General features: G+C 51.4%; 53 protein-coding genes (1 of these 53 running past the window's edge). 39 read left to right on the forward strand and 14 right to left on the reverse strand.

Annotated elements, in window-relative coordinates:
- Both EFO84_RS08105 and EFO84_RS08110 read left to right on the forward strand, forming a co-directional pair.
- A partial coding sequence (locus EFO84_RS08105) for an RHS repeat-associated core domain-containing protein (RefSeq protein WP_205701965.1) occupies positions 1–825 on the forward strand: 825 nt, incomplete at its 5' end.
- Positions 825–1,208, forward strand: coding sequence for a hypothetical protein (locus EFO84_RS08110; protein ID WP_127347561.1), 384 nt, complete (start codon positions 825–827; stop codon positions 1,206–1,208). The genes EFO84_RS08105 and EFO84_RS08110, both read left to right, overlap by 1 nt.
- Before the next feature lie 183 nt (positions 1,209–1,391).
- On the opposite strand, the gene uvrA is transcribed toward EFO84_RS08110, so the two are convergent.
- Positions 1,392–4,217, reverse strand: coding sequence for an excinuclease ABC subunit UvrA (gene uvrA / locus EFO84_RS08115; protein WP_127347562.1), 2,826 nt, complete (start codon positions 4,215–4,217; stop codon positions 1,392–1,394).
- Positions 4,218–4,337: 120 nt separating this feature from the next.
- On the opposite strand from uvrA, the gene EFO84_RS08120 reads away from it, so the two are divergent.
- The 4 genes from EFO84_RS08120 (at position 4,338) to EFO84_RS08135 (ending at position 9,840) form a co-directional block, all read left to right on the forward strand.
- Complete coding sequence (locus EFO84_RS08120) at positions 4,338–5,729, forward strand: MFS transporter (RefSeq protein WP_127347563.1); 1,392 nt, start codon at positions 4,338–4,340, stop codon at positions 5,727–5,729.
- Positions 5,730–5,740: 11 nt separating this feature from the next.
- The gene (gene ssb / locus EFO84_RS08125) at positions 5,741–6,310 is read left to right on the forward strand and encodes a single-stranded DNA-binding protein (protein WP_127347564.1); all 570 of its coding nucleotides are present in this window, start codon (positions 5,741–5,743) and stop codon (positions 6,308–6,310) included.
- 159 nt (positions 6,311–6,469) lie between these two features.
- Entirely contained in the window at positions 6,470–7,408 is a 939-nt protein-coding gene (locus EFO84_RS08130; RefSeq protein WP_127347565.1) for an ABC transporter substrate-binding protein, read from the forward strand.
- Positions 7,405–9,840: a putative bifunctional diguanylate cyclase/phosphodiesterase gene (locus EFO84_RS08135; protein WP_127347566.1), complete on the forward strand. Its 2,436-nt coding sequence runs from the start codon at positions 7,405–7,407 to the stop codon at positions 9,838–9,840. Before EFO84_RS08130 ends, EFO84_RS08135 begins: the two co-directional genes overlap by 4 nt.
- 24 nt (positions 9,841–9,864) lie before the next feature.
- On the opposite strand, the gene EFO84_RS08140 is transcribed toward EFO84_RS08135, so the two are convergent.
- Positions 9,865–11,100 carry an adenosine deaminase family protein gene (locus EFO84_RS08140; RefSeq protein WP_127347567.1) on the reverse strand — a complete coding sequence of 412 codons (1,236 nt, stop codon included), beginning with the start codon at positions 11,098–11,100 and terminating at the stop codon, positions 9,865–9,867.
- A gap of 128 nt (positions 11,101–11,228) precedes the next feature.
- Between EFO84_RS08140 and EFO84_RS08145 the strand changes: the two genes are divergently transcribed.
- The 28 genes from EFO84_RS08145 to tldD all read left to right on the forward strand — a co-directional run bounded on the left by EFO84_RS08145 (position 11,229) and on the right by tldD (position 45,157).
- Positions 11,229–11,807 carry a thymidine kinase gene (locus tag EFO84_RS08145; RefSeq protein ID WP_127347568.1) on the forward strand — a complete coding sequence of 193 codons (579 nt, stop codon included), beginning with the start codon at positions 11,229–11,231 and terminating at the stop codon, positions 11,805–11,807.
- A gap of 61 nt (positions 11,808–11,868) precedes the next feature.
- Positions 11,869–14,187, forward strand: a complete 2,319-nt coding sequence (locus EFO84_RS08150) for a sensor domain-containing diguanylate cyclase (RefSeq protein ID WP_127347569.1) — start codon at positions 11,869–11,871, stop codon at positions 14,185–14,187.
- A gap of 49 nt (positions 14,188–14,236) precedes the next feature.
- Positions 14,237–15,262, forward strand: coding sequence for a dihydroorotase (pyrC, locus tag EFO84_RS08155; RefSeq protein WP_127347570.1), 1,026 nt, complete (start codon positions 14,237–14,239; stop codon positions 15,260–15,262).
- A 125-nt stretch (positions 15,263–15,387) separates the two neighbouring features.
- A complete protein-coding gene (locus EFO84_RS08160; RefSeq protein ID WP_127347571.1) occupies positions 15,388–16,320 on the forward strand; it encodes a hypothetical protein in 933 nt (310 codons plus the stop codon).
- On the forward strand, positions 16,317–16,931 hold the full coding sequence (locus tag EFO84_RS08165; protein WP_127347572.1) for a hypothetical protein: 615 nt from the start codon (positions 16,317–16,319) through the stop codon (positions 16,929–16,931). The genes EFO84_RS08160 and EFO84_RS08165 overlap by 4 nt, the downstream gene beginning before the upstream one ends.
- The gene (locus EFO84_RS08170) at positions 16,928–17,572 is read left to right on the forward strand and encodes a hypothetical protein (protein WP_127347573.1); all 645 of its coding nucleotides are present in this window, start codon (positions 16,928–16,930) and stop codon (positions 17,570–17,572) included. Before EFO84_RS08165 ends, EFO84_RS08170 begins: the two co-directional genes overlap by 4 nt.
- A complete protein-coding gene (locus EFO84_RS08175) occupies positions 17,559–17,912 on the forward strand; it encodes a hypothetical protein (protein WP_127347574.1) in 354 nt (117 codons plus the stop codon). The genes EFO84_RS08170 and EFO84_RS08175 overlap by 14 nt, the downstream gene beginning before the upstream one ends.
- Positions 17,909–19,543, forward strand: coding sequence for a pilus (MSHA type) biogenesis protein MshL (mshL, locus tag EFO84_RS08180; RefSeq protein WP_205701966.1), 1,635 nt, complete (start codon positions 17,909–17,911; stop codon positions 19,541–19,543). Before EFO84_RS08175 ends, mshL begins: the two co-directional genes overlap by 4 nt.
- 3 nt (positions 19,544–19,546) lie before the next feature.
- Positions 19,547–20,476: an ExeA family protein gene (locus tag EFO84_RS08185; RefSeq protein ID WP_127347575.1), complete on the forward strand. Its 930-nt coding sequence runs from the start codon at positions 19,547–19,549 to the stop codon at positions 20,474–20,476.
- Positions 20,473–21,648 carry a tetratricopeptide repeat protein gene (locus EFO84_RS08190; protein WP_127347576.1) on the forward strand — a complete coding sequence of 392 codons (1,176 nt, stop codon included), beginning with the start codon at positions 20,473–20,475 and terminating at the stop codon, positions 21,646–21,648. The genes EFO84_RS08185 and EFO84_RS08190 overlap by 4 nt, the downstream gene beginning before the upstream one ends.
- Before the next feature lies 1 nt (position 21,649).
- Positions 21,650–23,419, forward strand: coding sequence for a GspE/PulE family protein (locus tag EFO84_RS08195; protein ID WP_127347577.1), 1,770 nt, complete (start codon positions 21,650–21,652; stop codon positions 23,417–23,419).
- The gene (locus tag EFO84_RS08200) at positions 23,412–24,635 is read left to right on the forward strand and encodes a type II secretion system F family protein (protein WP_127347578.1); all 1,224 of its coding nucleotides are present in this window, start codon (positions 23,412–23,414) and stop codon (positions 24,633–24,635) included. Before EFO84_RS08195 ends, EFO84_RS08200 begins: the two co-directional genes overlap by 8 nt.
- A gap of 92 nt (positions 24,636–24,727) precedes the next feature.
- On the forward strand, positions 24,728–25,315 hold the full coding sequence (locus EFO84_RS08205) for a type II secretion system protein (RefSeq protein ID WP_127347783.1): 588 nt from the start codon (positions 24,728–24,730) through the stop codon (positions 25,313–25,315).
- 53 nt (positions 25,316–25,368) lie between these two features.
- Positions 25,369–25,941 (forward strand): type II secretion system protein, encoded by a 573-nt coding sequence (locus EFO84_RS11885; protein ID WP_127347579.1) that lies wholly within the window; start codon positions 25,369–25,371, stop codon positions 25,939–25,941.
- Positions 25,942–26,109: 168 nt separating this feature from the next.
- Positions 26,110–26,613, forward strand: a complete 504-nt coding sequence (locus EFO84_RS08215; RefSeq protein ID WP_127347580.1) for a prepilin-type N-terminal cleavage/methylation domain-containing protein — start codon at positions 26,110–26,112, stop codon at positions 26,611–26,613.
- Entirely contained in the window at positions 26,610–27,155 is a 546-nt protein-coding gene (locus EFO84_RS08220) for a type IV pilus modification PilV family protein (protein ID WP_164742410.1), read from the forward strand. The genes EFO84_RS08215 and EFO84_RS08220 overlap by 4 nt, the downstream gene beginning before the upstream one ends.
- Positions 27,155–27,970, forward strand: coding sequence for a PulJ/GspJ family protein (locus EFO84_RS08225; protein ID WP_127347582.1), 816 nt, complete (start codon positions 27,155–27,157; stop codon positions 27,968–27,970). Before EFO84_RS08220 ends, EFO84_RS08225 begins: the two co-directional genes overlap by 1 nt.
- Positions 27,954–28,376, forward strand: a complete 423-nt coding sequence (locus EFO84_RS08230; RefSeq protein WP_127347583.1) for a type II secretory pathway component — start codon at positions 27,954–27,956, stop codon at positions 28,374–28,376. The genes EFO84_RS08225 and EFO84_RS08230 overlap by 17 nt, the downstream gene beginning before the upstream one ends.
- Positions 28,363–31,410, forward strand: a complete 3,048-nt coding sequence (locus EFO84_RS08235; RefSeq protein ID WP_127347584.1) for a DUF6701 domain-containing protein — start codon at positions 28,363–28,365, stop codon at positions 31,408–31,410. Before EFO84_RS08230 ends, EFO84_RS08235 begins: the two co-directional genes overlap by 14 nt.
- A 25-nt stretch (positions 31,411–31,435) precedes the next feature.
- The gene (locus tag EFO84_RS08240; protein ID WP_127347585.1) at positions 31,436–34,375 is read left to right on the forward strand and encodes a polymer-forming cytoskeletal protein; all 2,940 of its coding nucleotides are present in this window, start codon (positions 31,436–31,438) and stop codon (positions 34,373–34,375) included.
- A 137-nt stretch (positions 34,376–34,512) separates the two neighbouring features.
- On the forward strand, positions 34,513–35,556 hold the full coding sequence (locus EFO84_RS08245; RefSeq protein WP_127347586.1) for a rod shape-determining protein: 1,044 nt from the start codon (positions 34,513–34,515) through the stop codon (positions 35,554–35,556).
- A gap of 8 nt (positions 35,557–35,564) precedes the next feature.
- Entirely contained in the window at positions 35,565–36,446 is an 882-nt protein-coding gene (gene mreC / locus EFO84_RS08250) for a rod shape-determining protein MreC (RefSeq protein ID WP_127347587.1), read from the forward strand.
- The gene (mreD, locus tag EFO84_RS08255; protein WP_127347588.1) at positions 36,436–36,918 is read left to right on the forward strand and encodes a rod shape-determining protein MreD; all 483 of its coding nucleotides are present in this window, start codon (positions 36,436–36,438) and stop codon (positions 36,916–36,918) included. Before mreC ends, mreD begins: the two co-directional genes overlap by 11 nt.
- Before the next feature lie 16 nt (positions 36,919–36,934).
- Complete coding sequence (locus EFO84_RS08260; RefSeq protein ID WP_127347589.1) at positions 36,935–37,534, forward strand: Maf family protein; 600 nt, start codon at positions 36,935–36,937, stop codon at positions 37,532–37,534.
- Positions 37,531–38,997, forward strand: a complete 1,467-nt coding sequence (gene rng, locus EFO84_RS08265; protein WP_127347590.1) for a ribonuclease G — start codon at positions 37,531–37,533, stop codon at positions 38,995–38,997. The genes EFO84_RS08260 and rng overlap by 4 nt, the downstream gene beginning before the upstream one ends.
- 4 nt (positions 38,998–39,001) lie before the next feature.
- A complete protein-coding gene (locus tag EFO84_RS08270) occupies positions 39,002–42,922 on the forward strand; it encodes a YhdP family protein (protein ID WP_127347591.1) in 3,921 nt (1,306 codons plus the stop codon).
- Positions 42,864–43,703 carry a carbon-nitrogen hydrolase family protein gene (locus EFO84_RS08275; protein WP_127347592.1) on the forward strand — a complete coding sequence of 280 codons (840 nt, stop codon included), beginning with the start codon at positions 42,864–42,866 and terminating at the stop codon, positions 43,701–43,703. The genes EFO84_RS08270 and EFO84_RS08275 overlap by 59 nt, the downstream gene beginning before the upstream one ends.
- Positions 43,704–43,717: 14 nt before the next feature.
- A complete protein-coding gene (tldD, locus tag EFO84_RS08280; RefSeq protein ID WP_127347593.1) occupies positions 43,718–45,157 on the forward strand; it encodes a metalloprotease TldD in 1,440 nt (479 codons plus the stop codon).
- On the opposite strand, the gene yjgA is transcribed toward tldD, so the two are convergent.
- Positions 45,154–45,663, reverse strand: a complete 510-nt coding sequence (gene yjgA / locus EFO84_RS08285; RefSeq protein ID WP_127347594.1) for a ribosome biogenesis factor YjgA — start codon at positions 45,661–45,663, stop codon at positions 45,154–45,156. The two genes, tldD and yjgA, sit on opposite strands and share 4 nt — an antisense overlap.
- A gap of 208 nt (positions 45,664–45,871) precedes the next feature.
- On the opposite strand from yjgA, the gene pmbA reads away from it, so the two are divergent.
- A complete protein-coding gene (pmbA, locus tag EFO84_RS08290) occupies positions 45,872–47,206 on the forward strand; it encodes a metalloprotease PmbA (protein ID WP_127347784.1) in 1,335 nt (444 codons plus the stop codon).
- A gap of 28 nt (positions 47,207–47,234) precedes the next feature.
- Here pmbA and mgtE read toward each other — a convergent pair whose 3' ends face one another.
- From mgtE to EFO84_RS08345, 11 genes are all read right to left on the reverse strand, one after another.
- Positions 47,235–48,596, reverse strand: a complete 1,362-nt coding sequence (mgtE, locus tag EFO84_RS08295) for a magnesium transporter (protein ID WP_127347595.1) — start codon at positions 48,594–48,596, stop codon at positions 47,235–47,237.
- Positions 48,597–48,669: 73 nt separating this feature from the next.
- Positions 48,670–48,945, reverse strand: coding sequence for an HPr family phosphocarrier protein (locus EFO84_RS08300; RefSeq protein WP_127347596.1), 276 nt, complete (start codon positions 48,943–48,945; stop codon positions 48,670–48,672).
- Entirely contained in the window at positions 48,942–49,796 is an 855-nt protein-coding gene (gene rapZ / locus EFO84_RS08305) for an RNase adapter RapZ (RefSeq protein ID WP_127347597.1), read from the reverse strand. Before rapZ ends, EFO84_RS08300 begins: the two co-directional genes overlap by 4 nt.
- Positions 49,784–50,239 (reverse strand): PTS sugar transporter subunit IIA, encoded by a 456-nt coding sequence (locus EFO84_RS08310; RefSeq protein ID WP_127347598.1) that lies wholly within the window; start codon positions 50,237–50,239, stop codon positions 49,784–49,786. Before EFO84_RS08310 ends, rapZ begins: the two co-directional genes overlap by 13 nt.
- A gap of 3 nt (positions 50,240–50,242) precedes the next feature.
- Positions 50,243–50,530, reverse strand: coding sequence for a ribosome hibernation promoting factor (gene hpf, locus EFO84_RS08315; RefSeq protein ID WP_127347599.1), 288 nt, complete (start codon positions 50,528–50,530; stop codon positions 50,243–50,245).
- Between the two features lie 26 nt (positions 50,531–50,556).
- The gene (locus EFO84_RS08320; RefSeq protein ID WP_127347600.1) at positions 50,557–51,936 is read right to left on the reverse strand and encodes an RNA polymerase factor sigma-54; all 1,380 of its coding nucleotides are present in this window, start codon (positions 51,934–51,936) and stop codon (positions 50,557–50,559) included.
- Positions 51,933–52,658 carry an LPS export ABC transporter ATP-binding protein gene (gene lptB / locus EFO84_RS08325; RefSeq protein WP_127347601.1) on the reverse strand — a complete coding sequence of 242 codons (726 nt, stop codon included), beginning with the start codon at positions 52,656–52,658 and terminating at the stop codon, positions 51,933–51,935. The genes EFO84_RS08320 and lptB overlap by 4 nt, the downstream gene beginning before the upstream one ends.
- Positions 52,639–53,181, reverse strand: coding sequence for a lipopolysaccharide transport periplasmic protein LptA (gene lptA / locus EFO84_RS08330; protein WP_164742411.1), 543 nt, complete (start codon positions 53,179–53,181; stop codon positions 52,639–52,641). Before lptA ends, lptB begins: the two co-directional genes overlap by 20 nt.
- Positions 53,138–53,713 carry an LPS export ABC transporter periplasmic protein LptC gene (gene lptC / locus EFO84_RS08335; RefSeq protein WP_127347603.1) on the reverse strand — a complete coding sequence of 192 codons (576 nt, stop codon included), beginning with the start codon at positions 53,711–53,713 and terminating at the stop codon, positions 53,138–53,140. Before lptC ends, lptA begins: the two co-directional genes overlap by 44 nt.
- Positions 53,710–54,276 carry a 3-deoxy-manno-octulosonate-8-phosphatase KdsC gene (gene kdsC / locus EFO84_RS08340; protein ID WP_127347604.1) on the reverse strand — a complete coding sequence of 189 codons (567 nt, stop codon included), beginning with the start codon at positions 54,274–54,276 and terminating at the stop codon, positions 53,710–53,712. The genes lptC and kdsC overlap by 4 nt, the downstream gene beginning before the upstream one ends.
- Positions 54,276–55,256, reverse strand: a complete 981-nt coding sequence (locus tag EFO84_RS08345) for a KpsF/GutQ family sugar-phosphate isomerase (protein WP_127347605.1) — start codon at positions 55,254–55,256, stop codon at positions 54,276–54,278. Before EFO84_RS08345 ends, kdsC begins: the two co-directional genes overlap by 1 nt.
- A gap of 198 nt (positions 55,257–55,454) precedes the next feature.
- On the opposite strand from EFO84_RS08345, the gene EFO84_RS08350 reads away from it, so the two are divergent.
- The 4 genes in view from EFO84_RS08350 to EFO84_RS08365 are tightly spaced (at most 9 nt apart) and all read left to right on the forward strand, a layout consistent with a single transcriptional unit that may run on beyond the window.
- Positions 55,455–56,303 (forward strand): ATP-binding cassette domain-containing protein, encoded by an 849-nt coding sequence (locus EFO84_RS08350; RefSeq protein ID WP_127347606.1) that lies wholly within the window; start codon positions 55,455–55,457, stop codon positions 56,301–56,303.
- On the forward strand, positions 56,296–57,072 hold the full coding sequence (mlaE, locus tag EFO84_RS08355; RefSeq protein ID WP_127347607.1) for a lipid asymmetry maintenance ABC transporter permease subunit MlaE: 777 nt from the start codon (positions 56,296–56,298) through the stop codon (positions 57,070–57,072). The genes EFO84_RS08350 and mlaE overlap by 8 nt, the downstream gene beginning before the upstream one ends.
- A 5-nt stretch (positions 57,073–57,077) precedes the next feature.
- Positions 57,078–57,545 carry an outer membrane lipid asymmetry maintenance protein MlaD gene (gene mlaD / locus EFO84_RS08360; protein WP_127347608.1) on the forward strand — a complete coding sequence of 156 codons (468 nt, stop codon included), beginning with the start codon at positions 57,078–57,080 and terminating at the stop codon, positions 57,543–57,545.
- A 9-nt stretch (positions 57,546–57,554) separates the two neighbouring features.
- A protein-coding gene (locus EFO84_RS08365; RefSeq protein WP_127347609.1) for an MlaC/ttg2D family ABC transporter substrate-binding protein crosses the window boundary here: on the forward strand, positions 57,555–57,671 show its start. It continues 567 nt past the right edge of the window; the window shows 117 of its 684 coding nt (coding positions 1–117); it begins with the start codon at positions 57,555–57,557; its stop codon lies off the right edge, out of view.

Here is a 57,671-nt window from a genome sequence, read left to right on the forward strand (position 1 = left end):
TCGCTCAACCCCTACTCCTACATCATGAACAACCCGCTAGCGGGGACGGACCCGAGCGGGTATGTAAGCGTCGGAGTGGGGCAAATGGTCTCTTGTGGTGCAGGGGAAAAATTTTGTTACACTGGCGACTCGAAAACCCCCACGAGTTGCTACAACGTTTGCGTATCAAAGGACTCATCGGAACAACAATCTGCTATTGGGATGGATCAGCAACAACAATTAGCGCAAGAAGGTAACTTGGCTGCAGAGATTGGATCGCAATCTCAAAACGCTGAGGCAAGAACTGACGGAAGCCCATCAGAGACTGAATTAATTGGGCCAATTGATCGGAGTTTATTAGGGATTGATGGTGGTAATGCACAAGATGTTTTCGATAATGCTAATCAATTCTTTAAGAATGACCTGAGTTACAGAGGTGAAGAGGTCGAGTTTGTAGATAAATATGCGATTTCAATCCGTAATAAAGAAGACCATTCTGAGGTATATGCTCCTGCTGTATTTGATAGTTTTGACGCTGCAAATTCATATGCAGCACAACCGGCGAAGGGTCAAGGTGGGAGTATTCTAATGGGCTATGAAAAGGTTTGGGTGAATGGATATCACTACGGGGGCAAATCAACAATTTACAGAACATCAACATTTGCACGAGGTGGTTATTCAGGTGTAGAAAATACAATTGCTGTTTTAGCACATGAGTCGCGGCATTTTATTCCGGGTAGTTACAGCAGAATTGTGCCCCACAGGACAGATAAGGAGTATGAAGCATTCTTACACGCCTCTATGTCCGCAATTGCCCGGTATCGAGAATTATCAGGAGGAAGGTAGTGAAAATATACCTTATATTGATCTTTTTTATTTTTTCAGCCAGTTGTAAGGCTGATGATGACAAATTAAAACAGTGTGGAATTGCCATCGAGAAAACATTCTATGACGTCAGGCATAAGATCGTTGAATTCACAGTAACCATTGACTCAGAAAAGGCGCGTGTAAGCTGCGGAAAGATTTATATGGTATCGATTGTAAATTATATGGATGACGAGTGGGTTATATTTCCATGGTCAAAAGACCAGGCAGATATGCTTCTGCGATTAAGGCGCGATAATGCAGAAGATTCAATCATCTCGTTTGTTTATGAGGTCGATGGCCAGCAGTTAATTGGCGATGATAGTAATAGAATTAATGTTAGGCTGGAACGATTTTTTGATTGACAGTGTAATCCCCCAAAAAAATCGGAGCAGTTATAAGTAGAAAATTCCGTTAAACTAAAACGAAGGAGTTTTCTATGCGTACATCAGAGGGTGTTCAATATTCTGTGTCATCCAAGTTTTCATAGGTCTATAGCGGCAATAGCAGAAGCGACCTCGTTGGCCCTTGGCGCAGCCGCTACGCTGCTATTTCAGCAGCGGTTTCAAGAAGCGTGCGGTGTGCGAGCGCTCACAGTTGACGATGTCTTCAGGGCTGCCGGCAACCAGAATTTCACCGCCGCCGGAGCCACCTTCTGGGCCTAAGTCGACAATGTAATCGGCGGTTTTGATGACATCTAGGTTGTGCTCGATGATGACAATGGTGTTGCCGTGATCGCGCAAACGATGCAGCACGGTCAGCAGTTGCTGAATATCGTGGAAATGTAAGCCGGTGGTTGGCTCATCTAGGATATACAGGGTTTGCCCGGTGTCGCGTTTGGACAGTTCGCGCGACAGTTTCACCCGCTGGGCTTCGCCGCCCGATAGCGTAGTCGCTGATTGGCCTAAGCGAATATAGCTGAGGCCGACATCCATCAAGGTTTGCAGTTTGCGGGCAATGGCCGGTACCGGTGCAAAAAATGCGTGGGCATCTTCAACGGTCATATCCAGCACTTCATGAATGCTCTTGCCTTTGTATTTGATCTCAAGGGTTTCGCGGTTGTATCGCTTGCCCTTACAGATATCACAAGGCACGTACACATCGGGCAGAAAGTGCATTTCTACTTTGATCATGCCATCGCCTTGGCATGCTTCACAACGGCCACCGCGTACGTTAAAGCTGAAGCGGCCCACTTTATAGCCACGTGAACGGGCTTCTTCGGTACCGGCGTACAATTCCCGAATTGGCGTGAAGATGCCGGTGTAGGTAGCAGGGTTTGAGCGCGGTGTGCGGCCGATTGGGCTTTGGTCAATATCCACCACTTTGTCCAGATACTGCATGCCGTCGATGCTGCGATAAGGGGCTGGCTCGCCAGTGGTTGCTTTGTTGAGCTCACGGTGGGCGATACGGAATAGGGTGTCGTTCACCAAGGTGGATTTACCCGAACCCGATACGCCGGTGATGCAGCTCATTAAGCCTAACGGCAACGCCAAGTCCACATTTTTCAGGTTATTGCCGGTAGCGCCGTTTAGCTTTAGCCATTTCTTGCCGGGCTTGTGGCGTTTGGCGGGTACTTCAATTGCCTTGCGGCCAGACAGGTAATCGGCGGTAAGTGAGTGCTCACTGGCGAGAATATCTTGGTAGCTTCCTTCAGCGACCACTTGGCCACCGTGCACACCGGCACCGGGGCCAATATCAATAATATGGTCGGCAGCGCGAATCGCATCTTCATCGTGCTCCACCACAATCACGGTGTTACCGAGATCACGCAGGTGGGTTAAAGTCTTTAGTAACCGCTCGTTGTCGCGTTGGTGTAGACCAATAGACGGCTCGTCGAGCACGTACATCACCCCCACCAAGCCCGCGCCAATTTGGCTGGCTAAGCGGATACGTTGGGCTTCACCACCCGATAAGGTTTCGGCACTGCGCGACAGGCTCAGATAATTCAGCCCCACGTTGACCAAAAAGCCTAAGCGGTCATTGATCTCTTTGAGGATCTTCTCGGCAATTTTGGCGCGTTGACCCTCAAGCTCCAGTTGCTGGAAAAAGGTTAAGGCATCGCCAATAGACTTCTCAACCACATGCGGCAGAGAAGTTTGGCCAATAAACACGTGCCGCGCCTCGGTACGCAGGCGCGTGCCTTCGCAGCTTTTACAGGGTTGCGAGGCAAGGTATTTGGCTAATTCTTCGCGCACTGCTTGCGAGTCGGTATCGCGATAGCGACGCTGCATGTTGGCAATGATGCCTTCAAACGGATGCTTACGAACCACTTTGTCGCCACGATCATTCAAGTACACAAACTGAATGTCGTCGCCACCGCTGCCAAATAAAATCACCTGCTTGTGCTGTTCACTCAAACTAGCAAATGGCTTATTGAGGTCAAAACCATAGTGCTTAGCCAGCGCTTGCAGCATTTGATAGTAGTAGAAATTGCGTTTGTCCCAGCCACGAATGGCGCCACCGGTGAGGCTTAGCTCATCATTGGTGATGACTTTAGCGGGGTCAAAAAATTGTTCAATGCCCAAGCCATCGCACGATTGGCAGGCTCCGGCGGGGTTGTTAAATGAGAACAACCGCGGCTCCAGTTCTTGCATACTGTAGCCGCAATGTGGGCAGGCAAAATTGGCTGAGAAGATGATCTCGGCGCGGCTGGCGGGCTCTTCCATAGATGCCACAATCACCGTGCCGCCGCTCAGTTCCAGTGCGGTTTCGAATGATTCGGCCAGTCGTAAGCCAAGCCCTTCACGCACTTTAATACGGTCAATGACCACCTCAATAGTGTGCTTTTTCTGCAGTTCTAGCTTAGGTGGGTCGCTCAGATCACACAGCTCGCCATCAATGCGGGCGCGGATAAAACCTTGTGCGGCTAGATTCTCCAGCACCTTGCTGTGCTCACCTTTACGCTCTTGAATAATCGGCGCTAAGATCATCAGCTTCTCGCCTTCGGGCAAGGCCATAACTTGGTCAACCATTTGCGATACGGTTTGTGCCGCCAAGGTCACATCATGGGTGGGGCAGCGCGGTTCACCCACGCGCGCAAACATCAGGCGTAAATAATCGTAGATCTCAGTAATGGTGCCGACCGTAGAGCGTGGATTATGCGACGTTGATTTTTGCTCAATCGAAATAGCCGGCGATAAACCTTCAATGCTATCGACATCAGGTTTTTCCATCAGTGATAGAAACTGCCGCGCATAGGCTGATAACGACTCCACGTAGCGGCGTTGACCTTCGGCATATAACGTGTCGAACGCCAGCGACGATTTCCCTGAACCTGATAAGCCAGTAATGACAATCAGTTTGTCGCGTGGCATGGTGAGATTGATGTTCTTCAGGTTGTGGGTGCGGGCGCCGCGAATTTCGATTTTATCCATGGTGGTCGTGGTACTCCGAAGGCCTAAAAGGCATTACATAAAAGGAAACGAGCATTATCGCACAGGCGATAGCTTCTGGTACAATTGCCAGCGAAATTAAAATGATGAATTGAGAGATGCATGTCTGTAACCAGCCCTGATCACCGTCTGACCCCTCTAGAACGCCGCGCCTCTGCTGCTTTAGCTGCGGTGTTTGGAATACGTATGTTGGGGCTGTTTTTGATCATGCCGGTGATCGCCATTTATGGCCAAGCCTACCCCGATTACACGCCGTTGCTAGTTGGCCTCGCCATTGGCGCTTATGGCCTCACCCAGGCGTTGTTACAAATTCCCATGGGCATGTTGTCGGACCGTATCGGGCGGCGCCCGGTCATTATTGGTGGCTTGTTGGTGTTTGCCGTTGGTAGCGTAGTAGCGGCTTATGCCGATACCCTGATGGGCGTGGTGATAGGCCGTGCCTTGCAGGGTATGGGCGCTATTGCCGCGGCTATTTTAGCCTTAGCAGCGGATATTACCCGTGACCAGCAGCGCCCCAAAGTGATGGCGCTGATTGGTATGTGTATTGGCTTGTCATTCGCCTTGGCGCTGGTGTTAGGGCCATTGCTGGGTGGTGTGATGGGCCTGTCTGGGCTGTTTTTGTTTACCGCAGTGAGCTCGCTACTGGGTATTTTAGTGTTTGTACTGGCGGTACCCAAAGTAGAAGCGCGCAGCGGCAAAGGCGATGTGGTGCCATTACGCGGTGAGTTGAAGAATCTGCTCAGCCACCCGCAACTGGCGCGCCTGAATGTCGGGGTGTTTGTACTGCACTGTATTTTGACCGCATTTTTTGTGGTGGTGCCGATGCAGTTGGTTACTGGTGGCTTAGCCAGTGAGCAACACGCTTGGCTGTATCTGCCGGCATTACTGGGCTCGTTCGCACTGATGGTGCCGCTGCTCATTCGCGCCGAGCGTAAGCAGCAGCAACCGTTCTATTTCCGCATCGCGATTATTTTGCTGGCAGTCGCTATCGTCATTATCAGTTTTATTCCGGCGCATTGGCCGTATTTGGTAGCCGCTATTGTGTTATTTTTTGCTGGTTTTAACTTCCTTGAGGCGACGCTGCCATCGTCACTGACGCGCTTTGCCCCCGCTGGGCGTAAGGGCGGCGCGAGCGGTATTTATGCTACCGCACAGTTTGCTGGGGCTTTTGTGGGTGGCGTGAGTGGCGGCTTGGTGCAGCAACATCTTGGCCTGTTTGGCGTTGGGATTTTTTGCTTGGTGCTGCTACTATGCTGGTTCATCATTAGCTTCGGCATGACCGCTCCGCCGCAGTGGCAAGATTTGAGTTATCGCGTCACCCTCAGCAATGACCAGCAAGCCCGCGCCTTAGCGCAAGCGCTGGCTGCCGTGGACGGGGTGGAAGAGGTGCGGGTGGTGCAAAGCGAGCAAACCGCTTATTTAAAAGTACACAAAAGCCATTACAATGAACAACAAATTGCGACTCAGCTAGAGTCGTTTCAAACGCAAGCATAAAGGAGACCGGCATGGCCAGTCGCGGTATCAATAAAGTCATTTTGATTGGTAATTTAGGGCAAGACCCAGAAGTACGCTATACCCAGAGCAACACCGCTATCGCCAATATTTCTATTGCCACCAGTGAAACCTGGAAAGACAAGCAAACTGGCGAAAATCGTGAACAAACCGAATGGCACCGTTGCGTGGCTTATCGTCGGCTGGCTGAAATTTGTGGTGAGTACCTGAAAAAGGGCTCTAAAGTGTACGTGGAAGGCCGTTTGCAAACCCGTAAGTGGCAAGATAAAGACGGTATTGAGCGTTATACCACTGAGATCGTCATCAACGACCTGCAAATGCTTGATGGTCGCCCAGGCGGCGGTCAAGGTGGTGGTTATCAGGGCGGCCAAGGTGGCGGCCAAGGCGGCGGTTATCAAGGCAATCAAGGCGGCGGTCAGAGTAACTCAGGCGGCCAAGGTGGCCAGGGCTTCGGTGGCGGCCAGCGCGCAGCAGCCCCACAGCAAAGCCAGCAGCGCCCAGCCAACAACGAGCCAGAGCCGTTCATTCCTGACAACGACTTTGACGACGATATTCCGTTCTAACACCGCTAGAAAGCCCAACTATGTTGGGCTTTTTTTTTAACAACTCACTGCGTAATTCAGTATTTTTCGAACTATTGCTGAACGGCAACAAATACCCCTATACTGAAATCACAATCCGTCAGCTTGCGGCGGTTAGCAAAAGTAGTTTGGGAGCTGCACGTGCGGATACTGCAACGAACGCTAATCTTTGTGATGATGCTCAATCTGAGCGGCTGTGGCCGTGCCGATGAGCAACAACTCGTCGTAGTGGGGAATAGCTGGCTCGGCTATCAACCCTTTTACATGCTGAGCGCACTGCATCCTGAGCAGTTACCGCAAAATCTTGAGTTGGTGATGCTGGCCTCGGATAATACCGTGCTGCGCATGGTCTCCAATCAAGCTGTGCAAGGTAGCTTTTTGTCACTTGATAACGCCCTGGCGGTGCAAACGACTTCGGGTATTGATTACTGTGTGGCGCTGGCGCTGTCATTTTCTAAAGGCGCAGATGCGGTGGTGGCTAATTCAGCACGCTGGCATGACGCCAGTAAAACCGACTGGGTGGTGGGCATGGAGGATAGCCCGTTAGCGCGCTACATGCTCAATCGCTGGCTGGCCACGCAGGCTATTGACCGCAGTCGAATCACCACTAAACTGATGAGCCCATCGCTGCATGTTGACGCTATGCAACGTGGTTCGGTGGATGTGATCATTACCTACCAACCGTTTTTGCAGCAGCTCACCATGAGCGGCAATGAAGTCATATTTTCCAGCACCGATATTCCCGGTGAAGTCTTGGATGTGTTGGTGTTTCGGCTGGCCTATTGGCAGAATCATCAACAGCGTTTACAGCAGCTAATTAGTAGTTGGAACCAAGCGATTAGTTATCTTGAGCAGCCGACCAGCGAAGAATTTCTCGCGCTATCGACGTTGTCGGGATTAACCACTGCAGATATTCAGCAAATTCTCGCACAAATCGAGTTTTTCAACTCACAACAAAGTCTTGCATTCTTGCAATCAGACTACCCTGCAGTAGCAGAAATTGTTAGCACCACGATTCAGGCATCAGACAATCTAGCTGACGTGAAAGCGTTACCCATTTGCCCCGGAGTCACTCCATGAGTAAGGCCATGAGCACGCCATTTTGGCGTCGCCTGAGTACCCAAATCACCCTGCCAATTATTACCGTAGCGGTGATTATCATGTTCTTGTTAGCCTACTATCTGCTAAGCGGCGAACAACAACATCGGCGTGAACGCGCGGAAATAGAACTGCGCAGTATGCTGGTGGTCGCGCAGGGTTCATTAAGCCGTATTTTTGAATTAAACCCAGCCAGTATTGATGAGATCTTGGGTGAGTTTCATGTGCATCCGCAAATCACCAATGCTGGTGTCATTGATCGCAATGGCAAACTGTTACATGGCTACCAACCCAATGTGATTAATCAGAGCTTTACCCAATTTGTCGAACAATTTGATTTAGCCACGCTACGGCAAGTTGCTGATACCGGTGTTACCCGTGTCAATTATCGTCCGCAGCAGCAACATTTTCGTGCGATTGTGCCAATTCGCACCGAGCGCAGCGTCGGCAGTAAGGTGAATTACAACTTATTCGTGGTTGAATACAGCTACGCCGAAAATTGGGCGGCATTGGGTGCTGGGGAATTAACCAAACTGTCCATTTTTGTGGCGATTTGTATCGCCCTCGGTGCGGTGCTTTGGTTCACCCTGCAGTGGCTGGTTGCTATTCCCGCTGCCCAAGCCATGCGGGCATTAAAAAATCTGGGCGATGGCGAGGCCATTGATGAGCTGGTGATTGAGCGCCCCAATGAGATTGGTGAGCTCGTCAAAACTATTAAGCGAGCAGCTATTCAGCGCGCTGAATACGAGTTGAAGTTGCAACGCTTGTCGGCGGCGGTTGAGCAGAGCAGTGACAGTATTGTCATCACTGACTTGCACGGCAATATTGAATACGTCAACAAAGCCTTTACCGAGATCACCGGTTACAGTATGCGCGAGCTGATTGGTAAGAACCCTCGCATTTTGCAATCTGGGCGAACACCAAAAGCCACTTACGATGCTATGTGGGATACCTTACTTGAGGGCAAAGTATGGGCTGGTGAGCTCTATAATCGGCGCAAAGATGGCTCCGAATATCGTGAGTGGGCGACCATAACACCACTGCGTAATGAGGCCGGTGAGGTGGTGAATTATTTAGCCAGTAAACAAAATATCACCGACCGCCGTGCGGCTGAGGATCAGATTCATCGGCTGGCGTTCTATGATGTGCTGACCGGATTACCCAACCGCACCAATTGTCTTAATCTGCTTGGTACCATGCTCAACGAGCGCGAGCAAGAGCAGCTGGGTGTGGTTGCTCTCCTCGATGTCGATGGCTTACAGCGGATCAATGATGTGCGAGGCTTTGAATTTGGCGATGAGATTCTGAAGACCATCGCTGAGCGTTTAAGCACAGCTATTTCACTCGAAAGCCATGCGGTGCTGGGTAATCTTGGCGGTGATTTGTTTGCAGTTATTCTCGCCCCACATTACAAAAAACGTGATCAGGCATTGAATAGTGCAAGTTACTTGATCAAATCATTATTAGCGGAAATCGCCCAGCCTATACTTGTTCAGGGTGAAACGGCCAATGTGACCGCCAGTGCTGGTATGGTGGTTTACCCAGAGTATGGTGATAATGCCGATGCCATTATTCGCCACGCTGAAACCGCGGTGCACAATGCCAAAGATGCTGGTGGTAACCAAACCTCGGTGTATAACCCTGCCTATAGTTACGCCCTCGAACAGCGCTTTGAAATTGAGCATGATCTGCGTATTGCTCTCGATCAAGACCAGCTACAGCTCTATTTGCAACCGCAAGTGAGTGCTCAAGGTGAGGTGGTTGGCGCCGAGGTGCTGCTGCGCTGGCAACATCCGGTTAAAGGCTTGATTTCCCCCGGGGTATTTATTCCGATCGCCGAACAGAGCGATTTAATTGTCGATGTGGGTAAGTGGGTGCTCAAGCAAGCTTTGATTCTGCTGGTAGAACTCCCCAAACCACTGACGCTAGCCATCAATATTAGCCCCCGTCAATTCCGTAAATTCGATTTTGTCTACGTGGTTGAGCGTGAGCTTCTGCGTGCCAAAGCAGATGCTAGCCGGCTGGTTATTGAGGTCACGGAAAACCTGTTGGTCGATGATATTTCCGACATTGTGGATAAAATGCACGAACTGAAAAAATCCGGGGTGCAATTCTCCATTGACGATTTTGGCACGGGCTACTCATCACTTGCCTATTTGAATCGCTTGCCGCTCGATGAACTGAAAATTGACCAAAGCTTTATTCAAAGCATTGGTGACCCGAACAAAGAAAAATTAGTCGAGACTATTTTGTCGGTGACTGAGCACATGAACTTGCGCGTAGTGGCTGAGGGTGTTGAAACCCAACAGCAGGTAGAGTACTTAGCGGGCATTGACAAGCAGGTGATTTGTCAGGGCTATTGGTTTGGTAAGCCGGCACCAGCACAAGAGTGGCTGGTGCGTTGGCAAAAATAACAGCTTAAATACTGTTAATACAACCTAAGAGCTGTAACCGTGTTCCTTGGCCACGCGGTCAAAATAGTCCAGTACTTGCTTGGCGTAAGCGCGTTTCGCCACATAGTCGTCAGCGAAGAAGTTCTTCTTAAAGCCGTAGGCCACCATATCTTTCAGCCGCTTCAACGGGACATCCACGGCACTTAACGCCAGTTCATACTCGCGCGTGACAGTGGTACGAGATACTAGGCGGTTATCGGTACAGATCACCGTGGCTAAGCGATTGGCGTACATGTGCTTAAAGTTATGATTGCTGACATCGCCAATAGTCGGGTTGGTCTGCAAGTTACTGGTGATACACACTTCAATGGCAATGCGGCGGTCGGCAATAAATGAGGCTAAACGCCGCGCATAATCGGCTTTATCGGTAATCGCTGGGTCTTGAATCATGTCGGGTGAGAACAACGAATAGCCGTGGCCCAAGCGGTCGGCATAGCACAGCGTCAGCGCTTCAAAGATACTCTCAGCGCCGTAGGCTTCGCCAGCATGCACGGTCTTCAGCAAAAAGTTCTGATGGGCGTACTCGTACACCTCTTTGAAATTATGGGCCGGATAGCCCATTTCTTGCCCGGCAATGTCCAACCCAACAATCGGTAGTCCCTCTTCGTCACGTAAACGCACGCTGGCGCGCACCATTTCCATAGCCGCAGTGCGGATCACTTGCTTGGGTTCGTGGTCGCCAAGCATCTTGAACAGTTCCGTGTAGTAGGGTGAGAAACCCTTGTTACCAAACATGCGCATAGCGCAGTTAATGATGCCGTAGGCAAACGGTGGCTTGCCATCGCGCAGCACCGCATCGCTACGATTGTATTCGTCTTGGGCGCGCTTCAAGCCATTGTTGGTGGTATGCATCACACGGTCAAAGGTGATACCGCGGGCTAAGTCCATCATCAGCTGCGGCGCAAAGCGCACCTCAATGTAATTCACCCCTTCGGCAATGTTGTCTTGCGCTAGTTCATAAGCCGCTTGCTCAAGGTTTTCCATATCGCGTAACACCGCACAGGTGTACTGGAACCCATGCAGATACTCACCGAGGTTTTGGTAGCTATCTTTGAACACCAGCTCAAACAGCCCTTCTTCGCTATACGAGGGCAATTCCACCTTGCTGCGCTGAGCCATATCAATCAACCCGCTAGGGCGCAGGCTACCGTCTAGATGTAAGTGCAAGTCAGCTTTTGGAATAGCGCGAAGAAATTCGCTGGAATAACGCGGTGCGGTCATGAAGGGCTCCTGATGAATTCAATGAATTCGCGTTATTGTAGCAAAGCCAAAGGCGAAATTCTGCTTTGCATTCAGACTATAAAGTGGTTATAAACCTGAAACCTTTCATCACTCACACATTGATCACTATGGCCTCGTTATATTTCACCTATTCGGCAATGAATGCCGGTAAAAGCACCGCGTTATTGCAAGTCGCTTACAACTATGAAGAGCGTGATCAGCAGGTGCTGCTGCTAACTCCAGCCATTGACGACCGGGCTGGACACGGCACCATTGCCTCGCGCTTAGGCATCGACCGTAAGGCACTCGCGTTTAGCAACAGCACCGATTTAGCCGCACTGATTGAGGCCCGCCACGTGCAGCAAGCTATCGATTGCGTGCTGCTCGACGAAGCGCAATTTCTAACTGAGCAACAGGTCTGGCAACTCACTGACATTGTTGACCGCGTGGGCATACCGGTCATGTGCTATGGCATTCGCACCGATGCCTTTGGTCAGCCGTTTCCAGGCAGCAAAGTATTGCTAGCGGTGGCTGATAAATTAGCGGAGATGAAGACAATTTGCTATTGCGGTCGTAAGGCCACTATGAACCTGCGCATTGATGCAACAGGTAAGGCGGTGACCAGCGGCGACCAAATTGCTATTGGTGGTAATGATCGGTACCTGTCTTGCTGCCGTAAACATTGGAAAGAAAAGCTCGGTCGGTAACGCTTTTTCTCAGTAACCTGCTATAGTTACAGGAGTTTATTTGCTGCTGCAACGAGGGTGTATGATGTCGACAATGCCAATGCCCGCCAATGAAACCGAGCGTCTCCGGGCGCTGCGCGAGCTCGATATCCTCGATACTGAAGCCAACCCCATTCTTGATGAAATTGCCCATTTTGCCCGCGACTTGTTTGAGGTTGATGTCGCACTCGTTAGTTTGGTTGATGAGCACCGCCAATGGTTTAAATCACGCGCTGGCTTTGAATTGAGTGAAACCCCGCGCTCGGTGTCGTTTTGCTCGCACGCAGTTGCCGCGGCAAAAACCCTAATCATTGAAGATGCCACGCTCGATCAGCGTTTTACCAATAATCCTCTCGTTACCGCGGCAAAAGGCGTGCGTTTTTACGCCGGCGCACCGCTGGTTATTGATGGTGAGTTCGTTATCGGCACGTTATGCTTAATTCACCCAGTGCCACGCCATTTCAGCGCCAAACATCAGCGTTGGCTAGAAACGCTGGCGCAATGGGCGACCGATGAAATCATCGCTCAGCACAATCGTGAAAACTATGCGGCGGAGCGGCGCGTATTGGCGCAAGGGCCGGTAGTAGCGGTGGTTTGGGATATCAATCCTGAAGCACATCTGATTTATGTGGCCGAAAACGCCGAGCGCGTGCTTGGACACACCCGCGAGTATCTGCTGCGCGATGATGTCAATTATGAAGCCATTGTTCATGCCGATGACCGTGCCGAATTACTGGCACGTATGCAACGTGTCATCGATGGCGAAGAAAAAGTTCTGGAAATGGATTACCGCGTGCTGGGAGCCGATGGTCGCGAACGTTGGATACACCATTATGCGCGTTCAGACCGCAGCCAAGAAGGCAGTGTCATGCGTGTACGCGGCTACCTGATTAACGATACCCAGGGTAAGCAACTGGAACTCGAATTAGTGAACACCAACCGTAGTTTTGAATTGGCGTTGGCGGCGGGTAATTTATCGACGTGGGAATGGACTATTGCCAACAATGAATTACGTGCTAGTCATAGCTGGGACAGCATGCTCGGTACTATGGCTGCCGATGAAGTATGGAGTGACCGCATTTACCCTGACGATGTGGCGCCATTACTAGCCGCCGCGCAGCAACACTATCGTGGCGAAACTGAGCGGTTTGAAGCGCGTTTTCGCCTCTGTCACCACAACGGCAATGTGATTTGGATTCACAGCGTAGGCAAGTTGGTCGAGCGCGCAGCTGATGGTAAACCGCTAAAAATGGTCGGTATCCATCACGATATCACCGAGCAAATGGAAAACGAGCAAGCCCGCACTGAGCAGCAAGCCATGCTGAGCTTGGTGAGTCAGGTTCAAAATGAGTTTTTGCTGCTGCAAGATTTCAGTGACGTATGCGATATTGCTTTACCTGAATTAATGCGTATTACCGCCAGTGAATTTGGGTTTATTGGTGAAATACCCGAGCACGACAAACAACGCAATTTATTGATAATGCATGGTATTTATCACCACAGCGCCAGTGACCAGCAGCGTGAGGCCTGGCAAAAACTGATCAAACAAGGCTTGCACGTTGAGCTATCCGGTGAGGTCGCCCGTGAGGTGGTGGTGCGCGGTGAGCCGCAAATATGCCACGATGACGTGTGTAGTGGTCAGTTGCATTTGCTGCCGCTACAGCTCCCTGCTATGCATAATACCATTCTGATTCCGCTGTATTTCAAGGGGCAGGTGGTCGGTTTATTGGTATTAGCCAACAGCAACCATGATTATCAGCGCAGCCATTTCGCCCTGTTGCAACCGATGATGAATACTCTCGGTACACTGTTGCACATTCGTCGGGTTGAAGATGAGCGGCAACGCGCTTTAGCCGAGTTGCACCGTTTGGCCACCCTCGATGATTTGACTGGGGTAGCCAATCGGCGGGTATTTTTAGCCGCTTGTGAGCGCCGTTTTGCTGAGTTTTATCGTTATGATGTGCCGGTATCGGTGGCGATTATTGATCTCGATTTTTTCAAGCAGGTGAATGATACCTACGGTCATGCCGCTGGTGATTTTGTACTGTGCGAATTTTGCCGTATTTGCGAGGAACTATTGCGTGAAATAGACTTGCTCGGTCGTACCGGCGGTGAGGAGTTTGGCGTATTGATGCCAGTCACGGATCAAGCCAATGGTTTGGCCGCACTCGAGCGTATTCGCGAAGCTATCGCAGCGCATCCCATGCATTGGAACGGTATCGACATTACAGTCACCATCAGTGCCGGCGTGGCGCAGCTACGTGACGACGACCCTGATGTGGCGCGCTGGTTGGCACGCACCGATGAAGCACTTTACCGTGCAAAAAATGCCGGTCGCAATCGCTGCTTGCCAGCAAAATAGGTATACTAGCGGCATTGTTGTTTGTTAGCTGCTAATGAGGCCGTCCGTTATGACCCAATTGACCATTCCAATGCCCGATGATCTGCACCTTCATTTTCGCGATGGCGACCTGTTAGCCGATACTGTACCGGTTACTGCAGCGGTGTTTAAACGTGCGGTGGTGATGCCAAATCTAGTACCACCGGTGACCCTCATTGAGCATGCTGAAGCCTACCGCGAGCGTATTATGCAGCACGCGCCTGCCGGTTTTGAACCGCTGATGACCTTGTATTTAACCCAGAGCACCACGGTCGAAACGGTGCGCGCAGCGGCCGCGCATCCGCATATTATTGGCTTCAAGTTGTACCCATCGGGCGCAACCACCAATTCAGATGCCGGTGTGACCAACATTGAAGGTTTAGATCACCTATTCGCGGTGATGGCAGAAACCCAACTACCGCTGCTCGTGCATGGTGAAGTAACTACTGCTGATATCGATATTTTTGACCGCGAAAAGGTATTTATTGACCGCCATTTGCGGCCCTTATTGCAGCGTCATCCACGGCTAAAATTAGTCCTTGAACATATCACCACCGCCGATGCCGTTGATTTTGTCTTGTCGCAGGGTGATAACGTAGCCGCTACCATTACGCCACAGCATTTGTTGATGAATCGTAATGATTTGCTGGTGGGTGGCGTGCGCCCCCATAACTATTGTTTACCGATCTTAAAGCGCCGTGATCATCAGCTTGCACTGCGCCGGGCTGCTGTGAGTGGCAATAAAAAGTTTTTCTTAGGCACCGATTCAGCGCCCCATGCGCAGTCGCGCAAAGAGTCAGCGTGCGGCTGTGCGGGTTGTTACTCTGCTCCGGCGGCACTGCCACTTTATGCGGAGTTTTTTGAGCAAATGCAGGCACTTGATAAATTGGCGGATTTCGCCAGTGGCTTTGGCGCAGATTTCTATGGGCTATCACGTAACCAGCAGCAGGTCACATTAACGCGGCAAGCGTGGCAGGTTCCTGAACTCGTCAACACAGCCGTAGGGCCTATGGTACCCTACTGGGCAGGAGAGAAATTACAGTGGCAGGTTTTGTAACATAATTGTTACAATGAGCCTAACAATCTAACAGTACAAAAACCAGCCCAAAGCCATGGCATCAGGCGGCGGTTCTAGGCATACTAAGCCTATAATAAAAAGTATACCGATTCAGGGGTTCAACATTGTTGGATTTTTTGCGCAAACGCCAGCACAGTGACGTATTGATTGCTATCTCGCTACATAGTGAGTCGGTCGGCTTGGCTGTGGCAAAACGTAATAATGATGTGATCGAATGCATTGCTTCTGATACACAAGGCGTAGTGGCGAAAAACTACGCAGGCGCAATCCAACAACTTGTTAACAAATACAGCCGTTTTACCAAAGGTGATCCGGCGTTAGTGTTAGTTTTAGGTGCCTCGTTATATCAGAGCGTAACCCTTGAACGGCCTAAATTACCGGCTGAAGAAATTGCTGCGGGCTTGCGTTATAGCCTGCGTGACTTAGTGAATTTAGCCCCAGTCGATATTATCGCCGATTATTACGATTTGCCGGTGCAGCTGCCTGGCCAAGATAAAATTGTCGCGGTGATCGCCGATCGTCAATTATTAACTCCAGTACTCGAGTGCATTCACGACATCACCGATAACCTACTGGCTATAACCGCTGAAGAGCAGGCTGTGGCGCAATTGTTTAATAGCCAATCGGACCCGGCGGTGGTGGTCTATCAAGCGCCAGGTCAAGCCGCCTTGATGCAGGTGTATCGTGAGGGCGCGTTGCAGGTCAACCGGTCCGTGCGCACACTAGACCGTATGAGCGACCTAAGCAGTGAAGAAATCAACATGGGTGGTCTGCAGCCACTGAGTGTTGAAGTGCAGCGCTCAGCCGATTATTTTGAACGGCAGTTGCGGCAACGCCCAGTGAAACAAGTGGTGTTAGCCTTCCATCACGCCCAAAAAAATGTCGTGGTCGAACAATTAAAGACTGACTTAGGCCTAGATGTGCGTTGGGCCAATTATCCGCTGTGGGCGCAAGAGCTAGCCACAGGCGATTATGGGGATTTTCCGCTGTTAGGTGGGGTGATGCTCGGTTACGAATTGCAGGAGGTTGAAGCATGAAGCAATTTGCTAACCTCTATCTGGCCGAGCTGCGCCCAAATCGTGAGCGCTTAACACTGAATTTTGCTGCTGCCGCAGTAGGTATTACGGTGGTGTTGCTGGTGCTGGTTACCCTGAGCATGAACTGGGTAGTAACCGACAAAAAAAGCAACGTCAACGCCTTGCAAACTGAGTTGACGCAGTTACAGACGCAGGTTAAAGAATATCAAGATTTACTGAATACAGCTTTGAACGATCCGCAGCTACTCGGTGAAATTGCTGCAGTAGAGCAAAAAGTTGCGCAGCAACAACGGCTGCTGCAGCAAATGTTGCAAACCACCGCCGGCTCGCAAACCAGCTTTGCTGGCGTGATGTACGATATCGCAGCGGTTGATATTGATGATCTGTGGCTGCAAAGCATTAGTGTGAGCGATGGCCAACTGAGCTTGCGGGGCAGTAGCTTGAATCCAACTGTGCTACCGATTTGGCTGAACAGTTTTAGTGATCAGCCGAATTTACGCGGCCGCCAATTTGGCGTGTTCGAATTGCGTGCCGGCTCAGAGCAAGAGGTGTTGCAATTTACCGTGGGCAGCTTGAGTAGCGGCGCGACCAACACTGAGGTGCAACCATGAAGCAACAATGGTTGCAATGGCAAGCCGCGTTCATGACACTACCGCAACCGCGGCGGCGCTTTTGGCTGCTGCTCTCGGTTATTGTAGTGCTGTACCTCGGGGTGTGGATGTATCTGTTACCATTGCGCGATAGCTCCGTTGTAGCAGACCAGCAACAACGTCAGTTAACGGTACAAATTAATGCCGCGCGGAATGAACTGGCCGGTATACAGCAACGCTTGCAGTCTAATCCAAAGGCGCCATTGGAGCGTCAGTTAGAGCAGCAACAGCAGCGTTTAACCCGAGTGACTGAGCAGTTAGCGAAAGAAACTAGATATATCAGCGCGGCGGATAATCGTGATCTATTACGCGCGTTGTTGACGACTGCTGCTGGGGTCAAGGTGCGCTCGGCGCAAGCATTACCGGTGGAGCAGGTGTATCGTGACCCGCAAGATACCAATACCGGTATTTATAAGCACCGTTTACAGCTGGTTATCACCGGTAGTTATTTTGATATACATAATTACTTTGAAACGCTAGAGGGTTTACCTTGGGCGTTTTATTGGCAACGCATGGATTACCGTGTTACCAGTTATCCAAATGCAGAAGTCACGGTAGAAATTTATACCCTGAGTTTGGAGCGCGACTATGTGGCGAGCTAACTCAATGATCATGGCGGTGGTGTTGACCACAGCCGTTGCACCGAGCATGGCACAGCAGTTGTCTGATCCGACTGCACCGCCGCGGTTGCAGCAAGGCAATCAAGGGCGTGTGGTAGCGGCTGGTAGCTTAAGGCTGCAATCCATTACCTGGGATGATACACACCGGATAGCACAAATTAATGGCATGCGCTTAAAAGTGGGCGATAGCCTCAATGAATATAAAGTTAAGACAATTGGCATGGACCAAGTTACGCTGGTGAATACCAGCAGCAACGATGAGCTGATATTGGCGCTATTTTCAGCGTCGGGCTTTGAGCTCCTGCCGGAGGGAACAGAATGATTCGAATGACGTGGATGGTTATCGCGATGCTGTTGCTGGTGGGCTGTGCCTACCAGCCTGAGCGCTTTCCAACCGAAGTGGATAACGCCCTGAAGGATGATGGTGGGCGGCCAGCCCAAACTGCTTTAGCGCGGCCACCATTACCTGAATCGGTGCAGGCCAGCCTGCGCGCCGACGATCTACAATTGCGCGCAGCAACATCACAACTGTTAGCTGAACCGCGCTTCTCGTTGAATGCCAATCGGGTCAATGCCAGCGAGTTTTTTGCCGGTTTAGCACAAGACTCGCCCTACAACATTATCATTCACCCTGATGTTAGCGGTGAAATCACTCTTAGCCTCAAAGACGTCACCCTCACTGAAACCTTAGAGGTTGTCAGCGATATTTTCGGATATGAAATTCGCCGTCAAGACCGCATGATCCGGGTTTTCCCAGCCGGCCTGCGTACCGAAACCTTTACCCTTGACTATTTGTCGATGCAACGCAGCGGTAGTTCATCCACCAGCATTACCCAAGGTGGCGTGAAAGAAAACGACCGCAATACCAACAACCAAGGCACTCGTACTAACAACAATAATATGGAGTTAGGTGGCGAGGGCGGAACCGCACGTAATGATGTTGGCGTGGGTGGTGGCAACAATGGCTCGTCAATTAGCAGCTCATCGTCGACCAATTTGTGGGGCGATATCGAGAAAATTCTTGAAGGCATTATTGGCCAGGGCGACGGTCGCCGTATTTCCTCGGCACCACAGGCTGGTTTATTAACCATTACCGCGTATCCGCATGAACTGCGTGCAGCACGAGAGTTTTTGGTGAGCATGCAAGAACGCCTGCAGCGCCAAGTTATTATTGAAGCACGCATTGTTGAAGTGTCGTTAAACGATGAGTATCAGCAAGGTATCAACTGGACCGATATTTTCACCCTGGGTAATGCGACTGGCTCCATTAACTTTAATAGCTCAGCGGTGACCAGTACTGGCGGTGTGTTTGGCGCCTCGGTGAGCGTTGGCGACTTCAGCGGTGTGCTCAACCTGCTGCAAAACCAAGGCAACGTGCAGGTATTGTCGAACCCACGGGTGACCGCACAAAATAACCAGAAAGCGGTGATCAAAATTGGTGAAGACCAGTATTTTGTTACCAACGTGTCGACCACGACCATTACTGGCACTGCCACCACCTCTACGCCGAACATTGAGCTCACGCCGTTCTTCTCGGGTATTTCGTTGGATATCACTCCGCAAATTAGTGACGACGGTCGGGTTACCCTGCATGTTCACCCATCGGTGGTGCAAACCAATCAGCAAGAAACCGTGGTGAAACTCCAGAACGACACCATCGTGTTGCCATTAGCGCAAAGTAATATTCGCGAAAGCGACACCATTGTCACCGCGCGTAATGGCGAAGTGGTGGTATTAGGCGGTTTGATGCAAACCACTTACAGTGACTCCGAAACCAAGGCGCCAGTACTGGGCGATATTCCAGTAGTTGGCAATCTGTTTAAAAACACCAATCGCCGTGAGCAGAAGAAAGAACTGGTGATCTTAATTCGCCCGATTATTGTCGGTGCCGATACCTGGCAAAGCGAACTTGAGCGTACCAGCGAACTGCTGCAACGTTGGTATGGGAATTAATTCATGTATCAAGCGCATTTTGGCCTCCGCGAATTGCCGTTTACGCTGACCCCAAACACCAGTTTTTACTGTGATTTGGAAGGTCACCGTTCGGCGTTGCAGGTGCTGACTACCGCGCTCGATACCGGTGAGGGTTTTATTAAGGTTGTGGGTGAAGTGGGTACCGGCAAAACTCTGCTGTGCCGCAAACTGCTCAACGAATTGCCCGACAATTATGTCACTGCTTATATTCCTAATCCGCACGTAACGCCCGACGAACTGCGCGGCCAAATAGCACGTGAGTTGCAAGTTGAAGTGGATGACCCGCACAATCAGCAACTGCTGACTCAAGCTATTCAGCACAAGCTGGTGCAGCTCAATAAAGACGATAAAGTGGTGGTGATTGTGCTTGATGAAGCACAAGCGCTGCCATCAGAAAGTTTGGAAGCATTGCGGCTGATTTCTAATCTGGAAACCGAAACCCGTAAACTCTTACACATTGTATTATTCGGCCAGCCTGAGCTGAACGAAAAACTGGCGCAGCGCGAGCATCGGCAGTTACGTCAGCGCATTGCCTTTAGCTATAACTTGCAAGCCATGAATATGCAGGAACTCGCCCGTTATATTTCTCATCGGTTGCACATTGCCGGCTATAAAGGCCCGCCGATGTTTAGTGCCAGTTCAGTGCGACTATTACACCAAGCCAGTCGCGGTATCCCGCGTTTAGCCAATGTACTGTGCCATAAGGTGTTGCTGCTGTGCTATGGCGAAGGCTCGTACATAGTGGGGCCCAAGCAAGTTCGTGCCGCCGTTGCTGATACCGAAGACGCTACTTTGCCAGCGCGTCTGTGGCCATGGTTTAGTCTCGCCACCATAGTGGCTGTCGCAGCATTGATGGGCTTTGCTTGGCAGCAAGGTTGGTTGCAAACGGTGATAGCGAGATTAGTGCCATGAGCGTGATCAATCGTATGCTCAAAGACCTCGACCAGCGTCAACATCGCCCAGCCGATGAACAGTATACGCCTGCCGCTATTGCACCTGAGCCGGTGCGTTGGGGGTTATGGGCGGGTATTGGTTTAGCCGTGCTGGCTGTAGCGGGTGGTAGTTGGTGGTGGCTAGCCACAGCGCCCATGCCAGCACAAGCCGTACAGCCCGATCAGGTGACTGAGCTGCAACAACCGCAGGTGACCGAACCGCTGCAAACCGCCGAGGTGCAGCAGCTGGAAGTACAGAAGCCAGAGCTACAGCAGCCAGAAGTGAAGCAGCCGATTGCAGAGCAGGTAGACTTGCAGCAGCAGCGCGAAGCGGATGCGTTAGCGGTGCAAGCAGCTGAGCAACTAGCGGCCGAGCAGCTCGCGGCCGAACAATTAGCAGCCGAGCAATTAGCAGCCGAGCAGCTCGCTGCAGAGCAATTAGCCGCCGAGCAACTAGCGCAGCAACAGCAGACCGCACAAACCCAAGTGCCGCTGTATCAAAAGCAAGTGGAACAGCCCAAGCAACAGGTTGAGCAACGCGACGACTCCAGCTTTGCTATTGAACGGGTGCAGTTGAGCCCGGCTGAATTGGCCGAAAGCAATCTTGCCAAAGCACGGACAGCATTTCGCCAAGGCGAGCGTGAGAAAGCGCAAGATTTGTTAGAAAAAGCCCTCATCGTCATGCCTGAGCATGTTGCCGTGCGCAGCGAGCTAGCGGCATATTGGTATGGTCGCGGCATGTCCAGTCGTGCACTATCATTGTTGCGCCAAGGGCTGGATTTACGCCCGCAGCAGTCTCAATGGCAACTCTTATATGCACGCATATTAGAGCGCAGCGGCCGTATTCAAGATGCTTATGATGCGCTGCGGTATGTCGAAGCCGATACCGAAGATGCGCTGGAATTACTGCAATTACGCGCAGCATCCGCCAATCAGTTAGGGTTGTTTGCCGAGGCCGCAGCCGATTACACCGAGTTAGCGGGCGACTTGCAGCAAGGGCGCTGGTGGATAGCCGCTGCCGTGGCCTATGAAGATGCCAACAATATCACTGCAGCAGTACAAGCTTATCGGCAAGCCTTGAATTTTAGTGACTTGAATAGCGACGCTGTGACCTATGCCAGTCAGCGCATTCGCGCGTTAGGGGGCCAGTAGTATGCGTCCTCGCTTAAAGATGCGGCTTGGCGATTTACTCGTTCAAGAAGGCATCATCACCGAGAAGCAGCTGCAAGCCGCACTCGACGACCAACGTAATAACGGGCGTAAGCTCGGTGTCACGCTCATTGATTTAGGCTTTTTAAGCGAACGAGACCTGCACGAATTCCTCGCCAAGCAGCTGAATATTCCGCTGATTGATTTACGCGACCGTAAAATCAGCCAAGACGCCTTGCAGCTGGTGCCAGAAATACAAGCGCGCCGCTATAAAGCCATCGTATTAGAGGCGACCGCTGATTCAGCCCTAGTGGCGATGAGCGACCCAGCCGATTTGGCTGCCGTGGACGCTATTGGTAACTATTTGGCACCGCGCGAAATTAACCTCGCGGTAGTGCCCGACCAAGAGCTCTTAGAAGCCTTTGATAGCCTCTATCGACGCACCAAAGATATCAAAGATTTTGCCAGCCAGCTGCAAACCGAGTACCAAGATGGCAACGAGTTTGACCTCGGCCAATTGTCGCTCGACGAAGAAGGCGAAGACGCTACCGTTGCTAAGCTGTTACAGTCAATTTTTGCCGATGCCGTGCAAATTCGTGCCTCGGATATTCATATCGAGCCCGATGAAAAAGTACTGCGCATTCGTATGCGTATTGATGGCGTGTTGCAAGAAAACATCCTCAACGAAACCGCCATTGCTGGGGCGTTGCTGCTGCGGCTGAAACTGATGGCGGGCTTGGATATCTCGGAAAAACGTATGCCACAAGATGGCCGTTTTCATATCACCGTGAACCAGCACAATATTGATGTGCGGGTTTCGACTATGCCGACGCAATACGGTGAGTCGTGCGTTATGCGTTTACTCGACCAATCGGCAGGCTTATTGGATCTTGAGCAAACCGGTATGCCGGAGCATATTCTCAAGCGCATCCGTCGCATTATTCACAAGCCCTACGGTATGTTGCTGGTCACCGGTCCTACCGGCTCGGGTAAAACCACCACCTTGTATGGTGCGCTGTCGGAACTGAACACCGCTGAAAAGAAAATTATCACCGTCGAAGACCCGGTGGAATATCGCTTACCGCGTATTACCCAGGTACAAGTGAATAGTAAGATTGGCTTGAACTTTGCCAACGTACTGCGCACCACCTTGCGCCAAGACCCAGACATTATCATGGTCGGTGAGATGCGCGATCAAGAAACCGTTGAAATTGGTCTGCGCGGCGCCATCACCGGTCACATGGTGTTGAGTACCCTGCACACCAACGATTCGATTACTAGCTCCATGCGCCTAGTCGATATGGGCGCGAAGCCCTATTTGGTCGGTGCGGCATTGCGCGGTGTGCTGGCGCAGCGCTTGATTCGCCGCGTGTGTGAAGGTTGTAAGACCGATGCGACAGTTGAACATGCTGATCTCGCTTTATTACGTGGGCTTGATGCCACCGTACCACGCGATGGCAGCGGCTTCAAAAAGGGTCGCGGTTGCCGCAATTGTAACCATACCGGCTATAAAGGTCGTATCGGTGTGTTCGAACTACTCGAAATGAATGACGCCATGATGGATGCCTTGCGCGACAGTAATATGCGTGAATTTGCTCAGGCGGCACGCCATTCTGAGGGCTATAAGCCCCTGGCCGCGGTGGCTCTAGAGTATGCTCGCAGTGGTATCACCACCGTTGAAGAGGTTCTGTTCTTGGCCGAAACGGTCGAAGAAAAATCGCTCCGCGTGAGTAGTATCAATGATGGCAGCGTCAGTGAGGGCGACCATGGCTGATTATCGCTATCGCGGTCGCAGCAACGACGGCCAAATGGTCACCGGGGTGATTGATGCCAGTAACGAGATGGGCGCAGCAGATGCCCTCATTAAACGTGGTATCATGCCAACAGATATTGCCCTGGCGCAAAAAGCAGCCGGCGCACCAGCATTGAAGTTAGAGCTATTTAAGCCCAAAGTAACCAGCGATGACTTGATTGTGTTCACCCGGCAAATGTATGCCCTGACCAAAGCTGGCATCCCAATTTTACGGGCTATGGAAGGTTTGGCGGAAAATACCACCAATAAAACCTTGTCTGACGTGCTGTTTGATATGGTCGATCAGTTACAACGCGGGCGCCAGTTGTCGGCAGCTATGGCCAAGCACTCCAAGGTGTTTCCGCGGTTGCTGGTGTCGGTGGTGCATGTTGGCGAGAACACGGGTCAGTTAGAAGAATCGTTTTTGCAGTTATCCGACTACTTGGCCAAAGAGCAGGAAACCCGCAAAGCCATCAAAACCGCGTTGCGCTATCCAAGCTTTATTATGATTGCTTTAGTGATTGCCATGTTCGTGCTGAATATCTTCGTGATTCCGACCTTTGCCAGCATGTTCGCGCGTTTTGGTACCGAACTACCGCTCACCACGCGCATGATGATCGCCACCTCAAACTTCTTTGTGGCGTATTGGCCGGCTATGTTGTTAGCCATCGTGGTGTCAATGGTGTTGTGGGTGCGCTTTATCGCCACCGACCGCGGCCGCTATTGGTGGGATTCGATCAAAGTGCGCATCCCGTTGGTAGGTGAAATTGTCATGCGCTCATTGTTGTCGCGTTTCGCCCGTAGTTTCTCGGTGATGTTGCGTGCTGGTGTGCCGTTAACACAAGGCTTGAGCCTAGTAGCCGATGCGGTTGATAATAGTTGGATGGGGCGTAAAATCGTCGATATTCGCCGCAATATTGAAAAAGGCGACAGCATGACGCGCTCAACCCGCAGCAGTCAGCTGTTCACGCCTTTGGTGTTACAAATGATCGCGGTCGGCGAAGAAACCGGCCGTGTCGACGAAATGTTGACTGAGGTCGCAGATTATTATGAGCGTGAAGTCGACTATGACCTTAAACGCCTCACTGCACGTATCGAGCCCATCATGTTAGTAGTGGTCGCGGCCATGATTGGCGTTATGGCGCTAGGTATCTTTAGCCCAATGTGGGATATGATGAGCGCCTACCAAGGCAAGTAACAATTTTAACAAGTGACTATAACAAAAATTATTTGCACAAAAGTTATGTGCGCTTGATAATAACCGGTAATAGGGGTAGTGGAATGAAATTGATGACAGACCAGAAGCAGCAAGGCTTTACCCTGATCGAACTCATCATCGTGGTGGTGATTTTAGGGTTATTAGCTGCCTCAGCTCTGCCACGCTTTACCAGCGTTACTGCAGATGCCGAAGACGCCGCCTTAGAAGGCGTTGCCGGTGGCTTTGCCAGCGCTGTGGGTTTAGTGCGGGCGGAGTGGGAATTGCGTGGGCGGCCGCGTGGCAATGAAGATGGTGCCGGCGCCGAAGTGATTATGGATGGTATTACCGTCAACGTCGATGGCAGTACCGGCTACCCTGTTAGTGGCAACAGTAACTTTGATGCCCACGACCTGAATATGACAGCCGAGGATTGTCGCACCATTATGCAAGCTATCTTGCAAGGTGCGCCAACCTCGACAACCAGTTTTACCCTACTGGGTGAAAATCGTTATTTCGTCGCGCGCGAAAATAACGGAACCAATGATATTTGCGTGTATTATCTCGCCAATACCATTAAACAAAGGGCGTCAGCCCCGGCAGGCACTGACTACCTTAGCGTGGGCAATGCATTCGTGTATAACCCGCGTACCGGTGGGGTTAGCATTTACAGTAATAATTAACTCTTAGTTTTAAATTTTGGGGTTCTATCCCTTTACAGAAAAGGAAGTGCGTTATGAAAAACCAAAAAGGTTTTACTTTAATTGAACTGATCATCGTGATCGTCGTTTTGGGGATCTTAGCTGTTACTGCTGCTCCTCAGTTTATTAACTTGGGTACTGATGCCCGTATTTCAACGCTGCAAAAAATTGAGGCATCAATGTTGTCTGCAGCAGATATCGTATACGGTAAGTCACTTATTGCAGGCGATGAGAAGTTAGGGATTAATACTCAAGATACAGTGGCACTAACTGATGATGCCTATAACATTGTTGATGGATACGATGTGTTGTTTGGTTATCCAGCACCTAGTGCGGCTGGTATCATCAAAGCATTGAACCTGCCAGTAGCTGATTGGGATATTAAATACTCTAAAGATAATGTTGATCCTGCTGCAAATCCAGCTGTTGGTCAAGATGTCGTCATTTCTCCTGTAGGCCGCAACGTTAATACTGATGAAGGTACACCTACTGCGCCACGTACAGCAGGATTAGATTATGCTGAAATCACTAATTGCTTCATCAAATACACTGGTGCAGCAGACGCAACTAGCCGTCCGGTAATTGTTATTACAACCACAGGTTGTTAATCAACCTAGCTAAGTTTTGAAAAAAGGCGCTTCGGCGCCTTTTTTATTGCTCGTCATAGCGTTCTGATATCGCACAGATATTTCTACCCGCGGTGACTTGCTGCAATTTCTGCAACCACGTATAGTCAGTGATGTTTACAATTCGTGCAGCTAGGACAATACCCTGCCATGACGCGCTCAAAAATCAACGGCTTAACTATCATTGAGTTGGTGGTCGTGATTGTTATTATCGGCATTCTTGCGGTCACCGCAGGGCCGGTATTTTTTGGTCGTCAGGGTGTGGATGAATACCTCTTTCAAGCTCGCCTATACAGTGTGTTGCGGCTGCAACAGCAAAAAGCCATGCAAGATACCGGCAACTGCTACGGGGTGATTGTGCAAAGCAATCGCTTTGCCGCCACCGACGATTGCAACACCAGCATTATTGCCGATCCACTGGCTAACCGCGGCCTCGGAATTAGCCAAGGAGAAGCCAGCGATGCCGGATTAGTCATATCCAGCACCGCCGCTAGTGTACCCTACACGATAAAATTCAATGCCCTAGGTTGCCCCGTCACTATTCCGGATAGCTGTGATGATGGCGTCAACCATCAACTCAGCATTGTCGGCACCACCACGTTACTTGTATGCGTGAACAGTCAGGGCTATATGAGCAAAGGGCCGTGCTTATGAACGGCGCCTGTCAGCACAGTCGCCAAAGCGGCTTTACCATTATTGAAGTCATCGCTGGCATTATTGTGCTGGCCATTGCCTTGCTGGGGTTCTCGGTAGCGTTTGGACCACAGGCGGCGCGCTCGGTGGATACCATTTACCAAGTGCGCGCTACGGAATTAGGTAGCTCGTTGCTTAACGAAATCGTCAGTTTAAGTTTTGATCAAGCCAACAACCGCGCTGGCGGCAGCGCTCGATGTGGCGCTGTAGCGCCCAATGCGTGTACCGCAGACATTGATTTTGGCCCAGAGCCTGGCGAAAACCGCGATGATTACAACGATGTTGACGACTTTGATGAGTTCAGCGCTACCGGTGAGTTGCTCACTGGCACCACCATTAGTGAGTTATATAAAAACTTCACCGTTCTGGTCACCGTATGCTACGCCGAAACCGCCATTGCCGCCTGTACCACCAGCATTGAAGATTACAAAAAGGTACAGGTATCGGTGACCACACCTAACGGCCAGGTGTTTAGCTTTACCAGCTACCGGGGGAACATATAATGTCCCGGTCAGCGCGCGGCTTCACCCTGATAGAACTTATTATCGTGATTGTGCTGCTGGGCATTGTGGGTATTAGTACCTTTAGCTTCTTGGGTTTTGGCACCAAAATTTATACCGATGGTATTGCCCGCGATGAGCAAGTCGGCATTGGTCGGTTTGTGTTAGAGCGGCTAAGCCGGGAATTAGAAAATGCCTACCCGGGCAGTATTCGGGTCAGTGCCGATGAGCGTTGTATTGAGTTTATTCCGGTCAACGCCGGCAGTCTGTATACACAAATTCCGCGGCCTGGCAGCATTGTGCCATTTCAAGCGGTGACGCCATTTGAGTACAGTTTTGCCACCGGCCAAAAGCTAGCGGTATTTGCCTTAACCGAATCACACCTGTATGCCACCACTGATCGGGTCAAAAGCATTGATGCGGTAACCGCCGATACGCCGAGCGCTGGCTTTAGTGAATTTACCCTAGCAGCGGCTGATGGTGCTACCTTTCAACGCGAAAGCCCAGCCAAACGTTTTTACGTGTTAGACCCGCCGGTTAGTTGGTGTATCACCACCGGGCAGCAGCTACGTCGCTATTGGGGTTACGGTTGGCAAACCACTCAGCCAGATTTAACCACCTTGCCACTGACTGGTAATCAAGCGTTGATTGCGACTAATATGGCTAATAATTTTGCTGAGCCGAGCCAATTACCGTTTCAATTGGCCGCGACCGATGTGCGCCGCACCACCATTGAGCTGGTGTTGCTGGTGGGCAGCGATAATAGTACTGAGATTTTAACCATGCATCATGGGGTGACCATTGCCAATCTACCCTAATACGCCATTGCAACAGCGCGGTAGCGCCTTAGTCGTCGCCATCTTCGTGATTGTGGTGATGGGCTTATTGGCGTCTGCCTTGTTTGGCTTGTTCGGTAGCGCCAGTCAATCGAGCGTTGCAAACGTGGGTGGAGCCCGCGCTAACTTTGCCGCTAAAACCGGCGTGCAACACGCTTTTTTAAAATTATTTCCGACTGCTGGTGGAGCTGCCGACTGCTCTGTCAGCAATCTCACCTTTGTTGAAGAAGGCTTGAGGAACTGTACTGCCGAAGTGACTTGCGCAGAAATACCGGTAGCAAGTTTATCTGCCACGTTGTATCGGCTAGAGGCCACAGGGAGTTGTGAGTTAGGTACTGAGACCTACACCCGCCGCTTGCTCGCCGAGGCCACCGATGCGAACGATTAAACGCTTTCTTGCCTGCCTTGCACTGCTCTGGGCGCTCCCTGCTTGGGCCACCAACTACACCATGCCCAATGGCCTCGATACTGGCGTATTTCAGGGTTGTAGCAACAGCGTTTTAACCAGCACATTAACCTGTACCAATGTTTTATTCCCGACTAACCAGAACCATAGTTTAACCAACAACGCCGGCGTGCCCTACACCTTAGTAGTGACTAATACCTTTCGCCAAGGTGCGACCAACATTAATGGTCCAGACCTTAGTATTGTTCTGCAAACCGGCACCTTCACCATGACCACAAACCGCGCCTGGAATGCCAACTTAACCCTACCGGGCGATTTTGATTTAGTACGCAGCGGCAGTGTGGGTAGCTTCAACATTGGCGGTAACCTGCTACTAACGCAGAGTGTGACCGGTAATGTGGTGGTGGGTGGTAATTTAACCTTTTCGGGTAATAATCGCGCCATCAGTGGCAGCGCTACGGTTACCGGTAGTCTTATCGGCGCTAGCGGCAGCCAAGTCGCCGGTAATACCAGCGTAGGTGGTACCCTGACTACCGGCGGTGCGTTTACCGTGGGTGGTGATTTGACCGTGAATAATTTAACCCATGCCGGTAACACCATGACGGTGAATGGCAGTGTGATAGCGTCGGGCACAGTGAATGCTAGCAGCACCTTGACCGTGGGCAACAGCGTGACCGCCAATGGGGCATTTACTGCGCTCGGCACCATTGGCGGCAATGTGACCGTGGGCGCCGCTGGCTCGTTTAATTATAATGGCACTATTACGGGTAATATCGTCGCCGAAGGGCCAGTGACGGTCAGTGGAACCGTGCAAGGCAATATCAATGCCAGTGCGGCGGTGGTCAATAATGCTACGGTACTCGGTTATATCAACTCACCGTCTATCACCGGTATTGGTACCGCGGTACAAACCTGTGATTTTGGTAACAACTTAACTGATGCCTGCCCGGCAGCTGGGGTTATTGATCACTTTGAGATTGTTCACGACGGTGCCGGTTTAGTGTGTGAAACCGAATTAATCACCGTGCGTGCTTGTCAAAATCCGGTTTGTGATGCCTTTACCGTGACCACCGGTAGCTTCACTTTAAACGCGGTATCGCCACAGGCGACGCTGAGTGTGAACGCCTCGTTTGATGGCAGTGGCACACCTTTGGTGGTGCCATTTGATTTTGATATTGCCCGTAGCTATACGCTCACCATCACCAACAGCTCGGATATTCCGCTCAATCCCACCGAGTGTGATCTGTTTGGGGTGGATAACTGTGTGATTGATGTGGCTGATTCCGGCTTTATTGTTGAAGCGCCAACCACGGTGGTGGCCGGAGACAGTTTTGATTTAGTGGTGCGCACCGCCACTATTGGTGCTTGTACGACGGACCTTACCGGTATTCAAACCGTTGAAATCGGTATGGACTGTACCAACCCCGGTGCTTGTTTACTGCCGCTCAGTGGTAACGCCACTAACATCGCTGAATTACCCATTTATACCGAATTAACCGTTGATTTTGTCAATGGCGAAGCGGTGATCCCGATGCAGTATCCAGACGCTGGTGCATTTACCGTGGCGGCGCGCAAACAAATCAAACCCAATGCGTTTATTATTGGCGCGCTGACGCAAGATATCGTCGCTCGCCCAGCCAACTTTTCTATCACCACCACCCCGGTGTCTACGGCATCGGCATTCAGCGCCGATTACAGTCAAGCGCCGGTATTTGCCAAAGCCGGTGAGTATTTCAGCGTGGTGATTGAGGCGCTGAATTCACTGGGGGCGGTGACGCCAAACTACGGTAATGAGGTGCCCATACAGGAGCCACAGTTACTGGCGACGCCCACCTACTTAGCGCCATTGACCGGTGGCAGTGTCAGCGTCGATACCGCTTTGAGTAAGTCGGCTGCTGGGCAATTCAGCAGTAATCAAGTGCGCTACAGTGAAGTGGGCGTGATTCAATTACTCGCGGAGCAGGCTGGCAGTAGTTACCTTGGCGGCCCCACGGTGACCGGCAGTAGCACCGCGGTTGGACGCTTCAGGCCGGCCTATTTTAGCGCTGCCGAAGCCTATGTACCGCTACTACAACCAAGCCAAGATGATTTCACCTATGTTGGGCAAAACCTGACGTTTCATAGCGATTTCCCGCAGTTAGTACTTACTCCGCGTAACGTGCAAGGCGCTATCGTGTCAAACTATGCCAATAGTTTCTTTAGTTACAGTCCCGATTGGTCGGCTCGCAGTTATACCCATAGCATTGCCTGTGATGGCGCTGGCCCGTATTCGCTGAGTTTTTCCGGCAGCAGTAATGCGGTGATTAATAATGGCGATAATACCGATGCCAATGCTGAGTTTGCGGTGTCGTTACCGAGTGAGGATGCGCTGGCCTATAACAAAGACTATGCCAACCCGAAAGCACCCTTTGCCGCCTGTGCCACACTCACCCTTGCGGCGACCGATGTGACCGATCAAGATAATGTCTGTGTCAAAGTGAATGATGCCGGCAGCTGCCTAGCATTTACATTTAGCACCTTGCAGGGAACAGAGTTATTAGATGGGCGGTTACAATTATTGCCTGCCTATGCTCCGACAAATGACATACTGGACTTACAGTTTTCAATCGAATATTTTGACGGTTCAGCGTTTCGCCGCAATAGTCGCGACAACAGCACGGATTATGACAGTAGTTGGCTGGAGCCAACGAGTAGTCGTTTCGTAAACTTTGTTTCGAGTGCAAATTTGACCGCCGCGGATTTAGTCACTGATCCGCTGCTAGCGACAGCAGTCACTGCTGGTCGCCGACAACTCACAGCACCGTTACTGGTGAGTCAGAATACAACACCCGGATTACCCGGGCAGTTTGATTGGCGGCTCAATTTAACTGAACTTGGCTTACCTTGGCTTGGTTACAATTGGGCTGAAACTTGCAGCCCATTGGTTGCGCCAGAACTAAACCCATGCACACCGCTAGAGTTTGGCTTGTTTAGAGGGAACGACAAAGTGGTTTATCAACGCGAGGTAGGTTGGTAAAAACCACGCTGTTTTGTGGAACATCATGGACAAAAAAGTTTTTTATCGCATTGCTGCATTTTTCATCATTGCTTTCGCACCATTGGCCCATGCGGCTACCTACACTCTGCCTGCCGACGCGGGCACCGGCAATAACAACGCGCCCTTCCGTAACTGTACCTTTATCGGCAGTGTTATGGACTGCAGTGGTGATGTACGCTTAGGTAATGGCGATGAGGTGATTATTAGCTTTGTTGGCACCTTGACCATCAACATAGCTGGCAACCTAGAGCTAGGTAACAATGCCACCATCAATGCTGCCGGCACCTCAGCGAACCTCATCATCAATGTCGGCGGAAACCTCGAGCCGGGCAACGGTAACATTATCAATGCCGATCTATCCGTCGCCGGTAATATCACCGCCGCCAATAACACCACGGTAACCGGTGGTTTGGTGATTTCTGGTAACGTCACCTTAGGCAACGGCAGTGATATTTCCGGTGATGTGACGGTAAACGGTAACTTTAATACCGGTAACAACACCTCTATTAGCGGCAATGTAGACGTCACCGGTGACGTTGAAGTGGGTAATGGCGCAGTGGTTACTGGTGACATCAGCACCGAAGGTGACTTGGTCATTGGTGAGGGCGCTACCATAGAAGGTGATATTGAAGCCGAAAGTGTCACCTTGGACCAGAATAGTCAGATCATCGGTAGTGTTGTTGCCGGCGACGGCGGCGTGTCGATTGATAGCAACTCCAACGTAAGCGGCAACGTGAACTCCGAAGGCCCAGTGGATAACAACGGTTCAGTAGACGGCTATATCAACGCTCCGCCGGGTAGTAATACCGGTGACGCCGGCGAGACCTGCTCGGACCCAAATGGTAACACCGGTTACGAAGAACCCTGTGGTGGCACAGGTGGGGCTATTGACCATTTTGAGATTGACCACGATGGCGAGGCGCTGACCTGTCTGGCTGAGCCGATCACCCTGCGCGCCTGTGAAAACGCCGACTGCTCGGTACTTGCTGACAACACCGGCGCGTTTACCTTAACCGCTAGCTCAGGCTTAAATACCTTCACCAGCACTGGCAATTTTAATTTAACGGGCGCCGTGGTGACCAACTTATCTATTCCGATAAGTGGTAGTTATACCTTGTCACTCACCACCGCAGACAGCGCCAATAATCCGACTCAATGTGATTTAGCAGGTGTGGATAACTGCGCTATGAACGCCGTTGATACTGGCTTTTTGCTGTCATCACCTGCAGAAGTTGTAGCCGGCGATGGTTTCACTATTACCGTAGAAGCGGTACGCACCGATAGCAACACCGGCGCTTGCGTAGCAGCTCTAGATGGCCTGCAGTCGGTCAATGTCGCCATGAGCTGCGAAGACCCAGCTACCTGCTTGCAAGCAGCCACTACGGGCGTTACTAGTATTCCTGAATTTCCAGCCACCACAGCGATTGACCTGACATTCACCGCTGGTGTGGCGAACTGGAATGTTAACTATGAAGATGCTGGGCGATTGGATTTTTACACCGAAAAAACAGTGGGTACGGGCGCTACGTTGGTGGGCAATTTAGCCAGCCCAATTTTAGTGCGTCCCGCCAGTTTTCAAGTACAACTGACTCCCGCTAGCGACGTCAGTACATTTTCTGCTGATTACAGCCAAGCACCGGTATTTTTGAAGGCCGGTGAGAGCTTTTCGGTGACCGTTACCGCGCTATCAAGCAGCAATCAAGTAACGCCCAACTATGGCAATGAGTTAGCGCCACAGCAGCCAAGTTTGCTGTCAACACCTAGCTATGTATTGCCCGCCAGCGGCGGCTCAGTGATCACCGTCGGTGCTTGGAGCTATGCGGGTAATGGCTCATGGACAGCCGCCAATGTGCGCTACAGCGATATTGGTGTGATTGCCCTGCAAGCCCAACAACAGGGCGGTAGTTACCTAGGTGGTGGCAACATTACGGGTAGTTCGGCGCCAATTGGCCGTTTTGTGCCAGCCTATTTCTTTGCCAGCGAGCTCGCCGCGCCAAGTTTGCAGCCCAGCCAAGACGACTTTACCTATTTGGGCCAGCCGCTCACTCTGTCTACCGATTTCCCGCAGCTCAGTCTTGAGCCCCGCAATGTGCAGGGTAGCCCGGTGGCGAACTATGCCAATAGCCTATTCAATTACACGGTCAACTGGGCTAACCGCAGCTATTTGCATAGCCTAGCCTGCGGTGGGGTGGCGCAAGATCTTAGCTTCACGCCAACCAGCAGCGCAGTGCTTGGGGTGAATAACGATACCGATGCCTTACCAGAGTTTATTGTGTCGCTGCCGGTTGAAGAGGGGCTTAGCTACAGCCAAGATCCAGCATTGGCAACTGCACCTTTTAATGCCTGCGTAGAGCTAACTATTCCAGCGGCAGCGCTGACCGACAGTGATGGCGTCTGCGCTAAGAATAACGATGCCGGTGGTTGTCTTGATTTTAGTTTTTCGCCGTTGCAAGGCACTGAGTTGCTGGATGGCCGTTTAGTGCTGCAACCGGCGCTGGGCCCGGTCAACGACGAACTGGAACTGCAGTTCAGCGTGGAATACTTCAATGGCACCGCCTTTGTGACCAATGCGCGCGATAACAGCACCGCATATAGTGATGCCTGGCTAACACCGTTGGCCACGCGCTTTGTCGACTTTGTCTCGGATGATGGTTTGAGTGCTGCAGATTTAGCCGCACAACCATTGCTGGCCAACCAAGTTGTGACCGGCGAGCGCCAAGTCAGCGCACCATTGATCATTTTCCAAGATATCGATCCGCCCTTAGTTGGAACCTTTGATTGGATTGTGAATCTGACTGATATTGGCTTACCGTGGTTAAGCTATGCTTGGGCCGCTGAGTGCAGCCCCGCGCTGGAGCCAGAATTGAACCCCTGTGCGCCGATCGAATTTGGTCGCTTTCGTGGCAATGATCGGATCATTTACACCCGCGAACTGGGTTGGTAAAAATTGTCTTAACATCGTTAATCGGTGAACGTAAAAGCATGGTAAGATGACTGCGTAACGCCTTGCCGTGCAGCGTTTGCATTGCTAAAGTATGATGATTGTCATACGCGACTAATTTGTAAGGGATTGGCCAGTCCATGTTTAAAAAATTTCGAGGATTATTCTCCAACGATTTATCGATCGATTTGGGTACAGCAAACACGCTGATTTACGTCAAAGGCGAAGGTATTGTCCTGAATGAACCGTCGGTGGTGGCGATTCGCCAGGAAAGCTCCGGCGGCGCAAAAACTGTTGCCGCAGTCGGCCATGAAGCAAAATTAATGCTTGGGCGTACTCCGGGCAATATTAAAGCCATCCGCCCCATGAAAGACGGCGTGATCGCTGACTTTGATGTCACCGAGAAAATGCTGCAACACTTTATCAAACGCGTGCATGACAGCCACTTTTTCCGCCCAAGCCCACGGGTTCTGGTCTGTGTGCCTTGCGGCTCAACCCAAGTTGAGCGGCGCGCTATCAAAGAGTCAGCCTTAGGTGCTGGCGCCAGTAACGTCTACACCATCGATGAACCCATGGCAGCCGCTATCGGTGCTGGCTTGCCCGTATCCGAAGCGACCGGTTCTATGGTCATTGATATCGGTGGCGGTACCACTGAAGTGGCTATCATCTCATTAAACGGTGTAGTGTATTCCTCGTCAGTGCGCATCGGTGGCGACAAATTTGATGAGGCCATCGTCAATTATATTCGCCGTAACTTTGGTGCACTCATTGGTGAAGCTACCGCAGAACGTATCAAGCACGAAATTGGTTCTGCCTTTCCTGGTGATGAAGTTCGCGAAATTGAAGTGCGTGGCCGCAATCTGGCCGAAGGTGTGCCGCGCTCATTCGTAGTCAATAGCAACGAAATTTTAGAAGCACTGCAAGAGCCGTTGATGGGCATCGTAAGTGCGGTGTTATTGGCGCTTGAGCAATCGCCGCCAGAATTAGCTTCAGATATCTCTGAACGGGGTATGGTATTGACCGGTGGTGGGGCGTTATTGCGCGATATCGACCGTTTGTTAATGGAAGAGACCGGTATCCCGGTGATTGTCGCAGATGATCCCTTGACCTGTGTCGCTCGTGGCGGCGGTAAGGCGCTCGAGATGATTGACATGCACGGCGGTGACCTGTTCAGTTCTGAGTAGGCGACAGCATGAAGTCGCTGTTTGAACGCGGGCCATCGCTTCGCACACGGTTTCTGATTGCACTGAGTTGTGCAGGCTTACTGTTATTTCTCGACCACCGGCTCAATACCATGCAGCCGGTGCGTTCGTTTTTAAATACGGTGGTGGCGCCCATTCAATATCTGGCGGTATTGCCACAACAAATCTCCGATCGTGTTGACTACATCCTCACTACGCGCACCGAGTTGCGTATCGATAATGCGCGTTTGCAAAATGAGCTGCTGGAGCTAGAAATGGCGGTTCAGCGGCTTAATTTCATTGAAAGTGAAAACGATCGCCTACGCCAGCTCCTGGGCTCCGATGTGCGTGGCAGTAGTCGGCGTATGGTGACCGAAGTGGTGGCTGTGGCATCCGACCCGTTTTCACATCAAGTGGTGATTAATAAAGGCTCTACCCATGGCGCCTATGTCGGTCAGCCAGTGTTGGATAACCGCGGTATCGTTGGGCAATTGGTCAGTGTGGGTCGCAATACCGCGCGGGTGCTGCTCATTTCTGACCAGAGCCATGCTATTTCCCTGCGCGTGCAACGCAATGACATTCGCGTGTTAGCGCAAGGTACCGGTGATTTGCAAAAACTGGCGCTACTCTACATTGCGCACAGCACGGATATCGAGATCGGCGATGTATTACTGAGCTCTGGTCTGGATGAAGTGTTCCCCGAGGGCTACCCGGTCGCAGAAGTGATCGCTATTGACCGCAATGAGCAATATCAATATGCCCGTGTCAGTGTTCGCCCATACGCGCAACTCGATCGGGTACGCAGCCTGTTATTGCTCTGGCCGGGTAATGTTGACGAGCAACCAGTGTTCGAGCAGCAGAGCGACAGCGAGGAGGCCAATAATGTGGATTAAGGCTGGCCTGATTCCGCTATTACTAAGCTATCTCGCGGCGCTAGTACTTATGGTATTGCCGCTGCCGCCGCTGCTAGAAATGTGGCGGCCTGATTGGCTCACGTTAGTGCTGATTTATTGGCTAATAGCGATACCGCACCGAGTTGGCTTTACCACCGTATTAGTATTGGGGTTATTAACCGATATTTTAATGGGCTCAGGTTTTGGTATATACGCCATAGCGCTAGTCGTGATTGCTTACCCTGTGCTACGTCATTTTCAGCGCTTGCGTAATCAATCGATGCTACAGCAGATTATTGTGGTGGGCATGTTGGTGTTGATGAAACGAGCCATTGTGTATGAGCTTGAGCACGCCTTAAATGGGGCGGTATTCAACATTACCTATTTGTACCCAGTGTTAACCTCCATGATTGCTTGGTACTGGGTGTATTTGTTGCTGCGCAAATACCGTCACCGTTACGCTATTCGCTAGGTTTTAGGGTCTTCGTATGCAGTTACTTCTCGCCTCAGCTTCGCCGCGTCGTCAGCAATTATTGCAATTGCTCGAGCGTCCGTTCGAGGTGATTTTGCCGCAGGTGGCCGAGCAGCGGCAGCCGAATGAAGTAGCGTCAGCCTATGTGCAGCGATTGGCGCTGAGCAAAGCACAAGCCGGTCTGGGTTTGGCGCAGGGCTCAGGTCATAGCGCTGATTACTACGTCATTGGTGCTGATACTATTGTGGTAGCCGGACAGCAAGTGCTCGAAAAACCACAGGATTTTGCTGATTTCTGCCGTATGATGGAGCTGTTGTCGGGCCAGGTTCATGAGGTAATGACCGCAGTCGCAGTGGTCGACGAGCGTGGTGTTAGTCAGTTGACAGTGACTACCGAGGTAAGCTTTAAAACCTTGACCGAGGCTGAGTTAGCGGCCTATTGGGCCAGCGGCGAGCCGCACGATAAAGCCGGTGGTTATGGTATTCAGGGGCGGGCCGGAAAATTTGTCACCCAATTGCGCGGTAGCTATTCCGCCGTGGTCGGCTTACCGTTATATGAAACCGAACAGTTATTGCTGCAGCGTGAGCAGTGTTATCACAAGGAATCAGCACAATGAGTGCCGAAATCTTAATGAATGTGACCCCCACCGAAACGCGGGTGGCACTGATCGAAAATGGCATCTTGCAAGAAATTCACATTGAGCGGCAAGCCAAGCGTGGCTTGGTCGGCAATATTTTTCTTGGCAAGGTATCACGGGTATTACCCGGTATGCAGGCTGCCTTTATTGATATTGGCTTAGACAAAGCCGCGTTTCTACACGCTTCAGACATCATCACTCACATTGATCAAGAAGAACTCGCCAGCCGCCCTGAGCAAGCCAAAGATATCGCCCAGTTAGTGCGCCCCGGGCAATTACTGGTGGTGCAGGTGGTGAAAGACCCATTGGGTACCAAAGGTGCGCGCTTAACCACCGATATCACCATTCCATCGCGCTATATGGTGCTGATGCCGCGCTCACCGCATGTTGGTATTTCGCAGCGTATTGAGGACGAGGCCGAGCGTGAACGACTGAAACGTGCAGCCTTGCCGTACTGCGACGAAGACGGCGGCTTTATCGTGCGGACAGCGGCAGAAGGCGCGGCCGATCAAGCACTCAGCCAAGACGCAGCGTTTTTACGGCGGCTCTGGGATACCATTCAAAAGCGTAAAAAGAACTTACGCAAAGTAGGGCTGTTATACGAAGACTTGAACCTCGCTTGTCGTATTTTACGTGATTTTGTTGGTGAGCCCATTGAGCGCATCCGGGTAGACTCGCGCGTGACCTTCGAGCAATTGTGCGAGTTTGTCGATGAGTTTATTCCTGAGCTCAAAGATGTGCTGGAGTACTACCCGGGCGATCGGCCTATTTTTGATTTGTTCGATGTCGAAAATGAAGTACAGCGCGCGCTTGAACGTAAAGTGGAATTGAAGTCGGGTGGCTCAATTATTATTGACCAAACCGAAGCCATGACCACCATCGATATCAATACCGGGGCGTTTGTCGGGCATCGCAACCTCGAAGAAACTATTTTTAATACCAACATTGAAGCGACCCAAGCCATTGCTCGGCAGCTACGCTTACGCAATTTAGGCGGTATTATCATCATCGACTTTATTGATATGCAAAGTAGCGACCATCGGCGCCGAGTTCTGCATAGTTTGGAGCAAGCGCTGAGCAAAGATCGCGCGAAAAACTCCATCAACGGCTTTACTACCCTGGGCTTAGTTGAGATGACCCGCAAACGTACCCGCGAGAGTCTTGAGCATGTGTTGTGCTCCGAGTGTCCGGTGTGTAATGGCCGCGGTTCGATGAAAACCGTGGAAACAGTGTGTTATGAAATTATGCGCGAAATTGTTCGCGTCAACCGTGCCTATGCCGCCGCACGCTTTGTGGTGTATGCCTCAGCAGCGGTAGCCGAGGCACTGTTCAACGAAGAATCACATGCCTTAGCTGAACTTGAGGTATTTATTGGTAAACAGGTCAAAGTGATGACCGAACCGCTCTATCACCAAGAGCAGTTTGACGTGGTGATGATGTAATTTTATGTGGCGCCGCTCAGCATTATTCACCTACCAAACCTTGCTCTATAGCATGGTTACGGTGCTGGTGCTGTTCGCGCTATTACTGACCACGTTACGCTATTTGCTGCCCCAACTACCCGATGTAACGCGACAACTTGAACATCTTTTGGCCGAGCGCTATCAAGTAACGGCGACCGTCAGTGAACTCAGCGCTGACTGGAATCGCAATGGCCCGCAATTGGTGCTGCAACAGTTACAAGTACCCCATAGCAACGGTGATGGGGTATTGCTAGCGGTGGCTGAAGCCCGTATTCACTTCAATTTTTGGCAGTCATTGCGCAGTTGGTCGTGGCAGATTGAGCGGGTCACCCTCGATAACGCCCAATTTAGCTATGATTTACGTACCCTCCAACAAGCCAATCAGGGCTTAGCCATAGAGCCATTGCAGCGCTTTTTCCTGCAGCAACTGAATCATGTTGAGGTTGCCAATAGCACACTCAGCCTGACCAACCTTCTTGGTCAACAGCGCGGCATCATTATTGATGAATTACGCTGGTTTAATCAGCACCAACAGCATCAAGGTGTAGGGCGTTTCCGCATTGATAATCTTGATAGTAATGCACTCGACGTCATGATCCGTTTGAACAGCGCTGATGCACAGGGAATAAACGGACAAATTTATGTGCATGCCGAGCAGTTGGATATTGCGCCATGGCTGCAGCAACAAATGGTTGATGTGGATGTTGCTGAAGCGCAGTTGAATTTTAGCTTATGGTTGAATGTGCAGGCGGATAATTTCGACCACGGTGTGCTGCGTTTAGGTGCTACGCAGTTGCGTTGGCAAGCCGACCAGCATGAGCATCAGTTATATATTGCTGATGGTGCCATGCGGTTACGTAATAATGGCGATGGTTGGTTACTGAACAGCACACCGCTCACGGTGGAGCACAATAACGAGCGCTGGGAGCTACCGCCGCTAAGCATGGAGCAACGGCCGGGACAATGGCAACTCAGTATGCAGCAGCTGCCACTGGCGCCGCTGATCCGCTTACTCAACCCGCAGGCAGATAGTGCCGATATGGCCGGACTATTGTCGCTTAAAATGCGTCAACGCAGTAACCAGCCGCTACAGTGGCAATTACAGGGCAACCAGTTAAGTTGGCCTCGCCATGGCGCTATCCCGGGTCTGCAAGGTGTTGATCTGCAACTTGTGGGGCACGGTGACCAAGCGCAGTGGCAATTGCTCGGTGATGGCGTCACGTTAAGCAGTGATGCGTTGTCGTACACGCACAGTTGGCAATTACCGCGGCTGGCTATTGGCGGCTCCTGGCAGTGGCACGATGGTGCCTGGCAACTCGCTATCAATGACCATAGCCAGATTGCCCTAGAGGGTATGACCTTTGCCTTGGCGGCGCGGTTACAGGCCAGCGGCGATGATGTTGAGGTGGCGGCGCGGGTGCATACGGTGAATGCTGAGCCAATTGCCATTGAGCATTTGCGCTTTCACTTACCCACGGTCATGGGCGATGACTTACACAGCTATCTCAATACAGCTCTGCTCGGTGGCGAAGCGGAGCATATCGCCATGGTTTGGCGTGGCCGTTTGACCGATTTCCCCTATGTCGAGCGGCAAGGCAGTTTTGCTGCGCAGGTTAACTTAAGCGATGCCATGGTTAAATTTCAACCTGATTGGCTGCCTGTGTACGATACCGATATCGTCGTTAACTTCAGCAATGAGCGCATGCATATTGTTGGCACGGACGCACAAATCGGACAAATGCAGCTACCGCGCATCGACACCGTCATCAGTGCCATTACTGAAAGCGCTGGCTGGCTTGAAATTGATGCCGAGGTGAACGGTCAGGCCGAGCAATTACAACCGGTATTTGCCCAATCACCGCTGGCACAGAGTGTTGCTGGTAGTTTACAGCGATTACAGCCGAGCGGAGCTATTAATGGGGCGTTAACGTTGCGCATCCCGTTGGGTGATGATGCTGCAGCGCAGCGTGAAATGAGCGCCCAAGGCTATGTCGATTTTGCTGACAATGACTTGTATATAAGTTTTGTCGACCAGCAATTCAGTGGTTTTAGTGGCCGCCTGAACTTTAACAATGCGCAACTGCAGGCTGATGAGCTGCGCCTAGAGTGGCAGCAGCTACCCCTGCAGGTGCAGCTGAGCAGTGGTGTGCAAGATGACGCCTACCAATTACGCGCAGATTTCGCCGCCAACTGGCCGATCGAGCAAATTCCCGAATTCAGCAACGGCTTGAGCGAGCTGATGAGCGGCGTATTAACATGGACCAGTCGCCTTGAAGTGCGCTTGCCCGATCAAGGTGATTATGCCTTTCATTGGCGCCAACAGACTGATTTGCAGCAACTAGCGCTGCAACTGCCACAACCCTTGAATAAACCTATGGGTACTGCTTGGCCAACCCAAGTACAAGTATCTGGTGGGCCAGAGCATATTCTTATCAACGCTGAATTGGCTGAGCATGGTTTACTCGAATTGCAGCTTAATGGTGATGGTAGCCAAGTGGTGCAGGGCTATGCACGAGCAGGTGAGTCAATCAGCACCAGCCCAAATGCCAATATACTGCGGCTCAAGCCGGTATTTGCCGTTGATATCAATAGCGATGCACTAGTGTTGCAGCAATGGCTGAGCAGTGGTGGTGCGTTGACGCGCTGGCTCAATAGCTTGAAGCGCAGCGAACAGCATCAGCAGAGCACTGCTAAACGCTCGCCGTTACAGCCTGATTTAGTACAGATCAGCAGCCAATCCTTTGATCTTTATGGGTATCCACTGGGGCCGAGTACGGCAGCGTTGTGGCCGCATGATGAGCGCGGTTGGCAATTAGATTTTGCTGCCGACAATGCCGCTATCAATGGCCATATTTTCCATAATGATGAGCGTATACAGGTGGATTTGGTGGCTGATTTTATTGAGCTGCTACCGCCAGCTATTGCCGAGAATGTTAATGAGAACCCTGCCGACGAGCCGCAGGTTGAAGCACTCTTGCTCAGTGATTTGCAGCAATTTCCGCAGTTGAGTTTAAACTGCAAACGCTGCCGCTACGGCGAGTATAATCTCGGTCGTGTGCAAATTCGTTTGAGCCCTGATAGCGAAGGTTTATGGCTGCAACAGTTGAATTTCCAGCAAGGCCGCCATCAATTGAACGCCAGCGGCCATTGGCTGGCGGCAACCGCCGAACAAAGCCCACTGACCAAGGTGCAAGGCACGTTCAGCTCGGCTGATTTGGGGGCCTTCTTGCGCGACCAAAACATCACCACCATGGTGCAGGACAGCCCAGCCGAATTCAGTTTTGATTTAAGTTGGCAAGGAACGCCCTTTGCGCTCAATACCGAAAGCTTAGATGGTCGCGTTACCTGGCGTTTGGGGCAAGGCTATCTCAATGAAGTAAGCGATGGTGCGGCGCGATTATTTTCGCTGTTGAGCCTCGAAGGGCTGATTAGAAAATTACGCTTCGATTTTCGCGATGTCTTTGCCAATGGCCTGTTTTACACCGAGTTTGGTGGCGAGTTTAGTTTGAGTGACGGTATTGTAAGTACCAACAACACGCGCTTGAATGGTTCGGCCGGTGATATGGAAATTAACGGCACCGTGAATCTCAACAGTACCGAGCTAAATTATCAGATTTTCTATATTCCCAAGGTCACCTCGAGCCTGCCGGTGATCGTCGCTTGGATGGTCAACCCACCGACCGGACTTGCCGCGCTGCTGATTGATCGGGTGTTGCATGATGCGCAGGTTATCAGTCGTTTGGAATATCGCATTACCGGCACGCTCGATCAGCCGATTGTTGAAGAAGTGGCCCGTGACAGCCGCGAGGTCGAAATTCCCCTCGAAAAACCTGAGGAGCCAGTCAATGAACAACAACCAGAGCCGCCCGCCGCTGCAACTGACGGCGGTACAACTAACCAGTAGCCCCGATCCAGTCGCCAACTTAGTTACCTTGCGGCAATTGTTTGCGCAATTACCGGCGGCACGGCCGCAATTGGTGGTGCTGCCCGAAGCCTGTTTGTGTTTTGGGGCTGGCGATGCGCAGCAACGGCAACTGGCCGAGCTACCCGGCCACGGCCCCATGCAAGACGGCCTAGCGGCCCTCGCGCGTGACTTCGGTGTGTGGTTGGTGGGCGGCACTATCCCACTGATTGATGATCCCGAACAGCAACGTTTTAGCGCTGCCAGCTTACTTTATAATCCGGCCGGCGAGTGTCTGGCTCGCTACAATAAAATCCATTTGTTTGACGTTGAGGTGGCCGATAGTACGCGAACCTATCGCGAATCGGCAGCCACGGTTGCGGGTACCGAGGTGGTCACCGTGAGCACTGAAATCGGCACCATCGGTATGGCGGTATGTTATGATGTGCGCTTTCCCGAGCTGTTCCGTAAGCTCCGTGTAGCCGGTGCTGACATCGTGGTGTTGCCATCAGCTTTCACGGCGGTGACCGGTTCGGCGCATTGGCACGTATTAACCAGAGCACGCGCCATTGAACAGCAGTGCGCGGTAGTAGCGGCGGCGCAAGTTGGCCAGCATGCCAATGGCCGCCATACCTATGGCCATGCCGTGGTTGTTGATGCTTGGGGCACCGTGCAAGCCGATGCCGAGCAAGCCAGCCCCAGTTTTGCCAGCGCCGTATTCGGTATCGAACAGCAACAGCAAATCCGCGCAAATATGCCGGTTATTACACACTTTAAAACATAGCAGGTTAGGTAATCATGCAGTCAGCTTTTGAAACGGTTAGCCATAATCTTTTGACCCAACGCCAACTCGGTGTCGATGCGCTTCAACAAGCTATGCAGAAGCTCTACAGCGGCGCCATTGACTTTGCTGATATCTATTTGCAAAGCAGCGTGAATGAATCGTGGGTGCTCGAAGATGGTATTGTCAAAGATGGCAGCTTCCACATTGAAAGCGGCCTCGGTGTGCGCGCTATTCATGGTGAAAAGACTGGCTTTGCCTATGCTGACGACATTAGTCCGCAGGCCTTGCAACAAGCCGCTGCTGCTGCACGCGGTATTGCTGCCGCCGGTGCCCATGGGCGCTTGAATGCTTGGCATCAACCGCGGGCTACCTCGCGCTATGAGGCGGTGAATCCGTTACATAGCCTGAATGAAGCGGCGAAAATTGATTTATTACGTGAAGTGGACGCTTACGCGCGGAGCCTCGATAACCGTGTGGTGGAGGTGATTGCCAGCATTAGTGGCAGTTACGATGAAATTTTAGTGGCCGCCACCGACGGTGTGTTGGCTGCCGATATTCGCCCGTTAGTGCGGCTGAATTGCACGGTATTAGTCGAGCACAATGGCAAGCGTGAGCGTGGCAGTGCCGGTGGCGGTGCGCGCGTCGGTTATGACTATTTCTTAGCTGATTTGCGCTGGCAAGAATACGCCAAAGAAGCTGTGCGCCAAGCCTTAGTGAACCTAGAAGCGCGCCCAGCGCCGGCCGGTACCATGCCGGTAGTACTCGGTTCAGGCTGGCCCGGCGTGCTGTTGCACGAAGCTGTAGGGCATGGCTTAGAGGGTGATTTTAACCGCAAGGGTGCCAGTGCCTATGCCGGTAAAATTGGCCAGTTGGTTGCTTCGGAGCACTGTACTATCGTTGACGATGGCACCATCAATGACCGCCGTGGTTCACTCACAGTGGATGACGAAGGTACGCCAGCTGGTTATAACGTGCTGATCGAAAAAGGCCGCTTGGTCGGCTACATGCAAGATAAGCTCAATGCCCGCTTAATGGGGGTTGCCGCTACCGGTAATGGCCGCCGTGAATCGTATGCACAATTGCCAATGCCGCGCATGACCAACACCTACATGCTCGCCGGAGAGCATGACCCGGCCGATATTATTAAGAGTGTGAAAAAAGGCATCTATGCGCCGCATTTTGCCGGTGGTCAGGTGGATATCACCTCGGGCAAGTTCGTGTTCTCAGCGTCAGAAGCATATTTGATTGAAGACGGCAAAATCACCGCACCCATTAAAGGCGCCACATTGATTGGTAACGGTCCCGAAGCGATGTGCCAAGTATCGATGGTGGGTCATGATTTGCAGCTGGATGCTGGCGTTGGCGTGTGCGGCAAAGATGGTCAGAGCGTGCCGGTGGGCGTGGGTCAGCCAACCTTAAAACTGGACGCGCTGACCGTAGGTGGCACCGATTAAGCGGTCGCCACCGCACGTAAATATTTGAATAGTTCGCGGGCGGCCGCTGGTGGCTTACCGAGTTGTAGTTCTTTGCTGGCATTGCGCTGTAACTGGCGAAGTTGCTGACGATCAGCCTGCGGATACAGGTCCATAAAGGACTGAATAGCGCTGTCGCCTTCAGCAATAATGGCATCACGGTGCTTTTCGAGCTGATGGAATAAGGCGTTCATGGCGTCGTGCTGATGTTCAACATCATGCAGAGCTTGCTCAATAGGCGCACTATCGCGCTGGCGCATGAGTTTGCCAACCAGTTGCACTTGGCGCCGGTAGCCTTCGCGCTTGCCACGAATACGTTGGGCCAGCAAAACGGCGTCACGCAAAATGTCATCCATAGGGATCTTGGCCAATTGCGACGGCACTAAGGCGATCAGTTTTTCACCAATATCTTGCTGCGCTTCAGCGTCACGCTTCTGCTGTGATTTGGTGATGTAATAAATTTCGTCATCGTCGTACTGATTGCTCATGCTCTGCCTGTGTGCTGTGGTGCTTCGGGTTAAACCAATGTGATTACGCGTTAGTTTAGCATTAGACGCCTTTTTTCGACATGAATAAGTTCGACATGACTAAGTTCAACATGAATAACGTCCACATGACGCATGATGATAAACTCAGTGGCACAGCGCCACAGTAAACCCAATAGAGCCGATCACGGAGTATGCAGTGACCCCAGATATGCAGCAATTACGCCAAGAAATGCACGATGTCGAGCAAGCCGTTGCCGATGCCTTAGCTTATGCCAAACAACTCGGTGGCAGCGCAGTAGAGTGCGCTATTAGCCGCAGTCGTGGTATCAACGTGGGCACCCGCTTGGGCGAGGTCGAAACCGTTGAATTTAACCAAGATGGCGCGTTGGGGATCACCTTATATCGAGGCCAGCAAAAGGGCTCGTCATCCACCACCGATTTAACTCCCAGCGCTATTCGTGCGGCAGTTGAAAAGGCCAACGATATTGCTCGTTTCACCTCGCCTGATCCGTTCGCAGGGCTGGCGCCAGAAGCGGCAATGGCGAGCCAAATACCTGATCTGGATTTGTGTCACCCGGCTGATCAAAGTGCCGAGTTTGCGCTGCAGCAAGCCCTGGCGTGTGAGCGTCATGCGCTGAGCCTAGACCCGCGTATTGTCAATTCTGACGGCGCTGGGTACAGCAGCCACGTGGGCTACCGCGTGTACGGCAACAGCCATGGCTTTTTAGCGGGCTATTTGCAATCGCGCCATAGCTTGAGCTGTTCTCTGATTGCTAAAAGCGGTGAGGCCATGCAGCGCGATTATAGCTACACCGTGGCACGTCACCGCGACCAGCTATGGAGCCCCGAGCAAGTTGCCCGTGATGCCGTAGAAGCGACCGTGGCGCGGCTCGATTCACGCAAAATTGCGACGGCCAAGGTGCCGGTGATTTTCCGCGCTGACGTGGCAAATTCGCTATTTGGCCATTTGGTCGGCGCTATTAGCGGCGGCAATCTGTACCGTAAATCGAGCTTTTTACTCGACCATTTAGGCCAGCAAGTGCTGCCGTCGTGGTTAACCATCAGCGAACAACCGCATTTACCGGGAGCCTTGGCGAGTAGTCCGTTTGACCAAGAAGGTGTGGCTACGGTAGACCGCGATATTATTAGTAATGGCGTGCTGCAAAACTATTTGATGACCAGTTATTCGGCACGTAAGTTAGGCCTGCAACCCACTGGTCATGCTGGTGGCATTCATACCTGGCAGGTCGGCCACAATGCCCAGTCGCTGCAGGCCATGTGTCGTGATATGGGAACCGGGCTGTTGGTCACGGAACTTATGGGCCAGGGTGTTAACTTGTTAACCGGTGATTACTCACGCGGAGCCGCTGGTTTTTGGGTAGAAAACGGCGAAATTCAGTTCCCGGTAGAGGAAATCACTATTGCGGGCAATTTAAAAGACATGTTTGCCAACATCGTGGCAATTGGTAATGACGTGGATCTGCGCCATGGGGTACGTACTGGTTCGGTATGGATTGAATCGATGCGGCTGGCTGGGGTTTAGCACCCCAGCAGCGTTTTACCTGAAGCGCTTAACCCAACAGCAGCGTAGCGGTACCCAAGAAGGCGAAAATACCCACCACGTCGGTGACCGTGGTGAGGATCACCCCACCGGCAAGTGCCGGGTCAATATCAAATTTTTTCAGCATCAACGGAATCGTCACGCCGGCCAAACCGGCTGCCACTAAGTTGGCGAACATGGCAAAGGCAATAATGATACCAATGGTGAGATCTTGCTTCCACAGCGCCACCACCCCGGCAATGAGCACCGCCCACACCACACCGTTGATGAGGCCGATTGAGAGCTCTTTCCAAATTAACCAGCGCTGGTTACTGGCGCCAACGTGGCCTAGCGCCATACCGCGGATCACCAAAGTTAAGGTCTGCGAACCGGCAATACCGCCCATGCTCGGCACAATGGTATTCAAGATCGCTAAAATAGCCATCTGCGCCAAAATATCCTCAAATAGCGAACTGACCATGGCTGCCAACAGCGCCGTGATCAGGTTAATACCCAGCCATAATGAACGGCGCCCAGCCGATTTACCCACCGGGGCAAAGGTATCTTCGTCGTCATCAAGACCGGCCATGCTCAACATCGAGTGCTGCGCATCTTCACGAATGATATCAACCACGTCATCAATGGTGATACGGCCTAACAAGCGGTTGTCACCATCGACCACCGGTGCTGAGATCCAGTCTTGCCGTTCAAACAGTTTGGCTACCTCGGTTTCGTCCATGTCGACCGGAATGCTTTGTACGTCGTCGTCCATCACATCGTTGACCAAGCGCGTAGGGTCAACGGTAAGCAACGAGGTGAGCGCCACGGTGCCAATGAATTTATCTTCACGATTCACCACGTAGAGTTTATCGGTACCATCGGGCAGTTCGCCTTTTAGGCGTAAATATCGCAGCACCACGTCAATGCTAACGTCTGGACGCACGGTGATGGTATCGGTGCTCATCATCGCACCGGCAGTTTCCTCATCGTAGGACAATGCTAGCTCAGCGCGTTGCCGATCTTGCTCGTCCATGGATTTCAGAACTTCTTGATAGACCGGCTCTGGCAAGCTACGCAATACGTAGGCCAAGTCATCGGTATCCATACCTTCGGTGGCGGCCGCGAGCTTGTCCGGCGCCATCTGCCGAATAATAGATTTTTGTACTTCTTCGGAGAGCTCTTCGAGGATATCACCGTGCTCGTCGGCATCGACCAACTGCCAAATGATCAAACGCGACTTCGGTGGTGATGATTCCAGCAGCAGGGCAATGTCCCAGGCTGGCAAATTGTGCAGTAACCGCCGTGCCTGCACGTACATGCCACGGGCTAAGGCAGCGGTTACTTCTTGTAAGCGCTGTTCAGCAAATTCTAAGTCGGCAACTTCGGCAAGCATAAAAAACTCCTCGTGATTTGAGGAGTTTAGCTGATTTTCATAGATTCGTCAGCACTGCTGTTGGGGGTGTTATTCAACACTCTTCATCAAAGCGCGCTTCAACCAGAGCGGCAATGGCAGCCACGGCTTGCTCAGCATCAGTACCCTCGGCAACGATATCGAACTGTTTACCTTGGCTACCAGCTAATAACAGCAGACACATAACACTTGAGGCATCATATTCTTTGCCGTCATTCAGTACTTTTACCTTGGCGTCAAACTGGTGCGCTAACTTAGCCAATTTAGTGGCGGCTCGAGCATGCAGGCCTAGCTTGTTGCGAATGGTAACGGTTTGCTGGGCGCGACTCATGACTTATACCGCGCCATATCACGATGTCGTACTTGCACTTTGAAGGTTTGATTTTGAAAACGTGCGGCTAACTGCTCGGCAATATAAACCGAACGATGCTTACCGCCGGTGCAGCCAATACCAATGGTCAAATAGCTGCGATTACTGCGTTGAAAATAGGGCAGCCAAGTTTCAAAGAAGGTTTCGAGTTGATGCACAAACTTGGTCATTAACGGTTGTTGCGAGAAAAAGTGCTGCACTTCATCGTCTTTGCCGGTAAGTGGTTTCAGCTCTGGCACCCAATGCGGATTCGGTAAAATGCGTGCGTCGAAGGCGTAATCGAGGTCGCCCGGCAAACCGTATTTGTAACCAAAGGATTGAAACACCACCAATAATCGTGACGCGGCTTTCCCCAATACTCGCTCGCTTACTTGTTCACTCAATTGATGCACACTTAACTCGGTACTATCAATGCGCCATAGCGCACGCTCAGCCAGCGGCTCGAGCAAAGTGCGTTCTTCGGCAAGGGCATCAGCAAGGGGTAATTCATTTTTGGATAACGGGTGAAGACGGCGAGTTTCGCCAAACCGGCGCAGCAGGATTTGATCCTGAGAGTCGATATAGAGAATTTCTGGCTTTACTTTATCGGGTAAAAAATCCAATGCGTCGGTGAGCACATCAGGGTCTTTGGGCAGATTGCGCACATCAACGCTCACCGCTACTTTGTCGTACTGCTCGACCACCGCATGCACCAGTGTTGGGAGCAAGGTAATCGGTAAATTATCCACACAATAGTAGCCGAGGTCTTCTAAGACGCGCAGTGCAATAGTTTTCCCAGAGCCTGAACGGCCACTAACGATTATGAGTTGCATCGGATAAAAGCTTGATAAAGCGCCATGTCATCGTGCGCATCACGCATAGCGCGGGTGCACTGTTTGTCGTTTAACCGTTGTGCCACAGCTTGCAGGGTATGTAAATGTTGCTCGTGGTGGCTTTCTGGTACCAGCAGGGCGAAAATAATATCAACCGGCTGATTATCAATCGAATCAAAATCGATGGCATCGGCTAGGGTGATTAAAATGGCTACAGGTTTGCTGCCATCAGCAACACGCCCATGCGGTATGGCAATGCCAAAGCCGATGCCGGTGCTGCCGAGTCGCTCGCGCGACAACAAGCTTTCAAACACATCAAAAGCTGAGGCATTGGCTAATCGTGGCGCCGCCAGCTGACCAAGCAGCTCCAGCGCTTTCTTCTTACTTGTAACCTCGACTGCACGACGGGTGCAGTCGGGGTGTAACAGAGTGGATAAATCCATGAGTTAGTGACGTTTCAATTTTTCTTTATGTTTAATAACCTGCCGATCGAGTTTATCGATCAGCCCATCAATTGCAGCGTACATATCGTCATGGGTGGAATCAGCAAATATCTCACCACCATTTAGATGCAGGGTAGCTTCAGCTTTTTGCGTCAGCTTTTCAACATTTAATATCACGTGGACATTAGTAATATGGTCGAAGTGGCGCTCAAGCTTGGCGAATTTTTCATTCACATAAGTGCGCAGTGCATCGGTAAGTTCAACGTGGTGACCAGTCAGATTAATTTGCATAACATCTTCCTTCTGTTGTCCGAGATTCAGATAAGACGCTTGCGTTGGCTCGAGGGCGCGATATTGAGCGCTTCTCGGTATTTCGCAATAGTCCGTCGGGCCACCTGAATACCTTGTTCCGCCATCAATTCAGTCAATTGACTATCGCTTAACGGCTTCTTCGGGTTCTCCGCGGCGACCAACTTCTTCAGCAACGCGCGTATGGCTGTTGACGAACATTCTCCTCCGTTATCCGTTGCCAATTGGCTAGAGAAGAAGTACTTCAATTCAAACACACCACGCGGCGTGTGCATATATTTTTGTGTGGTTATTCGTGAAATTGTTGATTCATGCATTTCTACTGTAGCTGCTATATCGGCAAGAATCATTGGCTTCATCGCTTCGGCGCCAAATTCGAAGAACCCTTGTTGCCGTTGTACGATACTTTGCGCCACTTTCAGCAAGGTATCATTGCGGCTATCGAGACTGCGAATAAACCACTTGGCGTCTTGTGTTTGCTGACGAATGTACTGCATGTCCTCGCGTTCGCTGCTGCTATCGGCTAAGGCCAAATACGTCGCATTCACTTTTAATTTGGGTACACTTTGCGGATTAAGTTCCGCAATCCAGCGCGAGTTTTTTTTCCGCACCAGAATATCTGGGATCACATAATCATCATTACTGACGGCAAAATCGTCGCCTGGCCGCGGTGCTAATGATTGGATCAGCTCGACCACCTGCGCCAGTTGCGTTTCGTTAACGCGTAAGCGCCGCAGCAGGCTGCGATAATCGCGATTAGCTAACAATTCTAAGTGGTTTTGTACCGCTTGCAGCGCCCAACGCTTCAGCTCCGGGCACACATCACGGGCGGCACGCAGTTGAATTTGTAAGCACTCACTTATGCTACGCGCCGCCACACCAGTTGGCTCAAATTGCTGAATACGTTTGAGTACCACAGCGATTTCATCGGCCTCTAGATCATCCAGTTCGGCGGTTAACGCGTCCAGCAGTTCTGGGATATCAGCCTGCAAGTAACCATGGTCGTCGATACTATCGATGATCATGGCGGCAATGACTTCGTCACGCTCGGTGAAATGCGATAGTCGCATTTGCCAAAGAAGATGGTCGTGCAGAGAGGTATGGGTTTCGCCTTGGTAGAGCGGGGTATCGTCGCCGATGCTCTGGCCACTTGAACTGAGTTGTGCCGAATAGGGGTCATCCCAATCGTCGTAGTCGCTATCACTATCGGCGTTGGTCTCGCCCTCAGCATCACTATCTTCGAGTTCCAGTAGCGGGTTATCTTCGAGCGCTTGCTGAACTTCTTGCTGAAGTTCCAAGGTGGATAATTGCAGCAGCTTGATGGCCTGCTGCAGTTGCGGCGTCATGGACAGCTGTTGGCTGAACTTGAACTGCAAACCTTGTTTCATAGGGTAAACTGTTCACCAAGATAAACGTCTTTAACCTGTTGGTTGGCGAGGATACTTTTTGCATCGCCCATAGCGATCAGTTCGCCATGACTAACAATATAGGCATGCTCGCACACTGATAGCGTCTCGCGGACATTGTGATCGGTAATCAACACACCGATACCGCGATTGCGCAAATGCTCAATGATCTTCTTAATGTCCAACACCGAGATAGGGTCAACCCCTGCAAACGGTTCATCGAGCAGAATAAAGGCTGGCTCAGCAGCTAATGCCCGGGCAATTTCAACCCGCCGGCGCTCACCGCCTGACAAACTCATGCCGAGGCTATTGGCAATATGCCCGATGTGAAACTCTTCCAGCAGGCTATCGAGTTTTTCTTCGCGCGCGGTTTCATCAAGCTCTTTGCGCGTTTCTAGAATAGACATAATGTTGTCACGCACACTGAGCTTGCGAAAAATTGATGATTCTTGCGGGAGGTAACCGATACCACGACGTGCCCGTTCATGCATGGGCAAAAGGGTAATATCATTATCGTCGAGCAAAATGCGACCTTTATCGCTATTGACCAAACCGACAATCATATAAAACGTGGTGGTTTTACCGGCACCATTAGGGCCCAATAGCCCAATCACTTGGCCCGACTCAACGCTCAGGCTGACGTCTTTGACGACCTGGCGTTTTTTATACGACTTAGCGAGGTGTTCAGCGGTTAATCGGCTCATCGTTGTTCTTTTTTGGCATGAAAATAGTGGTTACCCGCTCAGAATCTTCGCCGCGATTGGCGCTGAGTTGTTGGGTGGCGAAGTTATAAATAATTTCGTTGCCTTGAATCACACTGTTATTTTGCGCCACCGACGCCTTGCCGGTGAGAGTAATAATTTGCTTCACTTGATCGTAGTTGATTTGCTCTGCTTCAGCTTCAATAACCGAGCCATCTTCTAACGTTTGTTTATAGGATGCCGGGCTACCGCTGGCGATAAATTCATCGGTGCCGGCCGCCGCATCCCGTTTCACCCGCAGGTTATCGGCGCGAATTTCAAGGCTACCTTGGCGAATGACGACGTTTACATCGAACACTGCAATATTGTTGGCCAGGTCAAAAAAGTCGCGCTCTGAGCTGATTTCTATCGGCTGCGCAAAGTCAGACTTACCCTGCGCCAAAACTGCAGCGCTGAGCAGCAAACCTAGGCTGAGACTCAGACTAGTTGCGAGGTGTCGTGTTGCCGGTGTAAATGGTTTGAACATGTTTGGTAAGTTCCAACGTTTGTGCACGTAAATCGGCCTGCAAACCTTCACCGCGAACCACAAAGTCGCGGCCATATAAGGTCACTGGCTGATCGGTTTCCATAGTTTCCAGAGTCGTATCAATGACTAAGTAGCTGGTTTCTGCGCGTTCCATAAAATCACTGGTATCAAGCTTAGAAATGCGTACACCGCGCTCAAGGACTAAGTTTTTATCATCATAAAACGAACCCGCTTCGGCAATTACTTCCCAACTACTCAGGCGGTCTGAGGTGGTGACAACATATACCGGCTGTTCAAGTTCGGTCAGCTTGATAGGGCTAAAATGCGTCATTTCATCGGCGGATATTTTATGGGTTAGTTGACCATCTTCGGCATACACACGCAACACCAGCCCTTGCGCGGTGAAGTCGGGCTGAATGGCACGATAGCCATCGTCACCAGCATCGCCACCAGCGGGCGCAAAAGGCCGCCAGATCAGCATCGCCCCGGCGACAAAAAGAATAGCAATCAGCCAAACAATATTGCGGTTCACGTACTCACTCCGCCTTGTAACTGTAATTTACCTTGGCTTAATAATATCAAGTCACTTACCTCGCGCACGGCGCCAAAGCCACCGCGTAAGCTGGTCACATAATTAGCCTGCTGCTGCACAAACGGGTGCGCATCGTTCACCGCTATGCCTACGCCAGCGCGCTGAATCATCGCGACATCAGGAATATCGTCGCCAATACAAGCAATCTGACTGTCATGCAGCTGCAATTGCTCAGCAAGTTGTTGGTAAACCGCTAGTTTATCGTCGCAACCTTGGTAAATATGGGTGACCCCAAGGTGCTCCATGCGTTGCTTGACCAACTCTGAGCGGCGTCCAGTTATGACCGCAACGGCGATATTATTGTTCAATAATGCTTTCACCCCAAAGCCATCGCGGGTATGAAATGCCTTTAATTCTTCACCACCATTGCCCAAATAGATGCGGCCATCAGAAAACACCCCGTCGACATCGCAAATTAACAAGCGCAAGTCGCGCAGCTGTTGCAACAGTGCACGTGGGATCTCGCCGTACCAACTACTTACATGACTGCTGAGCGGGTCCATTATAATACCCCCGCCTTGAGCAGATCGTGCATGTTTAAGGCGCCCACTGCATGCCCCTTGGCGTCGACCACAAACAAGCCATTAATTTTACGGTCTTCCATGGTTTTCAGGCCTTGAGCGGCAAGCACATCTGCGCTGATGGTAATAGGATTACGTGTCATCACCTGTGCAATCGCGGTGCTGTGTACATCGATACGCTGATCTAAAATACGGCGTAAGTCGCCGTCGGTAAAAATACCCAGCAATACCCCATCAGTATCGGTGACCCCAGTCATACCTAAGCCTTTACGTGACATCTCTAACAATGCTTCACTGATGGTGGCGCTGGCGCTGACCTGCGGCAGGCGCTCGCCACTGTGCATGATGTCGCGGATGTGTAACAGCAGGCGCCGGCCTAAACTACCGCCCGGATGCGACATGGCAAAGTCATCGGCGGTGAAACCCCGCGCATGCAACAGCGCCACGGCCAGAGCATCACCCATCACTAGGGTTGCGGTAGTGGACGAGGTAGGCGCTAAACCGAGCGGACAGGCCTCTTTGTCGACCGCAATACAGAGATGCACATCAGACAGTTGTGCCAGCGTCGATTGTGGATTTCCGGTCATACTAATAAAGCCCACACCACGGCGTTTTATCAGCGGGGCGATGGCTAATACTTCGTTGGTTTCGCCAGAGTTGGATAGCGCGAGCACCACATCGGCATCGGTAATCATGCCAAGATCACCATGGCTGGCTTCGCCCGGGTGAACAAAGAACGCCGGCGTGCCAGTTGACGCTAAGGTCGCAGCAATTTTGCCACCAATATGGCCAGATTTACCCATACCTATCACGATCACCCGTCCGCGGCATTGCAATAGCATCTCGCAGGCATCGGCAAAGTGCTGGTCTAGGTAACGCGAAAGGCCGCGTACGGCGGCCGCCTCTATGTCGACCACCTGTTGGGCAAGGCTAATAAACTCTGATTTCTTCACGGCGCTCATAGCATTATCATCGCGGTTGATTATCAGCTTATCGAGGTAAAACGTAAGTTAATGCAACAATCATACCCGATCGTTTTTGTCTTTGCAGACGTAAATAGCCCAACACTCACGTTTTGTCACAAATTTTAATTACGAGAATACCTGACTTGCAGGCAAATCTGGTAAACTATGTGGTCTGCAAAAGGAGATACGTCATCTATGGTTGATGATGCGGTTGAACAATTAGTGGAATTGCAAGGCGTGCATTTCGCCCACGCGCACGGTGCCCACCCGGTCTACCGTGACCTGAACATGCAATTTCAGCGCGGTAAGATTACCGCAGTGCTGGGCCCAAGTGGTATCGGCAAAACCACCTTATTACGGCTTATTGGTGGTCAATTAAAGCCACAGCAAGGGCGTATTAGTTTTGCTGGGCACAATATTCCAACACTCTCGCGGTCGGCGCTGTATCAGTTGCGTACGCGTATGAGCATGCTGTTTCAAAGTGGCGCGCTATTTAGCGATATGAACGTGTTTGACAATATTGCCTTTCCACTGCGTGAACACAGCCGTTTAAGTGAAGACATTATTGAAACTGTAGTACTGATGAAGCTTGAGGCAGTCGGCCTGCGCGGAGCGCGCAACCTGATGCCGAGTGAGCTATCAGGTGGTATGGCGCGGCGTGCTGCGTTGGCACGGTCAATTGCGCTAGACCCTGAGCTGATTATGTACGATGAGCCATTTGCTGGCCAAGACCCAATCTCTATGGGGGTTATCGTCAAACTCATCAAAAGCCTGAACGAGTCTATGGGCCTGACCACCATCATCGTCACCCACGATGTTCAAGAAGTCATGACCATTGCCGATTATGTCTACATTATGGCCAACAAGACCGTGGTCGGCTCTGGCACACCAGCCGAGCTGATGGCCTCTGACGATCCGTTAGTCCACCAATTTCTACATGGTGAAGCCGATGGCCCGGTACGCTTCCATTATCCTGCTGCTGACCTAAGCGATGAATTGCTGGGCAAGCCGGCCGCTACTGCGAAGGAAAGTCGTCATGTTTGATCGCATTGCCGCCCTCGGTAAAGCCGTACTCGACACCGTAGCGGGAGCTGGCGCGGCGTTAATCATGCTGGTTCGTGCCTTAATTGGGCGGCCAAATTTACGCAAGTCGTGGCCGCTGTTGATGCAGCAAATGTATTCGCTCGGGGTACTGTCGTTGCTCATTATCATCATCAGCGGGTTATTTATCGGCATGGTGTTGGGGCTACAAGGCTTTACCATCTTAGTTGATTTTGGCGCCGAACAAAGCCTTGGGCAAATGGTCGCGCTGTCGTTGTTGCGCGAACTCGGGCCCGTGGTCACAGCGCTATTATTCGCCGGTCGCGCGGGTTCGGCCTTGACCGCAGAAATTGGTTTGATGAAAGCTACTGAGCAATTATCGAGCCTAGAAATGATGGCCGTGGACCCGTTGCGTCGAGTCATTTCGCCACGTTTTTGGGCGGGCTTTTACAGCATGCCTATTTTGGCCACGATTTTCTCAGCAGTGGGTATTTATGGCGGCTATTTAGTTGGCGTACAGTGGCTCGGTGTCGATGACGGCGCGTTCTGGTCGGTCATGCAATCGAGCGTTGAATGGCAAGAAGACATTCTCAACGGGCTGATTAAAAGTATCGTTTTTGCCTTTGTAGTGACCTGGATAGCGCTCTACAAGGGCTATAATTGCACCCCAACCTCAGTCGGCATTAGCCGCGCTACCACCTCAACAGTGGTCACCGCATCGTTAGCGGTTTTAGGGTTGGATTTCGTTTTAACTGCATTGATGTTTGGATAACGCTCATGGAATCACGTAATACACATTTGGCGGTTGGTCTGTTTGTCATTTTCGGCATTCTGGCGATGTTGTTTTTGGGGCTACGAGCGGCCAATACCAGCGCAGTCACCACCGGTGAAACCTACAAAATTTACGCCAAGTTCGACAATATTGGCGGCCTTAAAGAGCGCTCACCGATCAAAGTGGGCGGTGTGGTCATTGGCCGTGTCAGCGCTATTTCCCTCGACGGCGCCTATTACGAGCCGCTGGTGGAAATGACCATTAGCAAACAATACAGTGAATTTTCTGACACCTCATCGGTCTCAATCTTAACCTCGGGTTTATTAGGTGAGCAGTATATCGGCCTCAACCCTGGTTTTATTGACGATACCGTGGAGATGCTGGGTGACGGTGATTACATTTACGACACTAAATCAGCATTAGTGTTAGAAGACTTGATCGGGCAGTTCCTGTTTGGCCAGGGTAATGATTAAGGAGAAACTATGACTACCAGTTCGTTAAAGCAATGGTTGTTAGCGGTGACCGCAGTGTTCACGTTGGCTGCTGTAGCGCCTGCACAGGCTGAGTTACTTCGCGACGAGAATCCCTATTTATTATTG

It is taken from the genome of Pseudidiomarina mangrovi (genome assembly GCF_003999375.1).
In the GTDB taxonomy this organism is placed as follows: domain Bacteria; phylum Pseudomonadota; class Gammaproteobacteria; order Enterobacterales; family Alteromonadaceae; genus Pseudidiomarina; species Pseudidiomarina mangrovi.

Coding starts and splice junctions, on each gene's coding strand:
- uvrA (WP_127347562.1), bottom strand. CDS start 4,217: ATGGATAAAATCGAAATTCGCGGCGCCCGCACCCACAACCTGAAGAAC.
- EFO84_RS08120 (WP_127347563.1), top strand. CDS start 4,338: ATGTCTGTAACCAGCCCTGATCACCGTCTGACCCCTCTAGAACGCCGC.
- ssb (WP_127347564.1), top strand. CDS start 5,741: ATGGCCAGTCGCGGTATCAATAAAGTCATTTTGATTGGTAATTTAGGG.
- EFO84_RS08135 (WP_127347566.1), top strand. CDS start 7,405: ATGAGTAAGGCCATGAGCACGCCATTTTGGCGTCGCCTGAGTACCCAA.
- EFO84_RS08140 (WP_127347567.1), bottom strand. CDS start 11,100: ATGACCGCACCGCGTTATTCCAGCGAATTTCTTCGCGCTATTCCAAAA.
- EFO84_RS08145 (WP_127347568.1), top strand. CDS start 11,229: ATGGCCTCGTTATATTTCACCTATTCGGCAATGAATGCCGGTAAAAGC.
- EFO84_RS08150 (WP_127347569.1), top strand. CDS start 11,869: ATGATGTCGACAATGCCAATGCCCGCCAATGAAACCGAGCGTCTCCGG.
- pyrC (WP_127347570.1), top strand. CDS start 14,237: ATGACCCAATTGACCATTCCAATGCCCGATGATCTGCACCTTCATTTT.
- EFO84_RS08165 (WP_127347572.1), top strand. CDS start 16,317: ATGAAGCAATTTGCTAACCTCTATCTGGCCGAGCTGCGCCCAAATCGT.
- EFO84_RS08170 (WP_127347573.1), top strand. CDS start 16,928: ATGAAGCAACAATGGTTGCAATGGCAAGCCGCGTTCATGACACTACCG.
- EFO84_RS08175 (WP_127347574.1), top strand. CDS start 17,559: ATGTGGCGAGCTAACTCAATGATCATGGCGGTGGTGTTGACCACAGCC.
- mshL (WP_205701966.1), top strand. CDS start 17,909: ATGATTCGAATGACGTGGATGGTTATCGCGATGCTGTTGCTGGTGGGC.
- EFO84_RS08185 (WP_127347575.1), top strand. CDS start 19,547: ATGTATCAAGCGCATTTTGGCCTCCGCGAATTGCCGTTTACGCTGACC.
- EFO84_RS08190 (WP_127347576.1), top strand. CDS start 20,473: ATGAGCGTGATCAATCGTATGCTCAAAGACCTCGACCAGCGTCAACAT.
- EFO84_RS08195 (WP_127347577.1), top strand. CDS start 21,650: ATGCGTCCTCGCTTAAAGATGCGGCTTGGCGATTTACTCGTTCAAGAA.
- EFO84_RS08200 (WP_127347578.1), top strand. CDS start 23,412: ATGGCTGATTATCGCTATCGCGGTCGCAGCAACGACGGCCAAATGGTC.
- EFO84_RS08205 (WP_127347783.1), top strand. CDS start 24,728: ATGACAGACCAGAAGCAGCAAGGCTTTACCCTGATCGAACTCATCATC.
- EFO84_RS11885 (WP_127347579.1), top strand. CDS start 25,369: ATGAAAAACCAAAAAGGTTTTACTTTAATTGAACTGATCATCGTGATC.
- EFO84_RS08215 (WP_127347580.1), top strand. CDS start 26,110: ATGACGCGCTCAAAAATCAACGGCTTAACTATCATTGAGTTGGTGGTC.
- EFO84_RS08220 (WP_164742410.1), top strand. CDS start 26,610: ATGAACGGCGCCTGTCAGCACAGTCGCCAAAGCGGCTTTACCATTATT.
- EFO84_RS08225 (WP_127347582.1), top strand. CDS start 27,155: ATGTCCCGGTCAGCGCGCGGCTTCACCCTGATAGAACTTATTATCGTG.
- EFO84_RS08235 (WP_127347584.1), top strand. CDS start 28,363: ATGCGAACGATTAAACGCTTTCTTGCCTGCCTTGCACTGCTCTGGGCG.
- EFO84_RS08240 (WP_127347585.1), top strand. CDS start 31,436: ATGGACAAAAAAGTTTTTTATCGCATTGCTGCATTTTTCATCATTGCT.
- EFO84_RS08245 (WP_127347586.1), top strand. CDS start 34,513: ATGTTTAAAAAATTTCGAGGATTATTCTCCAACGATTTATCGATCGAT.
- mreC (WP_127347587.1), top strand. CDS start 35,565: ATGAAGTCGCTGTTTGAACGCGGGCCATCGCTTCGCACACGGTTTCTG.
- mreD (WP_127347588.1), top strand. CDS start 36,436: ATGTGGATTAAGGCTGGCCTGATTCCGCTATTACTAAGCTATCTCGCG.
- EFO84_RS08260 (WP_127347589.1), top strand. CDS start 36,935: ATGCAGTTACTTCTCGCCTCAGCTTCGCCGCGTCGTCAGCAATTATTG.
- rng (WP_127347590.1), top strand. CDS start 37,531: ATGAGTGCCGAAATCTTAATGAATGTGACCCCCACCGAAACGCGGGTG.
- EFO84_RS08270 (WP_127347591.1), top strand. CDS start 39,002: ATGTGGCGCCGCTCAGCATTATTCACCTACCAAACCTTGCTCTATAGC.
- EFO84_RS08275 (WP_127347592.1), top strand. CDS start 42,864: ATGAACAACAACCAGAGCCGCCCGCCGCTGCAACTGACGGCGGTACAA.
- tldD (WP_127347593.1), top strand. CDS start 43,718: ATGCAGTCAGCTTTTGAAACGGTTAGCCATAATCTTTTGACCCAACGC.
- yjgA (WP_127347594.1), bottom strand. CDS start 45,663: ATGAGCAATCAGTACGACGATGACGAAATTTATTACATCACCAAATCA.
- pmbA (WP_127347784.1), top strand. CDS start 45,872: ATGCAGCAATTACGCCAAGAAATGCACGATGTCGAGCAAGCCGTTGCC.
- mgtE (WP_127347595.1), bottom strand. CDS start 48,596: ATGCTTGCCGAAGTTGCCGACTTAGAATTTGCTGAACAGCGCTTACAA.
- EFO84_RS08300 (WP_127347596.1), bottom strand. CDS start 48,945: ATGAGTCGCGCCCAGCAAACCGTTACCATTCGCAACAAGCTAGGCCTG.
- rapZ (WP_127347597.1), bottom strand. CDS start 49,796: ATGCAACTCATAATCGTTAGTGGCCGTTCAGGCTCTGGGAAAACTATT.
- EFO84_RS08310 (WP_127347598.1), bottom strand. CDS start 50,239: ATGGATTTATCCACTCTGTTACACCCCGACTGCACCCGTCGTGCAGTC.
- hpf (WP_127347599.1), bottom strand. CDS start 50,530: ATGCAAATTAATCTGACTGGTCACCACGTTGAACTTACCGATGCACTG.
- EFO84_RS08320 (WP_127347600.1), bottom strand. CDS start 51,936: ATGAAACAAGGTTTGCAGTTCAAGTTCAGCCAACAGCTGTCCATGACG.
- lptB (WP_127347601.1), bottom strand. CDS start 52,658: ATGAGCCGATTAACCGCTGAACACCTCGCTAAGTCGTATAAAAAACGC.
- lptA (WP_164742411.1), bottom strand. CDS start 53,181: ATGTTCAAACCATTTACACCGGCAACACGACACCTCGCAACTAGTCTG.
- kdsC (WP_127347604.1), bottom strand. CDS start 54,276: ATGGACCCGCTCAGCAGTCATGTAAGTAGTTGGTACGGCGAGATCCCA.
- EFO84_RS08345 (WP_127347605.1), bottom strand. CDS start 55,256: ATGAGCGCCGTGAAGAAATCAGAGTTTATTAGCCTTGCCCAACAGGTG.
- EFO84_RS08350 (WP_127347606.1), top strand. CDS start 55,455: ATGGTTGATGATGCGGTTGAACAATTAGTGGAATTGCAAGGCGTGCAT.
- mlaE (WP_127347607.1), top strand. CDS start 56,296: ATGTTTGATCGCATTGCCGCCCTCGGTAAAGCCGTACTCGACACCGTA.
- mlaD (WP_127347608.1), top strand. CDS start 57,078: ATGGAATCACGTAATACACATTTGGCGGTTGGTCTGTTTGTCATTTTC.